Annotated in this window: 55 protein-coding genes and 1 riboswitch (1 of these 56 running past the window's edge); of the genes, 29 read left to right on the top strand and 26 right to left on the bottom strand. The window is 53.8% G+C overall.

What is annotated here, in order from left to right; all coding sequences use genetic code 11:
• Both U2W12_RS13635 and U2W12_RS13630 read right to left on the bottom strand, forming a co-directional pair.
• Positions 1 to 21, bottom strand: the start of a protein-coding gene (locus U2W12_RS13635; RefSeq protein WP_326501241.1) for a hypothetical protein. 201 nt of this gene lie to the left of the window's left edge; the window shows 21 of its 222 coding nt (coding positions 1-21); the start codon lies at positions 19 to 21; its stop codon lies off the left edge, out of view.
• 430 nt (positions 22 to 451) lie between these two features.
• Positions 452 to 4,144 (bottom strand): FAD-dependent oxidoreductase, encoded by a 3,693-nt coding sequence (locus tag U2W12_RS13630; protein ID WP_326501240.1) that lies wholly within the window; start codon positions 4,142 to 4,144, stop codon positions 452 to 454.
• A 678-nt stretch (positions 4,145 to 4,822) separates the two neighbouring features.
• Here U2W12_RS13630 and nrdR point away from each other — a divergent pair.
• The 10 genes from nrdR (at position 4,823) to U2W12_RS13580 (ending at position 13,325) form a co-directional block, all read left to right on the top strand.
• On the top strand, positions 4,823 to 5,275 hold the full coding sequence (nrdR, locus tag U2W12_RS13625) for a transcriptional regulator NrdR (RefSeq protein WP_326501239.1): 453 nt from the start codon (positions 4,823 to 4,825) through the stop codon (positions 5,273 to 5,275).
• A complete protein-coding gene (gene ribD, locus U2W12_RS13620) occupies positions 5,276 to 6,364 on the top strand; it encodes a bifunctional diaminohydroxyphosphoribosylaminopyrimidine deaminase/5-amino-6-(5-phosphoribosylamino)uracil reductase RibD (RefSeq protein ID WP_326501238.1) in 1,089 nt (362 codons plus the stop codon).
• 105 nt (positions 6,365 to 6,469) lie between these two features.
• Positions 6,470 to 7,123 (top strand): riboflavin synthase, encoded by a 654-nt coding sequence (locus U2W12_RS13615; RefSeq protein WP_326501237.1) that lies wholly within the window; start codon positions 6,470 to 6,472, stop codon positions 7,121 to 7,123.
• 18 nt (positions 7,124 to 7,141) lie between these two features.
• Positions 7,142 to 8,269, top strand: coding sequence for a bifunctional 3,4-dihydroxy-2-butanone-4-phosphate synthase/GTP cyclohydrolase II (gene ribBA, locus U2W12_RS13610; protein ID WP_326501236.1), 1,128 nt, complete (start codon positions 7,142 to 7,144; stop codon positions 8,267 to 8,269).
• Positions 8,270 to 8,392: 123 nt separating this feature from the next.
• The gene (gene ribE, locus U2W12_RS13605; RefSeq protein ID WP_326501235.1) at positions 8,393 to 8,866 is read left to right on the top strand and encodes a 6,7-dimethyl-8-ribityllumazine synthase; all 474 of its coding nucleotides are present in this window, start codon (positions 8,393 to 8,395) and stop codon (positions 8,864 to 8,866) included.
• Complete coding sequence (gene nusB / locus U2W12_RS13600) at positions 8,866 to 9,324, top strand: transcription antitermination factor NusB (protein ID WP_326501234.1); 459 nt, start codon at positions 8,866 to 8,868, stop codon at positions 9,322 to 9,324. Before ribE ends, nusB begins: the two co-directional genes overlap by 1 nt.
• Before the next feature lie 135 nt (positions 9,325 to 9,459).
• Positions 9,460 to 10,395, top strand: coding sequence for a thiamine-phosphate kinase (gene thiL / locus U2W12_RS13595; RefSeq protein WP_326501233.1), 936 nt, complete (start codon positions 9,460 to 9,462; stop codon positions 10,393 to 10,395).
• Complete coding sequence (locus U2W12_RS13590; RefSeq protein ID WP_326501232.1) at positions 10,379 to 10,891, top strand: phosphatidylglycerophosphatase A; 513 nt, start codon at positions 10,379 to 10,381, stop codon at positions 10,889 to 10,891. The genes thiL and U2W12_RS13590 overlap by 17 nt, the downstream gene beginning before the upstream one ends.
• 16 nt (positions 10,892 to 10,907) lie before the next feature.
• Positions 10,908 to 11,831, top strand: coding sequence for a glycerophosphodiester phosphodiesterase family protein (locus U2W12_RS13585; RefSeq protein ID WP_326501231.1), 924 nt, complete (start codon positions 10,908 to 10,910; stop codon positions 11,829 to 11,831).
• Between the two features lie 93 nt (positions 11,832 to 11,924).
• Complete coding sequence (locus U2W12_RS13580; protein ID WP_326501230.1) at positions 11,925 to 13,325, top strand: MBL fold metallo-hydrolase; 1,401 nt, start codon at positions 11,925 to 11,927, stop codon at positions 13,323 to 13,325.
• A 445-nt stretch (positions 13,326 to 13,770) separates the two neighbouring features.
• On the opposite strand, the gene thiC is transcribed toward U2W12_RS13580, so the two are convergent.
• The 8 genes from thiC to U2W12_RS13540 form a co-directional block, all read right to left on the bottom strand.
• On the bottom strand, positions 13,771 to 15,639 hold the full coding sequence (gene thiC / locus U2W12_RS13575) for a phosphomethylpyrimidine synthase ThiC (protein WP_326501229.1): 1,869 nt from the start codon (positions 15,637 to 15,639) through the stop codon (positions 13,771 to 13,773).
• 32 nt (positions 15,640 to 15,671) lie between these two features.
• Positions 15,672 to 15,772: riboswitch (TPP riboswitch) on the bottom strand.
• 79 nt (positions 15,773 to 15,851) lie between these two features.
• Positions 15,852 to 17,162, bottom strand: a complete 1,311-nt coding sequence (gene hisD, locus U2W12_RS13570) for a histidinol dehydrogenase (RefSeq protein WP_326501228.1) — start codon at positions 17,160 to 17,162, stop codon at positions 15,852 to 15,854.
• 4 nt (positions 17,163 to 17,166) lie between these two features.
• Entirely contained in the window at positions 17,167 to 17,796 is a 630-nt protein-coding gene (hisG, locus tag U2W12_RS13565; RefSeq protein ID WP_326501227.1) for an ATP phosphoribosyltransferase, read from the bottom strand.
• Positions 17,797 to 17,805: 9 nt separating this feature from the next.
• Positions 17,806 to 19,071: a UDP-N-acetylglucosamine 1-carboxyvinyltransferase gene (murA, locus tag U2W12_RS13560; RefSeq protein WP_326501226.1), complete on the bottom strand. Its 1,266-nt coding sequence runs from the start codon at positions 19,069 to 19,071 to the stop codon at positions 17,806 to 17,808.
• 49 nt (positions 19,072 to 19,120) lie between these two features.
• Positions 19,121 to 19,432 carry an STAS domain-containing protein gene (locus U2W12_RS13555; RefSeq protein WP_326501225.1) on the bottom strand — a complete coding sequence of 104 codons (312 nt, stop codon included), beginning with the start codon at positions 19,430 to 19,432 and terminating at the stop codon, positions 19,121 to 19,123.
• The gene (mlaD, locus tag U2W12_RS13550) at positions 19,429 to 19,911 is read right to left on the bottom strand and encodes an outer membrane lipid asymmetry maintenance protein MlaD (RefSeq protein ID WP_326501224.1); all 483 of its coding nucleotides are present in this window, start codon (positions 19,909 to 19,911) and stop codon (positions 19,429 to 19,431) included. Before mlaD ends, U2W12_RS13555 begins: the two co-directional genes overlap by 4 nt.
• 1 nt (position 19,912) lies before the next feature.
• Complete coding sequence (gene mlaE / locus U2W12_RS13545; protein WP_326501223.1) at positions 19,913 to 20,695, bottom strand: lipid asymmetry maintenance ABC transporter permease subunit MlaE; 783 nt, start codon at positions 20,693 to 20,695, stop codon at positions 19,913 to 19,915.
• Between the two features lie 11 nt (positions 20,696 to 20,706).
• Positions 20,707 to 21,534, bottom strand: a complete 828-nt coding sequence (locus U2W12_RS13540; RefSeq protein ID WP_326501222.1) for an ATP-binding cassette domain-containing protein — start codon at positions 21,532 to 21,534, stop codon at positions 20,707 to 20,709.
• A 300-nt stretch (positions 21,535 to 21,834) separates the two neighbouring features.
• On the opposite strand from U2W12_RS13540, the gene U2W12_RS13535 reads away from it, so the two are divergent.
• The 8 genes from U2W12_RS13535 to rapZ all read left to right on the top strand — a co-directional run bounded on the left by U2W12_RS13535 (position 21,835) and on the right by rapZ (position 27,893).
• Positions 21,835 to 22,812, top strand: coding sequence for a KpsF/GutQ family sugar-phosphate isomerase (locus tag U2W12_RS13535; protein ID WP_326501221.1), 978 nt, complete (start codon positions 21,835 to 21,837; stop codon positions 22,810 to 22,812).
• A 9-nt stretch (positions 22,813 to 22,821) separates the two neighbouring features.
• Positions 22,822 to 23,346 (top strand): 3-deoxy-manno-octulosonate-8-phosphatase KdsC, encoded by a 525-nt coding sequence (kdsC, locus tag U2W12_RS13530; protein ID WP_326501220.1) that lies wholly within the window; start codon positions 22,822 to 22,824, stop codon positions 23,344 to 23,346.
• Positions 23,343 to 23,909 (top strand): LPS export ABC transporter periplasmic protein LptC, encoded by a 567-nt coding sequence (lptC, locus tag U2W12_RS13525; RefSeq protein WP_326501219.1) that lies wholly within the window; start codon positions 23,343 to 23,345, stop codon positions 23,907 to 23,909. The genes kdsC and lptC overlap by 4 nt, the downstream gene beginning before the upstream one ends.
• Complete coding sequence (gene lptA / locus U2W12_RS13520) at positions 23,896 to 24,408, top strand: lipopolysaccharide transport periplasmic protein LptA (protein WP_326501218.1); 513 nt, start codon at positions 23,896 to 23,898, stop codon at positions 24,406 to 24,408. Before lptC ends, lptA begins: the two co-directional genes overlap by 14 nt.
• Before the next feature lie 6 nt (positions 24,409 to 24,414).
• Positions 24,415 to 25,140 carry an LPS export ABC transporter ATP-binding protein gene (gene lptB / locus U2W12_RS13515; RefSeq protein WP_326501217.1) on the top strand — a complete coding sequence of 242 codons (726 nt, stop codon included), beginning with the start codon at positions 24,415 to 24,417 and terminating at the stop codon, positions 25,138 to 25,140.
• A 27-nt stretch (positions 25,141 to 25,167) separates the two neighbouring features.
• On the top strand, positions 25,168 to 26,616 hold the full coding sequence (locus U2W12_RS13510) for an RNA polymerase factor sigma-54 (protein ID WP_326501216.1): 1,449 nt from the start codon (positions 25,168 to 25,170) through the stop codon (positions 26,614 to 26,616).
• A gap of 40 nt (positions 26,617 to 26,656) precedes the next feature.
• Positions 26,657 to 26,944, top strand: a complete 288-nt coding sequence (gene raiA / locus U2W12_RS13505; protein ID WP_326501215.1) for a ribosome-associated translation inhibitor RaiA — start codon at positions 26,657 to 26,659, stop codon at positions 26,942 to 26,944.
• Between the two features lie 91 nt (positions 26,945 to 27,035).
• Entirely contained in the window at positions 27,036 to 27,893 is an 858-nt protein-coding gene (gene rapZ, locus U2W12_RS13500) for an RNase adapter RapZ (RefSeq protein ID WP_326501214.1), read from the top strand.
• Here the strand turns inward: rapZ and U2W12_RS13495 are convergent.
• The 6 genes from U2W12_RS13495 to rluC form a co-directional block, all read right to left on the bottom strand.
• Positions 27,890 to 28,675, bottom strand: coding sequence for a Mut7-C RNAse domain-containing protein (locus U2W12_RS13495; RefSeq protein ID WP_326501213.1), 786 nt, complete (start codon positions 28,673 to 28,675; stop codon positions 27,890 to 27,892). The genes rapZ and U2W12_RS13495 overlap by 4 nt on opposite strands.
• A gap of 118 nt (positions 28,676 to 28,793) precedes the next feature.
• On the bottom strand, positions 28,794 to 29,471 hold the full coding sequence (locus U2W12_RS13490) for a response regulator transcription factor (protein ID WP_326501212.1): 678 nt from the start codon (positions 29,469 to 29,471) through the stop codon (positions 28,794 to 28,796).
• 23 nt (positions 29,472 to 29,494) lie between these two features.
• Positions 29,495 to 29,746 carry a PepSY domain-containing protein gene (locus U2W12_RS13485; RefSeq protein ID WP_326501211.1) on the bottom strand — a complete coding sequence of 84 codons (252 nt, stop codon included), beginning with the start codon at positions 29,744 to 29,746 and terminating at the stop codon, positions 29,495 to 29,497.
• Between the two features lie 128 nt (positions 29,747 to 29,874).
• On the bottom strand, positions 29,875 to 30,852 hold the full coding sequence (gene sppA / locus U2W12_RS13480) for a signal peptide peptidase SppA (RefSeq protein ID WP_326501210.1): 978 nt from the start codon (positions 30,850 to 30,852) through the stop codon (positions 29,875 to 29,877).
• A 7-nt stretch (positions 30,853 to 30,859) separates the two neighbouring features.
• The gene (locus U2W12_RS13475; protein WP_326501209.1) at positions 30,860 to 31,507 is read right to left on the bottom strand and encodes an HAD-IA family hydrolase; all 648 of its coding nucleotides are present in this window, start codon (positions 31,505 to 31,507) and stop codon (positions 30,860 to 30,862) included.
• Positions 31,491 to 32,450, bottom strand: coding sequence for a 23S rRNA pseudouridine(955/2504/2580) synthase RluC (gene rluC, locus U2W12_RS13470; protein WP_326501208.1), 960 nt, complete (start codon positions 32,448 to 32,450; stop codon positions 31,491 to 31,493). Before rluC ends, U2W12_RS13475 begins: the two co-directional genes overlap by 17 nt.
• Before the next feature lie 525 nt (positions 32,451 to 32,975).
• Here rluC and U2W12_RS13465 point away from each other — a divergent pair.
• Positions 32,976 to 35,222 carry an Rne/Rng family ribonuclease gene (locus U2W12_RS13465; RefSeq protein WP_326501207.1) on the top strand — a complete coding sequence of 749 codons (2,247 nt, stop codon included), beginning with the start codon at positions 32,976 to 32,978 and terminating at the stop codon, positions 35,220 to 35,222.
• A gap of 631 nt (positions 35,223 to 35,853) precedes the next feature.
• Here U2W12_RS13465 and mnmE read toward each other — a convergent pair.
• Genes mnmE through rpmH form a run of 5 tightly spaced genes read right to left on the bottom strand, consistent with a single transcriptional unit; the run spans position 35,854 to position 39,649 of the window.
• Positions 35,854 to 37,200: a tRNA uridine-5-carboxymethylaminomethyl(34) synthesis GTPase MnmE gene (gene mnmE / locus U2W12_RS13460; RefSeq protein ID WP_326501206.1), complete on the bottom strand. Its 1,347-nt coding sequence runs from the start codon at positions 37,198 to 37,200 to the stop codon at positions 35,854 to 35,856.
• The gene (gene yidC, locus U2W12_RS13455) at positions 37,200 to 38,924 is read right to left on the bottom strand and encodes a membrane protein insertase YidC (protein WP_326501205.1); all 1,725 of its coding nucleotides are present in this window, start codon (positions 38,922 to 38,924) and stop codon (positions 37,200 to 37,202) included. Before yidC ends, mnmE begins: the two co-directional genes overlap by 1 nt.
• Positions 38,917 to 39,153: a membrane protein insertion efficiency factor YidD gene (yidD, locus tag U2W12_RS13450; RefSeq protein ID WP_326501204.1), complete on the bottom strand. Its 237-nt coding sequence runs from the start codon at positions 39,151 to 39,153 to the stop codon at positions 38,917 to 38,919. The genes yidC and yidD overlap by 8 nt, the downstream gene beginning before the upstream one ends.
• Positions 39,135 to 39,503, bottom strand: a complete 369-nt coding sequence (rnpA, locus tag U2W12_RS13445; protein ID WP_326501203.1) for a ribonuclease P protein component — start codon at positions 39,501 to 39,503, stop codon at positions 39,135 to 39,137. Before rnpA ends, yidD begins: the two co-directional genes overlap by 19 nt.
• Positions 39,504 to 39,514: 11 nt before the next feature.
• On the bottom strand, positions 39,515 to 39,649 hold the full coding sequence (gene rpmH / locus U2W12_RS13440) for a 50S ribosomal protein L34 (protein WP_326501202.1): 135 nt from the start codon (positions 39,647 to 39,649) through the stop codon (positions 39,515 to 39,517).
• Between the two features lie 171 nt (positions 39,650 to 39,820).
• On the opposite strand from rpmH, the gene dnaA reads away from it, so the two are divergent.
• From dnaA to U2W12_RS13415, 5 genes are all read left to right on the top strand, one after another.
• Entirely contained in the window at positions 39,821 to 41,140 is a 1,320-nt protein-coding gene (gene dnaA, locus U2W12_RS13435) for a chromosomal replication initiator protein DnaA (protein WP_326501201.1), read from the top strand.
• Positions 41,141 to 41,202: 62 nt separating this feature from the next.
• A complete protein-coding gene (gene dnaN / locus U2W12_RS13430; protein WP_326501200.1) occupies positions 41,203 to 42,303 on the top strand; it encodes a DNA polymerase III subunit beta in 1,101 nt (366 codons plus the stop codon).
• A 10-nt stretch (positions 42,304 to 42,313) separates the two neighbouring features.
• A complete protein-coding gene (recF, locus tag U2W12_RS13425) occupies positions 42,314 to 43,435 on the top strand; it encodes a DNA replication/repair protein RecF (RefSeq protein WP_326501199.1) in 1,122 nt (373 codons plus the stop codon).
• Positions 43,436 to 45,868, top strand: coding sequence for a DNA topoisomerase (ATP-hydrolyzing) subunit B (gene gyrB / locus U2W12_RS13420; RefSeq protein ID WP_326501198.1), 2,433 nt, complete (start codon positions 43,436 to 43,438; stop codon positions 45,866 to 45,868).
• A 159-nt stretch (positions 45,869 to 46,027) separates the two neighbouring features.
• Complete coding sequence (locus tag U2W12_RS13415) at positions 46,028 to 51,208, top strand: metallophosphoesterase (RefSeq protein ID WP_326501197.1); 5,181 nt, start codon at positions 46,028 to 46,030, stop codon at positions 51,206 to 51,208.
• Between the two features lie 564 nt (positions 51,209 to 51,772).
• Here the strand turns inward: U2W12_RS13415 and U2W12_RS13410 are convergent.
• Entirely contained in the window at positions 51,773 to 52,120 is a 348-nt protein-coding gene (locus U2W12_RS13410) for an integrase core domain-containing protein (protein WP_326501196.1), read from the bottom strand.
• Between the two features lie 204 nt (positions 52,121 to 52,324).
• Between U2W12_RS13410 and U2W12_RS13405 the strand changes: the two genes are divergently transcribed.
• From U2W12_RS13405 to U2W12_RS13390, 4 genes are all read left to right on the top strand, one after another.
• Positions 52,325 to 52,573, top strand: a complete 249-nt coding sequence (locus U2W12_RS13405) for a hypothetical protein (protein ID WP_326501195.1) — start codon at positions 52,325 to 52,327, stop codon at positions 52,571 to 52,573.
• A gap of 2 nt (positions 52,574 to 52,575) precedes the next feature.
• Positions 52,576 to 53,007 (top strand): type II toxin-antitoxin system VapC family toxin, encoded by a 432-nt coding sequence (locus U2W12_RS13400; protein ID WP_326501194.1) that lies wholly within the window; start codon positions 52,576 to 52,578, stop codon positions 53,005 to 53,007.
• Positions 53,008 to 53,812: 805 nt separating this feature from the next.
• Positions 53,813 to 54,004 (top strand): hypothetical protein, encoded by a 192-nt coding sequence (locus tag U2W12_RS13395; protein ID WP_326501193.1) that lies wholly within the window; start codon positions 53,813 to 53,815, stop codon positions 54,002 to 54,004.
• Positions 54,005 to 54,035: 31 nt separating this feature from the next.
• Positions 54,036 to 54,290 (top strand): DUF1579 family protein, encoded by a 255-nt coding sequence (locus U2W12_RS13390; protein WP_326501192.1) that lies wholly within the window; start codon positions 54,036 to 54,038, stop codon positions 54,288 to 54,290.
• Here the strand turns inward: U2W12_RS13390 and U2W12_RS13385 are convergent.
• Together U2W12_RS13385 and U2W12_RS13380 are read right to left on the bottom strand one after the other, a co-directional pair.
• A complete protein-coding gene (locus U2W12_RS13385) occupies positions 54,192 to 54,395 on the bottom strand; it encodes a helix-turn-helix transcriptional regulator (RefSeq protein ID WP_326501191.1) in 204 nt (67 codons plus the stop codon). The genes U2W12_RS13390 and U2W12_RS13385 overlap by 99 nt on opposite strands.
• A 204-nt stretch (positions 54,396 to 54,599) precedes the next feature.
• A complete protein-coding gene (locus U2W12_RS13380) occupies positions 54,600 to 55,424 on the bottom strand; it encodes a class I SAM-dependent methyltransferase (protein ID WP_326501190.1) in 825 nt (274 codons plus the stop codon).
• Positions 55,425 to 55,702: 278 nt separating this feature from the next.
• On the opposite strand from U2W12_RS13380, the gene U2W12_RS13375 reads away from it, so the two are divergent.
• Positions 55,703 to 55,987, top strand: a complete 285-nt coding sequence (locus U2W12_RS13375) for a hypothetical protein (RefSeq protein WP_326501189.1) — start codon at positions 55,703 to 55,705, stop codon at positions 55,985 to 55,987.
• Here U2W12_RS13375 and U2W12_RS13370 read toward each other — a convergent pair.
• Together U2W12_RS13370 and U2W12_RS13365 are read right to left on the bottom strand one after the other, a co-directional pair.
• Positions 55,959 to 56,327, bottom strand: a complete 369-nt coding sequence (locus U2W12_RS13370) for a cytochrome-c oxidase (protein ID WP_326501188.1) — start codon at positions 56,325 to 56,327, stop codon at positions 55,959 to 55,961. The genes U2W12_RS13375 and U2W12_RS13370 overlap by 29 nt on opposite strands.
• A 153-nt stretch (positions 56,328 to 56,480) precedes the next feature.
• A partial coding sequence (locus tag U2W12_RS13365) for a GAF domain-containing protein (protein ID WP_326501187.1) occupies positions 56,481 to 57,671 on the bottom strand: 1,191 nt, incomplete at its 5' end.

Genomic DNA, 57,671 nt, shown 5'->3' with positions numbered 1-57,671 from the left:
TTTTGCGGAAGTTCTTGCCATGGTTATACTCTATCAAAAACAGGATGCTTCCCGGCGGGCTTTGCCGGGAAAGATCAGAAATAAATTCAATTCATAAATTCGGCGTTCGGCATCGGTACGCTCTTCGTTTCAAACTGCCAAACCCAAAGAATCTTAAGAATAATGGCAGCGGCTTCGCCAAATTTCAATGGCGCATGGCCGCTATTTCCGGTTTAATGACCTGCTCACAATGGCTGTAAACCGCTTTATCTACAGACAGCCGCAGGAGCTGACGCGACCTATGAAATAGGAAGTCGGCTAAACAAGCCTCGCCGAATCAATAAACTGCCGATTACCCTCAAAAGACTCAGAAAACCTTCAAAAGTTCTTTGACTCGATTGCTCTCTCGCGGAGCCATCAGCCAAAACAGGGTGCGCTTAGCCAACGCCGGCCCACCCTGCAACTTAACTAGCTACTGCTTTCCGAGCAAATAATCCAGCCACAGATTCGACAGCTTTTCCTGTACCGTATTCTGCCTGAGACGCGCATTCAGATGCGGGAAATCGACCTTGTCCAGATCCTGATCTTGGTTATAACATGAATACACGAAATATTCCTTGCCGGACTCCGCATCGACATGCTTGCACAAGCATTGCGCACAGATGCCTTTCATCATGCACTGCATCGGCGAGTTGATCGAACCGATCGCATGCTGAACCTTGTTCAGATAAGGCTTCAAGACATTGAAGCGCGCATCCTTGACTGCTGCCATCATCCGGTCCGAGCCTATCACGATCAGATGATCGACGTCGGACAGCGAAACCGGTTGTGCGCCCAGTTCACCCTTCGCATAGGCGACCATACATTCGAGGATGTTGCCGACGAAAGTCTTGTCCTGAGGTCGCGTCGGCTTGAACGCTTCGGCGCCGGGGGTGTTATCGACCGACCAGATGATCACATCGGATGCCGCCTCGATGTCTTCGACCTTGAAAATGTCCTGGCGGTATTTGTAGCCGGCGAAATAAATCACCTTATTGCCGGCATTGCGCAACGCCTTGCCGATCGAGAACAATACCGCATTGCCGAGGCCACCGCCGATCAACAAGACCGTTTGCCCGGTCGGAATCTCGGTCGGGGTGCCGGTAACGCCCATCAGGATCAACGGATCGCCAACTTTCCAGGTCGCGCACAGCCGCGAGGACGAGCCCATTTCGAGCGCGATCAACGAAATCGTGCCTTTTTCCTTGTCGACTTCAGCGCCCGTCAGCGCCAGTCCTTCGGCGGCCAGCACGGTGCCTTCTTTGACAGGCGCATGGGCTTCGAAATTTTGCAGACGGTAGAATTGGCCCGGTTCAAATTTTCTCGCCGCCATCGGCGCCTTTACAATCACCTCAATGATCGTCGGGGTCAGGCGGTTGATCGCGACGATCGTCGCGGTGAAAGCTTCGTCCAAAGAGGCGAAAAATTGTTTTAACTCCGCGTTCCGCTGCGTTTGCAAGGACGGATCGAGCCCCGCCAATTCCTTTGCGAACAATTGGGCGATATAGGAATAGCCGTTTTTCGCGCTTGCCATCGCCTTCACGACATTGCCGGCATAAACCGGATGGTTGTCGCCGTAGAAGCTGATGAATTTACCGTCCTGTTGATACGAGGTCAACGGCGCAGGCAAGCCGAGTTTCGGCGCGACTTCATCATGCATCGGCACCAATTCCAGATTGCCGTCGCGCCATTCCGGCTGGTAGCGTTGGAAGAACCATTTGTCCATCACGAAGGTGTCCGGATACTCGCTCTGATAGATCGTGTTCGGCGAGGTACCCGCCGCGACATACAGATTGCGTAGCGGAACTGTCACCATCTTTTTCTTGCTGACCCAGCGGCCATCTTCGAATTCGAGTTTTTCGAACTCGACCGCGCGCAAATGACCGTATTCGTCAGGAATCGCGCTGACCGGACTCATGCCTTCGGCAAGCGCAATGCCTTCTTCAAGCGCTTCGGAGATTTCCTCGTGGTTTTGCCGGTAAGCCGGCGCATCCTTCATGCCTTTACGGTAGAACAGCGTCACGCCGCCCCAGCCTTCGACCAGCGGCTGGAAGCTCGGCTTCCCGCCGACGGCTTTAGCGCGCTCACGTTCGGCGCGAATCGCGCGGCCGTGGCCCAGGAACTCATCCAGAATTATCGTTTCTTCCTGGTCGTAGCGTTTACGGACCGTTTCTTCGCCGTAGATAGCCGCCAGCGTTTCATAACGGCCGAGCAGCTTTTCGACCTGCACCGGATAATACGCCATCAGTTCGGTCGCGGTATCGATTGCGGTCAAACCGCCGCCGATCACGCCGGCCGGCAGACGCACCTGCAGGTTCGCCAGCGACGACGACTTCGCCGCGCCGGTCAATTGCAGCGCCATCAAGAAGTCGGACGCCTTGCGGATGCCGCGCATCAGATTGTTCTTCAGATCGATGATCGTCGGTTTGCCGGCGCCGGAGGCGATACAGATATGGTCGAAACCCATCTTCCAGGCGTCCTCGATCGTGACCGTGCCGCCGAAGCGCACGCCGCCGTAAGCGCGGAACGCGTTCCGGCGCAGCAGGGTCAGGTAGATCACTTTCAGGAAGTTCTTGTCCCAGCGCACGGTGATGCCGTATTCGGCGACGCCGCCGAAACCGGCCAGGATGCGCTTGTCCAAATCTTCGTAAAGCACGCGGAAATCCGCGATCGGCTGAGGCGCCCTATCGCCGTCGCCGGTCAAGACTGCGGGCAACGGCTCCAGTTTCAGGCCGTCGATGCCGGCCACGCCGAAGCCTTCGTTCAGGAGGTAATGGCTCATCGTATAACCGGCAGGGCCGAGGCCGACGACCAGCACGTTCTTGCCGTTATAGGGTTTCATGACCGGGCGCTTGACGTTCAGCGGATTCCAGCGCGTCAGCAGGCTGTAGATCTCGAAACCGTAAGGCATGAACAACACGTCGGTTAAGACATTGGTTTCGATCTGCGGAATGTTGACCGGATCGGTCTTTTGGTAGATGCAGCCCTTCATGCAGTCGTTGCAAATCCGGTGGCCGGTGCCGGGACACATCGGATTGTCGACGATGATGATCGCCAGCGCGCCGATATTGTCGCCGCCGCGCTTGACCAGGTGCATCTCGGAAATCTTTTCTTCGAGCGGGCAGCCGGTTGTGGTAACCCCAAGCGGATCAACCTTGAAGGTATTGGTCTTTTTGTTGCGCATGCCTTTCGAGCAGGAGTCGGTGTCGCGCTCGTGGCAATAGATGCAGTGATCGACTTCGGATAAGGATTGCCGCTCATTGAAACGCGGATCGGTCAGTTTGAAACCGTCGCGGCGGCGGCGATGCGCGAGTTCGCCCATCCAGACCGAAAATTCGCCCTTGTCGACCACGTCATGTTCGACCAAATTCTCGAAATCGCGTTTATCGGGAAACTTGAAGCTGAGCCAATGCTCGGTAATCTGAGGATCATGCTGCGCAATGAAACTCCAACGCTGCGCCAAATCCATCAAGCCCTCGACGAAGCCGGCCGCATCAGCCGCCGCGATGATGCCCGCAAACGCCTGCGCGGCTTCGGCATGCGCGGCAAGTTTCGCGCGCAGTTGCTCGGCCGCTGCGTCCGCAGCCGGATAAGTGCCTTCCTTGCCCTTGGCAACCGCCTTGTAGTGGCTCGACAGGCAGCCGATCACCGCGCCGGCGCGCGCGACCCGGCGCTCGGCGTCGGAGTCCCCGGCCGCCTCGGGGAAAGCCGCCTGGATCAACAACTCGAAACGGTTTTTGATGCCGTCAACATCCCAATCCGCGATCGCCTGATCCCTGAAGACCAGGTTCAGCTTCGCCACGACCTCATTCTTGTAAGTGAAAACGGTCTCGAATTCTTCCTTGATCTTTCTCGCCTGCTCTTGATGCGCGCCTTCGACGCCGAACAGTTTCGCGACGAACTGCCCAACATAAGGACCCATCTTGACTAGCATATCGGAAATCGCCTCGGGCGCCATGCCTTCGCCCTGACATTGGCGGTAAGCGGCAAATTGATCGAACAAGTCGGCATCATGCCGTTTCACCGAAGCATCGAACGCTTCCAGCAAATCATTCAGGCGCAGGGCGTCGTATAAATCAGGATAAGTAAAGCCGGGAATTCCAAGCGTAAAGTCGTTTTGATCCATAGTCACTTAAGGTTGATTAGCTCAAGACAGTCCAAACGGTGCGAACAGTTCGCCTGCGTAAGTTCTTATGAGAATTGCAAATGAGTCGGTTTAACCCACCATTATATAAAATATTTATTGACTTTCCTACAAAAATCTAATATTTCCCTTTGAGCCTCTACAAATTTGAGCTTTCCTTAAGGTATCTCGCGAACACCAAGTTTACCGGCATTTTGAAAATTGCCGGAACCCGTTGATTGCATAAAAAGCTATCCCGGTTATCCACAAGTTTTGTGGATAACTCTGTGAGTAAGCTGAAAATAACCACCCGCAATTGGCGCCCGCCTTGGTCCTCAGCCGGATTGCTCCTGAATTGATCAGGCAGTTTAGAATTAGAAGTTTATAATTTAATATCAACAGGATATAAATATATTGCCGATTGCGTACGCGCCAGTGAATTGACAAAATCTCGGCTAATCGGCAACAGGAACAGACAAGATGCACGGTTTTTCATTCTGTGGAAAAATCGACAGCAAAATCCGGCGCACTCAATCAAGTCCCCTACAGAATCAAAACCGCTTTTTCCCACCCTCCGCGCGCAAATCGCTGAAAGTCCAATGCAAATTATCCGATTGTGTTATACAATAGGCAGTTTTGAAACGTCTCCCGAGTCATCGGACGTAATTAAATAGATCAGCCATGCGATGCCCGTTTTGCTCGGCGCAGGATACGCGCGTTCTGGATTCCAGATTAACGAATGAAGGCGACCAGGTTCGCCGCCGCCGCGAATGCACGATCTGCAAGGAACGGTTCACGACTTTCGAAGTCGCTGAACTGACCCTGCCGCGCGTAGTCAAACGCGATGGCAGCCGCGAGCCGTTCGACGAAAAGAAGTTGCGTTCAGGCATGTTGAAAGCGCTCGAAAAACGCCCGGTCAGCGGCGATGACATCGAAGTGGCGCTGACCCGTCTCAAAAAAGAATTGATGAGCTCCGGCGACCGGGAAATTTCCGCGCAACAACTCGGCGAAAAAGTCATGCACGAGTTGAGCCATCTCGATCATGTCGCGTACGTCCGCTTCGCCTCGGTTTACCGAAGTTTCCAGGATGTCAGCGAATTCACCGACATGATCAAGCATCTGCAAAAAAAATAGATGGCATCCGCAAGCGTTCAGGATTATCGCTACATGGCCAGAGCTCTGCAACTGGCCCGCAACGGAATCTATACCACGCATCCGAATCCGCGCGTCGGCTGCGTACTGGTTCGCTGCGATCAAGTTATCGGTGAAGGCTGGCATGTCAAGGCCGGCGACGATCATGCCGAAATCGCGGCGCTCAAAAACGCGGACAACGCCCAAGGCGCGACCGCTTATGTCACGCTGGAACCGTGCAGCCATCACGGCAGGACGCCGCCCTGCGCCGATGCCTTGGTCAAGGCCGGCGTCAGCAAAGTCGTGGCGGCGATGCAGGACCCAAATCCCCTGGTAGCCGGCAACGGCTTGGCGAGGCTCCGGGAAGCCGGCATCGAAACCGTTTGCGGCGTACTGGAAAACGATGCGCGCCGGTTGAATCGCGGCTTCATTCAACGTATGAGCCAAGGCCGTCCTTTCGTGCGCAGCAAGCTCGCAATGAGCCTGGACGGGCGCACCGCGCTCGCGTCCGGCGAGAGCAAATGGATCACCTCCGGCGCTGCCCGCCAGGACGTACATCGGCTCCGTGCGCAAAGTTCCGCCATTTTGACCGGCATCAATACCGTGCTGGCCGACGACCCGGCGTTGACCGCGCGCATCGACGAAAACGTTCTTCAACCACTCAGGATCGTGCTGGATACCCAGTTGCGGATGCCGGCAGGCGCGCAACTGGCGAAACTGCCTGGGCGCAGCCTGATTTTGACATGCAGCGAAGATCGGAACAAAATGGCTTTATTGCAGGACGCCGGCTTTGAAATTCATCATTTGCAAGCGATTGACGGCCGGATCGATTTGAATGCCCTGATGACGTATTTGGCCGGGCAGCAAATCAACGAATTGTTTGTCGAAGCGGGCCCCACCTTGAACGGCGCATTACTGGCCGAGAACTTGGTCGATGAATGGATTGTCTACATGGCGTCCTGTATATTGGGCGACCGGGGACGCGGTTTGTTCTCCCTGCCGGATATCGAATCGATGGCCGATAAGAAAATGCTGAAACTGGCCGATGTCAGGCAGGTAGGGCCGGATTTGAAATTGACCTATACCGTGTAGGTACGCAACTCGTACCTTTCCAGAGCTGCCGGACTTCTGCAAACTTGGATAAGGTACGCACAGCGCACCTACACCGTTATTTTTAATAAATATTCGCTTATTCCCATGTTCACAGGCATCATCTTGGCAGTCGGCAAAGTCACCGCGATCGAGCAACGGGCCGGCGATTGCCGCCTGACCATCGACACAGGCAAGCTTTCGCTGAATGACGCCGCGCTCGGCGACAGCATCGCGGTGAACGGCGTCTGTCTGACCGCGATCGCGCTCGGCCCACATACGTTTTCCGCCGACGTCTCGAACGAAACCTTGTCCCGCACCAGCCTGAAATCCGCCACGGTCGGCACGCCGGTCAATCTGGAATTGGCATTGACGCCTTCGACCCGGCTCGGCGGCCATATCGTCAGCGGCCATGTCGACGGTCTCGCGACCGTGATCGACAAAAAACCGGATGCGCGTTCGGTGCGCTTCAAGTTCAAGGCGCCGGACCAGCTGGCCAAATACATCGCCGAAAAAGGCTCGGTTTGCCTCGACGGGATCAGCCTGACCGTCAATGAGGTCGACGGCAACGTTTTCGGCGTGAACATCGTGCCGCATACGCTGAAGGAAACCACGCTCGGTTTTGCAGCGCCCGGAACTGTCGTGAATCTCGAGGTCGATCTTCTGGCCCGCTATCTGGAGCGCCTGATGCTCGGCCAGAAAGCCGAACCGGAACAAAAGGTGACTCTCGACCTGCTGCAGCGCAGCGGTTTTTTAGGCTGATACGCTCACGGAACCCTCATGAATACGATCGAAGAAATCATCGAAGACTTGCGCCAGGGCAAGATGGTCATCATCATGGACGATGAGGACCGCGAGAACGAAGGCGACCTGGTCATGGCTGCCGCGTTTACCCGCCCCGAGGACATCAACTTCATGGCGCGCTACGGCCGCGGCCTGATCTGCCTGACGCTGACCAGCGAACGCTGCCAGCAGCTGCGCTTGCCGTTGATGACCAATGAAAACAAGACCGCGCATTCGACCAACTTCACCGTGTCGATCGAAGCGGCGACCGGCGTCACGACCGGCATCTCGGCCGCCGACCGCGCACGCACGGTCCAATGTGCGGTCGCCCCGAACGCGAAGGCGGACGATCTGATCCAGCCCGGACACATCTTCCCATTGATGGCAAAATCGGGTGGAGTGTTAAACCGGGCCGGCCATACCGAAGCCGGCTGCGATCTGGCGCGCCTGGCCGGCGTCGAACCGGCCGCGGTGATCGTCGAGATTCTGAATGACGACGGCACGATGGCAAGGCGCCCCGATCTCGAAAAATTCGCCGCCGAACACCAGCTGAAGATCGGCACGATCTCCGACCTGATCCATTACCGCATTCAGCACGAAAACACCCTCGAACGGATCAGCGAATGCGCACTGCCGACCGAATTCGGCGATTTCAGGCTTTATGCCTACCAGGACCGCAACGACAACAATCTGCATCTGGCGCTGGTGATGGGACAGGTGTCCGGCGACGAGCCGGTGCTGGTCAGGGTGCATGCGCGCAATGTACTCGACGATCTGTTTGCATCCAAACGCAACGCCAGCAGCGTTTCGATTCGCGCCGCAATGCAGAAAATCGCCGAAGCAGGGCGCGGTGTGCTGGTCGTGATCCGGCGTAGCGAGGACACCAAATCGCTGGTCGAACTGATTCATCGCTATCAATTGCAGGACAACGGCATTCACGTCAACGACGACGAATTCGAAGCGCCGGACTGGCGCATGACCGGCACCGGCGCGCGCATTCTGGCCGACCTTGGCGTACACAAGTTGAAAGTCTTGGGCGCACAGAAAAAATATGTCGGCCTGTCGGGCTTCGACCTGGAAGTTGCCGAACATGTCGGCTGCGGACCTGCTGACGAACCCTCTTAGCTCATTCTTCTTAAACCCTGAGCGAGCAGGGATTTTTTAAACAAGCGTATTCTCGTAAATGAGAACACGTTGCGCATGGCCTCGGTTTGCCTGCGTATTTCACTTTAACAGTGCGGATTTTCTATGAGCATTACCACGTTTGAAGGCAATTTCTCGGCGGAAGGCGGCAAATTTTGCATCATCGCCTCTCGTTTCAATAGCTTTATCGTCGAACAACTCGAGGCCGGCGCGATCGATACCCTGGTTCGCCATGGCGCGAATAAGGCGGACATCCACCTGGTCAAGGCTCCCGGCGCGTTCGAATTGCCTTTGGTCGCGCAGCGTATCGCCGCCTCGCAAAAATATCATGCGATCATCGCGATCGGCGCAGTGATTCGCGGCGGCACGCCGCATTTCGAATATGTCGCGGGCGAATGCGTTAAAGGACTCGCCGGCGTTTCCTTGCAATACAACGTGCCGGTCAGCTTCGGCGTATTGACCGTCGATACGATCGAACAGGCGATCGAACGCGCCGGCACCAAGGCCGGCAACAAGGGCGCCGAAGCGGCCCTGTCCGCGATCGAGATGGTCAGTCTGTTCAACCGGCTGGATAGCTGATGAGCCAGGCTCGCACCAATGCCCGCCAAGCCGCTGTCCAGGCTTTGTACCAATGGCAAATGAGCGGACACAATCTCGGCGAAATCGAACGCCAGTTTCTCGAAGACGGCCGCCTGAAAGATGCGCAGAAAAGTTATTTCAACGAGTTATTATTCGGCGTACCGAAAAACCTGGATACGATAGACCAACTTTTGACTGAATTTATCGACCGCCCGATCGACAAGATCGATCCGGTCGAACGAGCGATATTGCGGATCGGCGTTTACGAACTGGAACACCGCCCGGACATGCCGTACCGGGTGATCCTGAACGAAGGCATCAATCTAGCCAAGTGTTTCGGCGCCGACGGTAGCCATAAATATGTAAACGGCATCCTCGACAAAGTCGCACAGAAGAAGCGCGCAACGGAAGTCAAGCGTGGCAAGGGCGCAGGGACTCGGGTGCGGGATTCGGAGTAAATTACACAAGACGGGGTTTACAACCCCGTCTTAACGTTTCGGCGCTCCCATTATTTCCGAAACGTGCAAAAACTTTGCTGACGGGCCAACATACCCCGTCCGGCCGGCTTTGTCCTTACACATTGTTCTTGATTTATGCCCCTCTCCGAATTCTCGCTCATCCGGCGTTTTTTTACCGAGCAAAAAATCACCAATCCAAGCACCCAACTCAGTATTGGCGACGACTGCGCCTTGCTTTCGATTCCCGAAGGCTACGAACTCGCGATCACCGCCGACACGATGGTCGAAAACGTGCATTTCTTTGCCGGCGCCGACCCGAAACAGTTGGGGCATAAATTGCTGGCGGTCAATCTCAGCGATCTGGCCGCGATGGGCGCAAAGCCCTTGTCGGTGACGCTAGCCTTGACCCTGCCGAAAGTCGATGAAGCCTGGCTAACCGCTTTCGCTGAAGGCTTTCTGGGGCTCGCGGCCCGTTACTCCGTCGATCTGATCGGCGGCGACACCACCTCGGGTCCGTTGACCCTGACCGCGCAGGCAATGGGACTCGTTCCGAAAGGTCAATCTTTAAAACGATCCGCGGCCAAACCCGGCGATGATATCTATGTAACCGGCAACCTCGGCGATGCCGGGCTCGGCTTGAAAATCCGTCAGGGTTACCGTTGCGGCCAACCGGGCGCGGCCTTACAGCGTTTTGATCAGCCGGAACCCAAATGCGCCGAAGGATTGGCGCTGCGCGGCATTGCAAATGCCTGCATCGACATCTCGGACGGGCTTGCCGGCGATCTCGGCCATATCCTCGAACAAAGCGGCGTCGGCGCCACGATAGACTGGGCTGCATTGCCGCTGTCGGCGGAAGTGCAGGCATATTGTGATGCGACCGGCGACTGGCGGCTGCCGCTCTCGGCCGGAGACGATTACGAGCTGTGTTTTACGGTCAGCCCCGAAAAAGCTTCATATTTACCGTTCGAATGTCATAAAATCGGTGTAATCGAGACGGCGCCCGGGCTTCGGCTGCACAAAGCGGGCACGGTACATTCATTAAAAGCACAAGGCTATGAGCATTTTTCATAAATCAGGACTCGGTCAGAACCAATTGACCTCCCGGCAGATCATGACCGATCCGGTGCTGTTTCTGGCCTTCGGTTTCGGCTCCGGCCTCGCCAAGAAAGCGCCCGGCACCTGCGGCACGCTTGCTGCGATCCCGCTGTACTGGCTGATCATTCAAGCCGGCCTGCCGATCTACAGCCTGCTGACTATCGCCTCGACCATTGCCGGCATCTGGATTTGCGGCATCGCCGCCGACAAACTCGGCGAGCACGATTTCGGCGGCATCGTCTGGGACGAAGTCGCCGGTTATCTGATCACGATGTGGCTGGTGCCTTTTACCTGGAAAGCGGTGCTGCTCGGCTTCGTACTGTTTCGGATCTTCGACATCATCAAACCCTGGCCGATCAAATGGATCGATCAAAAAGTGCAAGGCGGTCTCGGCATCATGCTCGATGACGTGCTGGCCGCCGTTTTCGCGGGCGCCTTGCTATGGTTTGCCGCGCAGCAAGGATGGGTCTGAGTTCAGGCCTTTGATCATGCCGGATAACACCGCCGTCAAACTCCGAGACCGCATCCTCAATATCGCACACCGCGGCGCGCGCGCCTTTGCGCCTGAAAATACCTTGGAGGCATTCGCGAAGGCGCACACGATTGGCTGTGACATGATCGAACTGGACGTTCATCTATCCGCAGATAACGAAATTATCGTCCATCACGACGATAATTTGCTCCGCTGTACCGATGTCAAAGATAAATTTCCGGACCGGCCGAGTTATTTCATTTCCGATTTCTATTTCGAAGAGCTCAACCAACTCGATGCCGGTAGCTGGTTTGCGCGTGAATTGGCTCTTCCGGCCGAGAGTCGGCAAGGTTTCCTGCAAAGCCTGACGCCGGAAGAATTCGCGCGCTACATCAGCCCGCAAGATCTCGCGCGTTATGCGTCCGGTACGATCAATGTGCCGACGCTCGGACAAACGCTAGAGCTTTCCCGAAACCTCGGTTTATGGGTCAATATCGAACTCAAGATGCTGCCGCGCATGTACCCCGGATTAACCGATGCGGTGCTCGATCTGGTCGATGAGATGGGATTGCAGACCGACGTTCTGATTTCATCATTCGATCACGAACAATTGCGGAGGGTGCGCCAACGTTCGCCGGCCGTTCAGACCGCGGTTTTGACCAACGAACGCCTGGCGTTGCCGGGCGAGTATCTTCAGCGCATCGGTGCCGACGCCTTTCATCCGGGTACCGAACCCTTGGGCCTCCATTCGCTGACGCGGACTCTGGATGCTGGTGCAGTCAGTGCCGTGCGTAAACTGGACAAGCGCGTGAATGTCTGGACCTGCAACGACAAGGACGAAATGCGGCAATTGATCGCGGCGGGCGTGACCGGTTTGATTTCGGATTATCCGAATCGCGTTCGAGAGGTTCTTGACGAATTAGGCGCTATGATAGACTAAGCCGAATAGGTTTCTGGTCAGGTACGTCCGACTCACAACCTGGCTTGCATCCATCCGGTTAAAAAACGAGGCATTCAGCCAGGAGGTTTACTCATGAAACTAGAATTTCACGGCGCCGATCAAAACGTAACGGGTTCCTGCCATCTGCTGGAGGCCGCCGGTAAGAAAATATTGATCGATTGCGGACTCTATCAGGGCGGCCGCGAGATGGAGGAAGAAAATGCAGAGCCTTTCGGGTTCGATCCTGCCGCCATCGATTACCTGCTGCTGACTCACGCTCACCTGGATCATTGCGGACGCATACCGTTATTGATTAAACAAGGATTTACCGGTGAAATCATTGCCACGGCGGCATCCTGTGAATTGGCGCGCATAGTGCTCCTGGATTCTGCGAAGCTGATGGAAGATGAAGCCAACTATAAAACCAAAAAGGCCTCCCGCCACGGCCAAAAAGAACGAATTGAACCGCTGTATAATGTCGTTGATGTGCTGAACTGCTTCGGTTTTTTCGGCCGCATCGCGAATTACGACCAGCCTTTCGTTATCGATGGCGGGATTCAGGCGACTTTTATCGATGCCGGACATATTCTAGGTTCCGCCTCCATCGTGCTGGACATTGAACATCAGGGGCGGCAGCACAGGATCCTGTTTTCCGGCGATCTGGGTTATAGCGCCCGGGCCATCATCAGGGATCCGACCCCACCGCCGCATGCCGATATTGTGGTCATGGAAACCACTTACGGCGACCGGCTGCATAAACCCCTGGAACCGACACTGGAAGAATTCTATACGGCGATTAGCAAAACCCTAGCCCGGGGCGGCAATGTCATTATTCCGAGTTTTGCACTGGAACGTGCGCAGGAGCTGCTTTATTATTTGCGCGAAGGGATTGAACATGGGCGATTGCCGTCTTATCTTCCGGTTTTTCTCGATTCGCCGATGGCGATCTCCGCCACCCAGATTTTTCAACGCCACCCCGAGTGTTTTGACATGGAAACCTGTGCAACTTTAGCATCGGGTCAGGATCCGTTTATGTTTCCCGGTTTACATTTTGCGCGGGAAACGGCCGATTCGATGGCGATTAATAATTTCTCCGGCGGCGCCGTGATCATCGCCGGGTCCGGCATGTGCACCGGCGGCCGGGTCAAGCACCATCTCAAGCACAATCTTTGGGGTCGGAATAATGCAATTATTTTTGTGGGTTTTGCCGCATACGGGACTTTGGCGCGCCAGATTGTGGACGGTGCCAAAGAAGTGAAAATCTTCGGCGAAGAAATTCCGGTCAATGCCGGCATTTATACAATAGGCGGGTTCTCCGCTCACGCAGATCAGGCCGAATTACTGGCCTGGCACCGACGAACGGGCCAGCCGAAGACGACTTTTCTGGTCCATGGCGATAAAGACGTCATCCCGATATTCGCCAACAAACTGATAAATACTCGGGTGGAAATACCTGCCGTGCATCAGCGCTATAATTTGGAGGAGTGTCTTTAAATTTTACGTATTCTTCCAGCTAACCCCAATGCATTCGAATCCAACCAATAGCGTGGACCCATTCATCGCTGAAGCCGTCGCCGCAACGGAAACCGCGGGCTCGCGGAAGGTAAATGGACCACGAATAAAAATGTGATGATTATTAACGGCATTATCTCGGTTATAAAAAACAGACGGGAAAGTTGGTCGTCTATTACATACCGGGCGAGACGGTCACCTCTTTCTACTGAATGGTAGATGAGCGGACGTAGCTATAGCCTTGATTTCCGCGACGTTCAAGATAAATATAAGAATCTAGCCAATGAATTAATCTTTTTGGCATGGCTCATGCCGAGTTATCTAAGCAAGAAACCGGAGGACAACCAAAGTTGCCAGGTATTGCGGACGGGATCAATATCCCGTCCGGCTCAAGCCTCAGAAACTGCTACGGGGAAAGAAGCAAGCGCTACACCTTATGGTAAATATCCGCGCCTTCTTCGAGAAACTGCTTCGATTTCTCATCCATGCCTTTCAGCAGGGCCTCCTCTTCGTTCAGTCCTTTCTCGGCCGCATAATCGCGCACGTCCTGACTGATCTTCATCGAGCAGAAATGCGGGCCACACATCGAGCAGAAATGCGCGATCTTCGCCGATTCCTTCGGCAGCGTTTCGTCATGGAATGTGCGCGCCTTTTCGGGATCGAGACCGATATTGAACTGGTCTTCCCAGCGGAATTCGAAACGCGCCTTCGACATCGCGTTGTCGCGCGCCTGCGCGCCCGGATGACCCTTCGCCAGATCGGCCGCATGCGCGGCGATCTTGTAGGTCACGATGCCTTCGCGCACGTCCTGCTTGTTCGGCAATCCCAGGTGTTCCTTCTGCGTCACATAACAGAGCATCGCACAGCCGTACCAGCCGATATTCGCCGCGCCGATCGCGGAGGTGATGTGGTCGTAGCCCGGCGCGATGTCGGTGGTCAATGGCCCCAGGGTATAGAAAGGCGCCTCGCCGCATTCCTCGAGTTGCTTTTCCATGTTGACCTTGATCATGTGCAAAGGCACGTGGCCCGGGCCTTCGATCATCGTCTGCACGTCGTGCTTCCAGGCGATCTGGGTCAACTCGCCGAGCGTTTCGAGCTCGCCGAACTGCGCCGCGTCGTTCGCATCGTAAATCGAGCCCGGACGGAGGCCGTCGCCGAGTGAGAACGACACGTCATAGGCTTTCATGATCTCGCAGATTTCTTCGAAATGCGTGTACAGGAAGCTTTCGGTATGGTGCGCGAGACACCACTTCGCCATGATCGAACCACCGCGCGAGACGATGCCGGTCATCCGCTTCGCGGTCAACGGCACGTACTGGAGCCTGACGCCCGCATGGATCGTGAAATAATCGACGCCCTGCTCGGCCTGCTCGATCAAGGTATCGCGGAAAATTTCCCAGGTCAGTTCCTCGGCCTTGCCGTTGACCTTTTCGAGCGCCTGATAGATCGGCACCGTGCCGATCGGCACCGGCGAATTGCGCAGGATCCATTCGCGGGTCTCGTGGATATTTTTGCCGGTCGACAAATCCATGATCGTGTCGCCGCCCCAGCGGATGCCCCACAGCATCTTTTCGACTTCTTCCTCGATCGACGAAGTAACCGCCGAATTGCCGAGGTTGCCGTTGATCTTGACCAGGAAGTTGCGGCCGATGATCATCGGTTCGAGTTCCGGATGGTTGATGTTGGCCGGAATGATCGCGCGGCCGCGGGCGACTTCGCTGCGCACGAATTCGGGCGTGATCACGTCCGGAATCGAGGCGCCGAACGATTGACCGGGATGCTGACCCTGACATAAGTCGCGCATCTCGTCCATCTTCTGGTTTTCGCGGATCGCGATGAATTCCATTTCCGGCGTGATGATGCCCTTCCGCGCATAATGAATTTGCGAGACGTTCATGCCCGCCTTCGCGCGGCGAGGCTTCCGGATATGTTCGAAACGCAGGTGCGCGGTCGCGGGATCGTGCAGGCGTTGATGGCCAAAGACCGAAGTCGGGCCGGCCAACTCCTCGGTGTCATTGCGTTCCAGAATCCAGTTGGCGCGAACTGAATGCAATCCCTTTTTCAGATCGACCGAGACATTCGGATCGGTATAGACACCCGAGGTATCATATACATAAAGCGGCGGATTTTTTTCGGCGCCGAAATGCGCGGGCGTATCGGACAGGGTGATTTTGCGCATCGGCACCTGGATGTCCGCGCGGCTGCCCTGCACATAGATTTTTTCCGATGCGGGATAAGGATCGATTTTGACCTGGCTGACCGCGTCGGCGGTCAGGTCTTTAAGAACGGCGCTCATTGCGTTTCTCCAACAACAAAAACAAACAAGGCGCAAGGAAGTTAGGGCTTTCCTACGCCGGCATTAACCGGAATCAGGTTCAAAGGGTTTCTCTCAGCCTGCCGATCTGCGGCAAGCACCCCTAGCCTATACGGATTTCGCTAAAATAAAGTAAAACAGTCGGTTTTGCAAGCGCAGGATGCTTAAGCGGCGGGAAAGGTGTCACACCTCATTCAGTCGGTTTTGATCCGATATTCCGCTGAACGCGCATGCGCGATCAACCCTTCACCGCGCGCCAGGATCGAGGCGGTCTTGCCGAGTTCACTGGAGGCCAAGGGAGAGCAGTTAATCAAGCTGCTGCGCTTTTGAAAGTCATAGACGCCGAGCGGCGAGGAAAAGCGCGCGGTGCCCGAGGTTGGCAGCACGTGGTTCGGGCCGGCGCAGTAATCGCCGAGCGCTTCGGCGGTGTGGCGGCCGAGGAAGATTGCGCCGGCGTGGCGGATGTGCTCGCATAATGCTTCCGGCTCGGCGACCGACAGCTCCAGATGTTCCGGCGCGATCCGGTTCGCGACTTCGGCGGCCTGCAGCAGGTTTTCGACCCGGATCAAGGCGCAGCGCCCGGTTAGCGATGTCTTGATGATCTCGGCACGCTCCATTTCCGGCAGCAGTTTGTTGACGCTGTGTTCGACCGCATCCAGAAACGCCGGGTCGTCGCTGATCAGGATCGCCTGCGCGTTTTCGTCATGCTCGGCCTGCGAGAAAAGGTCCATCGCAATCCAGTCGGGATCGGTCTTGCCGTCGCAGATGATCAGGATTTCGGAAGGCCCCGCGATCATGTCGATGCCGACCTGGCCGAATACCAGCTTCTTCGCGGTCGCGACATAGATATTGCCGGGACCGACGATCTTCGCGACCGGCGGCACGGTCTCGGTACCGTAAGCGAGCGCGGCTACCGCCTGCGCGCCGCCGACCGTGAACACACGGTCGACGCCGGCGATGTAGGCAGCGGCCAGCACCAGTTGATTCAATTCACCCTTCGGAGCCGGCACGACCATGATCAGTTCGGGGACGCCGGCGACCTTGGCCGGAATCGCGTTCATCAGCACCGATGAAGGATAGGCCGCCTTGCCGCCGGGCACATACAGGCCGACCCGGTCGAGCGGAGTGATTTTCTGTCCGAGCACAGTGCCGTCCGCTTCGGTATAGCTCCAGGGCGCCATCTTTTGATGTTCGGCGTAGGTGCGAATGCGGTCGGCTGCGGTTTGCAGCGCCTTGGCCTGATCTTCGGGCACATCCTCGAAAGCGGCTTTCAGTTGCACCTTGCTTAATTCGAGTTCCGATGCAGAGGCCACCGCACGTCGGTCGAAACGGTTGGTATAGTCGACCAGGGCCTGATCGCCCAGGATGCGTACTTCGTTGATAATCTCGCGTACCCGCTGATGGATCGACAGGTCTTCGCTTTCGTTCCAGGCTAACAGATGGCCCAGTTGGGCGACAAAGTCGGATGATGTCGCATCGAGGCGGGTCAGGGTTATTTTGTACATGGCGTTAACCTTTGTTGGCCAGGGCCGTTTCGAATTGATTTAGCAAATCGACGATCGCGCGGTTTTTCATCTTCATCGCCGCCTTGTTCACGACCAGCCGCGAGCTGATGTGCATGATCAACTCACGCGGCTCGAGATCGTTGGCTTTCAGTGTATTGCCGGTTTCGACCAGATCGACGATACAGTCGGCCAAACCGACCAACGGCGCCAGTTCCATTGAACCGTACAGTTTGATGATTTCGGCCTGGATGCCTTTGGCCGCAAAATAGCGCTGGGCGATTTTGACATATTTGGTCGCGACGCGAATTCTACCGGACAGCGGCGGCGCGTCTTTATGCGCCGCGGTCATCAGCCGGCAGCGCGCGATATTGAGATCAAGCGGCTCGTAAAGGCTTTCCGCGCCATGCTCGAGCAGCACGTCCTTGCCGGCGATGCCGAGATCGGCCGCGCCGTATTCGACGAAGGTCGGCACGTCGGTCGCGCGGATGATAACCAGTTGCACATCGTCGCGCGTCGTCCTCAGGATCAGCTTGCGGCAGGTTTTCGGATCGTCGATCGGGGTAATGCCGGCGGCTTCGAGAAAAGGCAGAGCCTCCTCGAAAATCCGGCCTTTGGATACGGCTATCGTCAGCATCGGATTACCTTAGTTTGGAACGCGGCGGATCGTCGCGCCGAGCTGTGCCAGTTTTTCCTCGATATGATCGTAACCGCGATCGATATGGTAAATCCGGTCGACGATCGTGTTGCCTTCGGCCGCCAGCGCAGCGATCACCAGGCTTGCGGAGGCGCGCAGATCGGTCGCCATCACCGGAGCGGCGGTAATCTTTTCGACGCCGGTGCAGATCGCGGTATTCGATTCCAGCTTGATGTCGGAACCCATCCGTTGCAGTTCCTGTACATGCATGAAGCGGTTTTCGAATACCGTTTCAGTGATGATGCCGACGCCTTCGGCGATTGCATTCAGCGCTATAAACTGCGCCTGCATGTCGGTCGGAAACGCAGGGTACGGCGCGGTACGCAACGACACCGCTTTCGGCCGTTTGCCGTGCATGTCGAGCCTAATCCAGTCTTCGCCGGAGGTGACATCGGCGCCGGCCTCGGTCAGCTTTTCGAGCACCGCATCGAGTATATCGGGGCGGGTGTTTTTCAACTTGACAGAGCCGCGCGTGATCGCGGCCGCAACCAGATAGGTGCCGGTTTCGATCCGGTCCGGCATGATATTGTAATGCACATTTTCGACGCCGAGTTTTTCGACGCCTTCGATCACCAACACATCGGTGCCGATGCCGGAAATCTTCGCGCCCAGTGCATTCAGGAAATGCGCGAGATCGGTCACTTCCGGTTCTTTCGCAACGTTTTCCATGATCGTGGTGCCTTCCGCGAGACAAGCCGCCATCATCAGATTTTCGGTGCCGGTCACGGTGACTTGTTCGAGTACCAGGCGGCAGCCTTTCAAACGATCCACCTTGGCATGAATGTAACCGCCTTCGACCTTGATTTCGGCGCCCATTTTGATCAGGCCGTTCAAATGAATATCGACCGGACGGGTGCCGATCGCGCAGCCGCCAGGCAATGAGACATGCGCTTCACCGAAGCGTGCGAGCAAAGGCCCCAACACCAGAATCGACGCGCGCATCGTGCGCACCAGCTCGTACGGCGCTTCGTAGCTGTGGATGAAGCGGCTGTCGACTTCGATGTTCATTTTTTCATCGATCAAGAGGCGCACGCCCATCCTGCCCAACAGTTCCATCGTGGTCGTGATGTCATGCAGGTGCGGAATGTTGCCGATACTGACCGGGGTTTCCGCAAGCAAGGTAGCGGCAAGAATCGGCAGCGCGGCATTCTTCGCGCCGGAAATGCGCAATTCGCCGGATAAGGGTTTGCCGCCGGTGATGATAAGTTTGTCCATAGCAGGTATTTCAGTGATTGATTCGGAGAGAAAGAATTTGCAACCGATGTTATTCGAGATGGGCGGCGAAATGCGCGTCCTTGTCGAAGCCGCTCAGTCTGGCCAGGCTCACCAATTGTTTCGGCATATTGCTGAAATGGAGCTGGGTCCGTTTGGCGCGACAATATTTTATCCATTCTATCATCAACGCCAGTCCGGCGCTGTCGGTATTACCGACCCCGCCGAGGTCGATCGTGATTTCCTTGTGCGCGGTCGAAAAGGTTAGCGATTTGACCGTGCGCTTGGTTATCGTCGCGAAGGTCAGATCGCCATCGACAAGAAAATGCCCCGTGCCCTTGTCAACGATAGTCAGCCGGCTCATTTCTTCTTCTCTTGCGCCTTTTCCTCGGCCGATTTGAACAGAAACTGGCCGATTGCTTTTTCGAGGATAATCGCGGACTGGGTGATTTCGATCTTGCCGCCGTCTTCCAGGTATTCATCGGAACCGCCCGGATCCAGGTTCACGTATTGCTCTCCCAGGAGTCCCGCTGTAAAGACGCTGGCGGTGGTGTCGGACGGCAGGGTCTTGTATTGCGCATAGATCGCCATTTCGACGACCGACTGGTAGGTCTTCGGATCGAAACTGATTGCTTTGACCTGGCCGATCTTGACGCCTGCCGCCGATACAGGGGATTTGACTTTCAGTCCTCCCGAATTTTCGAAGCTCGCGGTCACCGTGTAACTGTCTTCTTCGACAAAAGAGCTTAAATTGCTGACCTGCAAGGCCAGGAAAAACAAACCGGCGATGCCGGCGGCGACAAAAAGCCCGACCAGGGTATCCTGGGTGTTGCTATGCTGCATGTTAATGATCTCCAAACATCATTGCGGTCAAGATAAAGTCGAGACCCAAAATACTGAACGCCGAGTTGACTACGGTGCGGGTGGTTGCGCGACTGACACCTTCGGAAGTCGGCACGGTGTCGTAGCCTTCGAACAGAGCGATCCAGGTAGTCACGAATCCGAACACGATGCTTTTGATCACGCCGTTCACTATGTCGTCGTGGAAATCGATATTGGCCCGCATTTGTGACCAGTAAGCGCCGTCATCGACGCCGAGCAGTCCGGTGCCGACCATTTGCCCGCCGATGATGCCGACCGCGCTGAACAGTGCCGCCAAAAGAGGCATCGCGATGAAGCCGGCCAGAAAGCGCGGCGTGATGATCCGCTTGATCGGATCGACCGCCATCATCTCCATGCCCGAAAGTTGTTCGGTCGCCTTCATCAAGCCTATCTCGGCAGTCAAAGCGGAACCCGCGCGGCCCGCGAATAACAAGGCGGTCACCACCGGGCCCAATTCTCTGACCAGAGACGCCGCGACCATTAAACCCAGGGTTTCTTCCGCTCCGAAATCGGACAGGATGTAATAGCCTTGCAGACCGAGCACCATGCCGACGAACAGCCCCGAGATCACGATGATCAGGAACGACAGTACACCGACGGAATAGACCTGGTTGATCAGCAAACGCGGACGCGGCATCACATCGATGATGCCCGTCAGAGTTTCCAGCAGAAAATAGGAGCCTCGGCCCAGCTTGGTAAAACTAGCCGTGGTCGTCTTGCCCAGAATGTTCAGAAATTTAATCATCGCTCCGAAAATCAGTAACGCTTTCCTGTCGCGACTAGATCGTCGAAATAGTCTTTGGCTGGATAGTGGAAATGCACCGGGCCGTCCGCCGCGCCGGTCATGAACTGCTGCACCCAGTCGGACGGGGATTGCCTGATTTCTTCGGGGGAGCCATGCCCGACAATTTTACCGCCCGAAATCAGATAGATATAGTCCGCAATCGCCATCGTTTCGTGTACGTCGTGCGAGACGATGATGCTGGTCAGGCCGAGGGTCGTATTCAGCGATTTGATCAGATGCACCAATGCGCCCATCGAAATCGGGTCTTGCCCGGTAAACGGTTCGTCGTACATGATCATCATCGGATCGAGTGCGATCGCCCGGGCCAGCGCGATCCGCCGGGCCATGCCGCCGGACAATTCGTTCGGCATCAGATCGCGCGCGCCGCGCAGGCCCACCGCATGCAGTTTCATCAGCACCAGCGTGCGGATCATCGATTCGGGCAGTCGCGTATGTTCGCGAAGCGGAAACGCGACGTTGTCGAAAACATTCATGTCGGTCAGCAACGCGCCGCTTTGAAACAGCATGCCGATGCGTTTCCTGAGATTGTACAATTCCGCCCGGCGCAGCCGGTGCACATTCTGCCCGTCGACATGAATCGAACCCGAAGCCGGCGTCAACTGTCCGCCGATCAGCCTCAACAAGGTTGTTTTGCCGGTGCCGCTAGGACCCATGATTGCGGTGACCTTGCCGCGCTCGATATCCAGCGTGATGTCGTCAAAAATTTTTTTTTCGCCGCGCGAAAACGACAGCTTGCGCACACCGACCAGATTGTCTTGTTGTTTTACGCTGTTTTCCATGCGCGGCTTTCGGTTTGGGTTCGACGATATAAACTCTCTATTGTCACTGAATAATCTCTATAAAGTCAATAAACTATGAGGCTTTTAACGGTAATGTCATAATGGCGCGCGGCGTGATCGGCCGGCATCGGGCCACGCCGGATTCACGATCAAGTAGTACATGCCGGCCGCCGTTTGCCGATTTTAACGTTGCGCCCGTAGACCATTACCCGGCTAATCATGTCATAATGGGCGTTTTTAAATGCTCAACCGACACTTGCCAATGACTTTAATGCCGCGGCCCGGCCGCCGTCCCCGCAGATGATGCTGCACGATCAGGAACTGCGCGTATTGGCGCTGGCGGTGATTCAAGTGGAATCTCAAGCCGTTGCGGCGCTGGCCGAACGCATCGACGAGCATTTTACCGCTGCTTGCCGGCTGATGTTTGCCTGCAACGGCCGTGTGGTCGTGACCGGCATGGGCAAATCGGGGCATATCGCCGGCAAAATCGCCGCGACTTTGGCCAGCACCGGCACACCGGCGTTTTTCGTACATCCGGGCGAGGCCAGCCACGGCGATTTGGGCATGATCACAAAGCAGGATGTGGTGTTGGCGCTGTCCAATTCCGGCGAAACCGAGGAAGTGTTGACGATTCTGCCGATCATCAAGCGCCTCGGCGTGCCGTTGATCGCGATGACCGGCAATCCGGCATCGACCTTGGGGACGCTGGCGACCGTGCATATCGATGTCGGCGTCGCGCAGGAAGCCTGCCCGCTCGGCTTGGCGCCGACCTCGAGCACGACCGCCGCGCTGGCGATGGGCGACGCACTCGCGGTGTCTCTGCTGGAGGCCCGCGGCTTTACCCGCGACGATTTCGCGCTGTCGCATCCGGGCGGCAGCCTCGGCAAACGCCTGCTGCTGCGGGTCAGCGACATCATGCACACCGGCGCCGAGATGCCGGCGGTGCGCGAGACCGCGCTGATCAGCGAGGCGCTGCTCGAAATGACCGAGAAGAAACTCGGCATGACCGCGATCGTCGATGCCGATAGCAAAGTGGCGGGCATTTTTACCGACGGTGATTTACGGCGCATGCTCGGCAAGAATCCGGACATCCATAGCACCCGCATCGACACGGTGATGACCGCCCATTGCACGACCATCGGTATCGACACGATGGCGGCTGAAGCGATGCAGATCATGGAGCAAAAACGGATCAATGCGTTGATCGTAATTGATCGGGAACGCCGCGCGGTCGGCGCGTTGAACATGCACGACCTGATCCGGGCCGGTATCGTCTAAGGATTACCCATGCAAAAAGTGATTGACAAAGCCAAAAAGATCAAATTATTGGTGCTCGACGTCGATGGCGTATTGACCGACGGCCGGCTGTTTTTCGATTTTTTCGGTAACGAATACAAGTCTTTTCATGCCCGCGACGGCCACGGCATCAAACTGCTCAAACGTACCGGCGTGGACGTCGGTATCATTTCGGGGCGCAAATCCAAATCGGTCGCGCTCAGGATGAAGATGCTCGGCATCGACTATGTGTACCAGGGCCACGAAAACAAACGCCAGGCGTTCGAGGACTTGCTCGGCAAAACCGGGTACACGCAGGAGCAGGCCGCCTATGTCGGCGATGATTTGCTGGACTTGCCGCTGATGATCAAGGTCGGCCTCGCGATCGCGGTCAATGACGCGCATCCCGACGTGAAGGTGCGCGCCGACTGGTGCACGACGCTGCAAGGCGGGCGCGGTGCAGTCCGCGAAGTCTGCGACCTGATCATGCAGGCGCAGGGCAGTTATGAAGCGATTTTGGACAGTTATTTGCAATGAGGTTGCGGCATTTTCGCTTTCATCTGTACCTTGCCGCGCTCGCCCTGTTGAGCTGGGGACTGGTCGAACTGACCGTCACCGAGAAGGAAGGACTGATGGTCGTGCCGCCGCACAGCCCGGATTATTTCAGCACCGGCTACCACAAATGGGAGATGGGCGATAACGGCCTGCTAAAAAGCAAACTGACCGCCGACCGGATGACCCATTACAGCGATGACGGCACGACGCATTTGGACAAACCGCTGATGTTTTTCCATAATGAAACGGCGCCTCCCTGGGTCATCAATGCGGAAACGGGCATTTTGTCCGCGGACGGCAAGAATTTGCAAATGAACGGCAAGGTTACAGTAAGCAGAGATAAAGGCACGGGCGTCAGGCCCTTGACCATCAATACCTCCAATGTCAGAGTCAAACCGGAAACGCATTACGCCGAGACCGATGCCTGGGCCGAATTGATCAGTCCGCCGAACCGCACCACCGGCGTCGGCATGAAACTGGTATTCGAACAGCCGGTACATCTGCAATTGCTGTCGAAAGTGCAGGGAAAATATGGAACCAAATAAACTTAGCGGTTATTTAAGCCTGGGTCTACTGCTGTCCGTTTTTTACGGTGCCGCCGCGCACGCCTTGGCGACCGACGCCGAACAACCGATCACGATCGATTCGAATACCGCGACCTATGACGACAAGGCCGCGGTCAGCATCTACACCGGTGATGTAGTATCGATCCAGGGCAGCATCAAGGTCAATTCGGACAAGCTGGTCGTGCATTTTGTCGATGGCGATGCGGAAAAACTGGTGTTTACCGGCAATCCTGCCCACTTCAAACAAACACCGAGCCCGGGCAAGGAAGACATCATCGGCGATGCGCTGATCGGCGAGTATTATCCGAAAAAAAACCTGCTGATCCTGAAAAATAACGCCACGGTCAAACAAGGTACCGGCACCTATGCAAGCGATTATATCGAATACGATATCAATACCTCGCTGGTCAAGGCCGGCGATAAATCGACCGACTCCAAACGCGTGCGCGTGACCTTGCAACCGAAAGCGAAAAAGTAAAACGCGATGACCCGACTCGCCGCCAATCAACTGATCAAGAATTACAATCAGCGCCATGTCGTGAAAGGCGTCTCACTCGAGGTGAATACCGGCGAGGTCGTAGGGCTTTTGGGGCCGAACGGCGCCGGCAAAACCACCAGTTTTTATATGATGGTCGGCCTGGTCAAGGCCGATGGGGGTGAAATCACGCTCGATTCGCTCGACATCACCCACCACCCGATGTATTTACGCGCCCAATTGGGCATCGGTTATCTGCCGCAGGAACCGTCCATCTTCCGTAAACTCAGCGTCTCGGACAATATCCGCGCGGTGCTGGAGTTGCGCGGAGATCTGACCCGCGGACAAATCGATCTGGCCATTGAGGATCTTCTGGAAGAACTGCATATTCCGCGTCTGCGCAAGCAGATGGCCATGAGCCTGTCGGGCGGTGAGCGGCGGCGACTCGAAATCGCCAGGGCCTTGGCCTGCAATCCGCGCTTCATCCTGCTCGACGAACCCTTCGCCGGTGTCGATCCGATTTCGGTCGAAGACATCAAAAATATCATCATCCATCTGAAAGACCGGGGTATCGGAATCCTGATCACCGAGCACAATGTCCGGGAAACGCTGGGTATTTGCGACAGGGCGTATATACTTAGCGATGGCAAGGTCATCGCCGAAGGCGGGGCCGATGCGATCGTCGCCAATGAAGAAGTGCGCAAAGTGTATCTCGGCAACAACTTTAGTCTTTAAATCACTCATTATGATAAATTCACCGTCATGAAACAGTCGCTCCATTTCAAGCTCGGCCAGCAAATGACGATGACGCCGCAATTGCAGCAAGCAATTCGTCTATTGCAAATGTCGACGCTCGATTTGCAGCAGGAAATCGAACAGGCGCTCGAATCGAACATGATGCTGGAACTCGGCGAAGACGAGCATAACCCGCAAACACTCGAACCGATACCCGAAAAAAAGATCGACACGACCGACACGGTGACCAGCGAGGGTTCGCAAACCGATATTCCCGACGAATTGCCGCTCGATTCTTCTTGGGAAGATATCTTCGACGCCACGCCCGAATGGAGTGGTAATGACAGTGCCGACGACCAGGATTTTGAAACCCAACGCAGCAAATCCTCGACCCTGCTCGATCATCTGCTGTGGCAGGTCGATCTGACCAAATTCAGCGAACGCGACCATGCGATCGCGCTCGCGATCATCGACTCGATCGATCAAGAAGGCTATCTGACCAGCCCCATAGAAGATATTTTCGAGGGCCTGCAAAGTCAGATCGACGATCTCGATTTCGACGAAGTGAATGCGGTGCTGCATCGGATTCAACATTTCGACCCACCCGGCATTGCGGCGGCCGACCTGGCCGACAGCCTGCGCCTGCAGTTGGAGCAGTTGCCCGAAGATACGCTTTACCGCGGCGATGCTTTGCGTATCGTCACTCAACACCTGGATTTGCTGGCTACACAGGAACGCAACAAACTGATGCGTAAATTGAATCTCGGCGAACAGCAACTCAGTGCCGCGGTTGCGCTGATCCGGACGCTCGACCCGAAGCCCGGCGCCAAAATCCAGGAATCCGAATCGAGTTATGTGATTCCGGATGTCTATGTGGCCAAAAAGAACGGACGCTGGCAGGTCAACCTGAATCCCGACATCGCGCCGAAACTGCGCATCAATCCGTATTATTCGGCGCTAATCAAGCGCGCGGACGACAGCAAGGACAACGTCTGCATGAAGGACCATCTGCAGGAAGCGCGCTGGTTCATCAAGAGCCTGAATAGCCGCAACGACACGCTGCTCAGGGTCGCCCGCAGCATCGTCGAAAAACAGACCGGCTTTCTCGAGCACGGCTCGATCGCGATGAAGCCGATGGTGTTGAAGGAAATTGCCGAGGAACTCGATCTGCACGAATCCACCATCTCGCGCGTGACGACCCAAAAATACATGCACACCCCGCGCGGCATCTTCGAATTCAAATATTTCTTTTCCAGCCACGTTTCGACCGAAGGCGGCGGCGAATGCTCGTCAACCGCTATCCGCGCATTCATCAAAGAATTAATCGGCAATGAAAATCCGGCAAAACCGCTCAGTGATAGTAAAATAGCCGAACTGCTACAAGAAAAGGGCATTCAGGTTGCCCGCAGGACCATTGCGAAATATCGCGAAGCGATGCTAATCGCTTCATCAAGCGAAAGAAAACGTATTATGTAGGCAGGCGCATAACAATCATTTAACAAAAGAGGAGTTTACTATGCACGTCATCGTTACCGGCCATCATCTCGAAGTTACCGACTCGCTGAAAGCGCACGTCGATTCGAAGTTTGAAAAGCTGGCCCGCCATTTTGACAACGTCACGGACGTCCACGTCATTCTGGCAGTCGAGAAATTGATCCATAAAGCTGAGGCGACCCTGCAAATCAGCGGGGCGAAATTATTCGCCGAAGACCATCAGGACGACATGTATGTCGCGATCGACAACATGGTTGACAAGTTGGATCGCCAAATCATCAAGCATAAAGAAAAGCACTTGGGACATTGATAAAGCGGTTACAGGGAACAAGGCGCAACGAGTAAGGCAAGCGCTCTAGCTTGCCCACCTTGAGCCTTGTCCCCTGAACCTTGGCCACCTCATGAAACTATTGATCGTCAGCGGACTTTCAGGCTCAGGCAAAAGCATCGCCCTCGATACTTTGGAGGACTGCGGCTATTATTGTATCGACAACCTGCCGGTCTCATTACTGGATGATTTTATCAACCATGTGATGCCGGCAGATAAAACAACTTACGGAAAGACCGCGATCGGGATCGACTCCCGCAATCCCTCGGACGATCTGCTGAATTTTTCCGAGACCATGAACCTCATTCGCAAGAAAAAAATCGATTGCGAAGTGATCTTCATGCAGGCCGATGAATCGGTGCTGCTGAAGCGTTACAGCGAAACGCGCCGTAGACATCCCTTGACCGATTTCAATACGCCGCTCAAGGAAGCCCTACGGATGGAAAAGGAACTACTGACGCCGGTCGCGCGTTATGCGAGTTTCGTGATCGACACCAGTCGAATGCATTACCATGAGTTGCGCGAACTGATCCAGAATCAGATCGGCGAGCGCGACAGCCGGCAAATCTCGCTGCAATTTCAATCTTTCGGTTTCAAGCACGGTATCCCGTTGGACGCCGATTTCGTGTTCGACGCGCGCAGCCTGCCCAATCCTTACTGGCTGCCGGAACTGCGGGGACTGACCGGCAAGGATAAGGCGGTGATCGAATTTCTCAAAAGCCAGCCCCTGGTCAATGAATTTTATCTCGACATCGTCGGTTTTCTCGAACGCTGGGTTACCCGTTTCGAAGCCGAAGGCCGCAGCTATCTGACCATCGCGGTCGGCTGCACTGGGGGTCAACACCGCTCGGTCTATCTGATCGACTCGCTCGCCAAACGCTTTCGCAGTCCGCGCCTGAACGTGATCGTCCGACACCGGGAATTGCACTAAGTCGCCGTACCGCTCAAATAGCCGGCAAAGCGCTGCCGAATGTGGTCGATATGCGAACCTTCCCAATACACCTTCCCGCAGACTTGGCAACGGTAAAAACGTTCATAATACAACCGCGTCTTCGGCGCCAATAAATCCAGAACCGCCTGCTTTTCGACCGGCTCGATCAAGCCGTTGCAAGCCGTGCAACGGCAAAATGGCCTGAGCTGATGCGCCAAATCGAAACGCTGAATCACTTCCGCGAGTTGCTGCAAAGGATCGACCGCACGCACCCAATAGCCATGTATGATCGCTTTTGCAAATAACAGCCGCCGGTCGCGGGTCAGCACGATGCGTTGCTGTTCGACTGAAATCGCGGCGATTTCCGTGTCATTCAAGGCATTCGTAAACACCGTGTCGAATCCGAACAAGCGCAACAGTTTAGCCAGCTTGCCCAGATTCACGTCGACGACAAATGCCATTCTTCGTAACGGCGCCGCGCGCAATTTGATAATCGGAGCAATATCGAAGCCCTCGAACACCGGATATACCGCAACCCGGTCCGCATTTTCGAGTTGATAGCCGAAGCCGACTGATTCACCGTTCACGAGGATCAAATCGACCTCGCTATGTGGCACCCCGAACACTTCGATCGGATCCTTGATGCCCGGATTGCCATTGAATCGGTAAATCAACGTATGCTTGCGCTGCGCCGGGCGCAAAAAATCGTTTAACTCTTCGTAAAAACGGAACTCGGCGGAATTTTCAAACCGGCAGTTTGGTTTTTGGGGAGGCTGTGTCATGGCAGGAAGTCGCGACCGTCAACGAAAACATCTACTGACAAACAGAGTGTCTGAAGCGGATGTTTTTGCGGAAAATCGCAACTGTGCTCAATTTTGCTAACGGTTCGTCGCAATCCGTTCAGGTATGTTCGACCGGAATCCGATAACCGCGCCCGCGTAGTGTTTCGATCGGTTTGCGGGTGCCGTCGGGATCGAGTTTTTTGCGCAAACGGCCGATGAATACTTCGATCACATTGCTGTCGCGGTCGAAATCCTCGTCGTAAATATGCTGAGTCAGCACTGATTTGGAGATCAGTTCGCCCTTCCTGAACATCAAATATTCGAGCACCTTGTATTCGTAGGCGGTCAGTTCGAGCTTGACGCCTGAAACGGTGACCTCCTGCGCGACCGTATCGAGTTCGATATTGTCGTGGGTCAACACCGGATGGGCCTGGCCGACCGACCTCCTGAGCAGCGCATTGATCCGGGCCAGCAGTTCTTCGTAATGAAACGGCTTGACCAGATAGTCGTCCGCGCCGGCCTCTAGGCCTTCGACCTTTTCCTGCCAGCGGCTACGCGCGGTCAGAATCAGGATCGGCACGCTGATCTTGCTTTTGCGCAGGCGCTGGATCAATTCTATCCCCGAGAAATCGGGCAGGCCGATATCGATGATCGCGGCGTCGATCGGGTATTCCTTGCCCATGAAAAAACCGTCTCGGCCCGTGTGCGCCTTATCGACCGCAAAGCCCTTGTCAGCCAGGAATTGTTGAATTTGCTCGCACAATTGTTGTTCGTCTTCAACTACCAGAATACGCATGATGGCTCCGTTTTCCTTGACGATTAACTTAGCAACGCGCCGGTTTCGGCGTCGATCCGAAAATAGCGGATGCGCCCGTCATGCGTCAGCACTTTAATCACGTGCACTTCGCGGCCGTTGATCATGAGCGTTTGCGCCCCCAGCACGCGGTGGTTGCCGCTGCCCAGCACCTGCCGAGTCGCCTGATCGAGGCTGATCCTGACCATGAATTCGTCGGCTGCTGCGCGACAGGTCAACGATGCGGATAACACCAACACTAAGATTAACTGTTTCATAAAAGTCCGGGGCCAAAGTCCGCCGACATTCCGTTCCGATCGCGCGAAGCGGAATACAGCGAACTGAAAATACTATCAATAATGGCGTAATAGCATAATCAAGCTGACTGAATAAGCCCTGAACCCGTTTATTTCAGCTCCCAATTTTGGGCTACGCTGCCGATTGCGTGGACGAATGAAGCGCCTAATTTGCCGGCCATCCGGTCAAGCAGGCTTTCCTGCTCGGTAAAATCGACCAATTTGTTGGCGCCGATAATATCTTTGGCGACAGAATCGTCATTGCCGTAGGCATCGGCGATGCCGAGTTTGACGCCTTCCTCGCCGGTCCAGATCAGGCCTGAAAATAACTCCGGCGATTCCTTCAGGCGGTTGCCGCGGCCGTCCTTGACGGCTTTGATGAACTGCTGATGCACCTGTTCGAGCAATCTTTGCATGAATTGGGTTTCATCGTCTTTGCGCGGCGAAAACGGATCGAGCATCGCCTTATGCGTGCCCGCGGTCAACACCCGCCGTTCGACACCGAATTTTTGCATCGTATCGACAAAGCCGAAGCCGTCCATGATCACGCCGATCGAGCCGATCAGGCTGGCCTGGCTGACGAAAATCTTGTCGCTGGCCGAAGCGATGTAATAGCAACCCGAGGCGCAGATGTCGCCAACGACCGCATAGATCGGCGTTTTCGGGTATTCTTTTTTGATTTTACGGATCTCTTCATAGACGTAATTCGACTGCACCGGACTGCCGCCCGGCGAATTCGCATGCAGAATCACGCCCTTGGTATTTTCGTCCTTGACCGCCTTGCGCAGGCTTTTGATGATCGTATCGGCGTTGGCGGCCTTGTCTTCCGCTATCATGCCGACCACATCGATTACCGCGGTATGCTCCTTGTCTCCGCTGCCGATGTCCTTTTTCAACGACGGAAACACTGCGATGCCAATCAGCACGGTCAGATATAAAAAGCTCGCGGATTTAAAAACGATACCCCAGCGGCGCGCCTTGGCCTGCTCTTCGATCGCTGCCAGCGCGACTTTTTCGATTACGGCGCGCTCCCAGCCCGTATCGCCGGTTGGACTCGCGCTTGGTTTGTCTTGTTGATTTTCGCTCATGGTTACCTCAAATGATGGTCAGCAGCTCGGCCGGTTGCTGTAAGCATAGCAACGGCCGATATTGTTGCAGTATTTCTTCGGAATGGGCGCCGCAGCAAACGCCGATCGCAGATATTTGGGCATTTTGCGCCATTTGCAAGTCGTGGATCGAATCGCCGATCATCAGCGCCCGCTCGGGCGCCACATCGACCTGACTGATGATTTCCAACAGCATAAGAGGATCGGGTTTGGACGCGGTTTCGTCCGCCGCGCGGGTAATACAAAAAAGCTCTTCGGTGCCGGTCGCCTGCAGCGCTTTTTGCAAGCCGGCTCGCGTCTTACCGGTCGCTACCGCCAGGCGATAGCCCGCGCCGTTCAGTTCCTCCAGCATTTCTCGAACTCCCGCGAACAAGTCGTCGGGCCCTAAGTGTCTGGACGCATATTCTTGACTGTAACGGCGCACCAATTGTTCCCGAAGCTCAGGGCCGGCGTCGGGAAACAACGTGTCCATCGCGCGAATGATGCTCAGACCAATTACATCCTTGGCGGCCTCGGGCGTCGGAATTGGGCAGCCGAGCTGCCCGGCGGCGGTCTGCATGCAATGCACGATCCAGCCGATCGAGTCCATCAGCGTGCCGTCCCAATCGAAAATCAATAAATCAAACCGGTTCTTCATGGTCCAGCAAGCCCTGCAATTGCGGCGGCAAAGGCGCCTCGAATGTGATCGTTTTTCCGGTGGCGGGATGTTCAAGAGTCAGTTCCCGCGCGTGCAGAAACATCCTTTTATATCCCTTGCCGTAAAACGTTTTGTTCACGTCGGCCAAGCCATAGCGTTCGTCGCCGACAATCGGATGTCCGAGCCAGGCCGCATGCACCCGGATTTGATGCGTGCGGCCGGTTTTCGGCGATGCCTCGACCAAGGTTGCATTTTTGAACAATTTGATTCGTCTGAACAGAGTTTCTGCCTCCTTGCCGGCCTGACTGACCACCACGATACGTTCGCCGCCTTTGTTGACATTTTTGAGCAGCGGCGCATTCACGAGCATTTTTTTGCGCGCCCATTGCCCCGCCAGCAGCGCCAGATAGGTCTTGTGCACATGATCGTCGCGGAACAATTCGTGTAATCTGCGTAAGGCGCTGCGCTTTTTCGCGATGATCAGGCAGCCGGAGGTGTCCCGGTCGAGCCGGTGCACCAGTTCCAGAAACGTGGCCTCGGGCCGGAGCCGCCGGAGTCCCTCGATGATACCCGAGTCGATGCCGCTGCCGCCATGCACCGGGAACCCCGCCGGCTTATTGATCACCAGGAAGCCTTCGTCTTCGTACAGGATGCCGTTTTGCAGCACGTCCCGCAACGTTTGCGGCACGAAGGCCTGCTCGGTTTTTTCGGCGACCCTGACCGGCGGAATTCTGACGATGTCGCCGGTCATCAGCCGGTAATTCACATCGACGCGGCCCTTGTTGACCCGCACCTCGCCTTTACGGACAATTCGATAAATGCGGCTTTTCGGTACGCCTTTCAGGCGCGTCAGTAAAAAATTGTCGAGGCGCTGATCGTTGTTATCTTCGGTGATTTCGATCAGTTGAACGGCGGGTGATGCGGTTGCGGAGTCTGCTTTCATGCGTTAAATGATACCAGCATCACGGCCGGATTGATTGTTTAAATTGATGTGAAGCGATAAGGTTGTTATATTACACTGGCTATAGTATAAGAACTTCCTTTTCCCGGCGGATTTTTCTTAAGTAAACCCGCCCCGAACCGCCATCAACACGGTCAGCCAAGGGCACAAGTCATTGACGGCGAAGAATTTGTGGGTATTAAGCCCGACGAATAACAACAATTATTAAAAAGAACGATTGATAACACCTGTTGAAGACAGAGTTTACCACCAAGAAGATTGAAAAAGCATGTCAACCGTTTAGCATGAGGCGCTCTTAAATCCGGCAAATCTTTTTGCCCGCGGAAAGACTGGTTGAGATGCCAATACCAGTCCCGCGATAAGCCCCACAATGCCAAGCAAATCACGTTGGAGGCCGCTAACGCCCAGGATTCGATGCGTTTCGCCGAGCCGGACCAGCTAAAGGACAGCGTTAAGTCTACAAGAGTAAAATCTGACCAAGGAGCAGGATATAAACAAGGATACAAAATGAAAAGAATGCTTATCAATGCCACGCAGGCGGAAGAATTGCGGGTAGCTTTGGTAGATGGTCAAAAGTTATATGATTTTGACATAGAGGTTCCGTCCAAAGAACAGAAAAAATCGAATATATACAAAGGCATTATCACGCGGGTCGAACCGAGCCTTGAAGCGGCTTTCGTAAACTATGGCGCGGATAAACACGGCTTTTTGCCGTTCAAGGAAATCGTGCCGGCTTACCGTCAAAGCCAGGACGAGGGCGAAAGCGAAGGCGGACGCAAGTCTATCAAGAATCAGTTAAAGGAAGGCCAGGAAATCCTGGTGCAGATCGAAAAGGAAGAACGCGGCAACAAAGGCGCCGCGCTGACCACCTATATTAGTCTGGCCGGCACCTATTTGGTACTGATGCCGAACAATCCGAAGGCCGGCGGCATCTCCCGCCGCATCGAAGGCGACACCCGCAGCGAACTGCGCGAGGTGATGGCCGCGCTCGAAATTCCGGACAGCATGGGCCTGATCGTACGCACGGCCGGCTGCGGCAAAAATGCCGAGGAACTGCAATGGGACTTGAACTACCTGATGCAGTTGTGGGAAGCGATCGAGCGCTCTTCGACCGAGCAGGCCGCGCCTTTCCTCGTTTTCCAGGAAAGCAACGTAATCATTCGCGCGCTGCGCGACCATTTGCGCGGCAATATCGACGAAATACTGATCGATAACGAGGAATCGTTCCACCTGGTCAAAAACTTCCTGAAACAGGTGATGCCGCATTTCCTGCCCAAGGCCAAACTCTACCAGGATTCGGTGCCGCTGTTCAGCCGTTATCAGATCGAATCGCAGATCGAACTCGCCTACGGCCGCGAAGTGCCGCTGCCGTCCGGCGGCGCGCTGGTGATCGACCATACCGAGGCGTTGACCTCGATCGACATCAACTCGGCGCGCGCGACCAAGGGCAGCGACATTGAGGAAACCGCGCTGAACACCAATCTCGAAGCTTGCGACGAAATCGCCCGCCAATTGCGGCTGCGCGACTCGGGAGGCCTGTTCGTGATCGACTTTATCGACATGATGTCCAGCAAGAACCAGCGCGCGGTCGAAAATCGCCTGCGCGACGCCCTGAAGATCGACCGCGCCCGTATCCAGACCGGCCGCATTTCACGCTTCGGTTTACTCGAAATGTCGCGGCAGCGAATGCGTCCGTCGCTTGGCGATTCGACCCAATTGCCGTGCCCGCGTTGCAAGGGCCAGGGCACGATCCGCAATGTCGAATCGGTCGCCCTATCGGTGCTGCGTATCATCGAAGAAGAAGCTATGAAGAAAGGCACCGAAAAGGTCATCGCGCATCTGCCGATCGACTGTGCGACCTTTTTACTGAATGAAAAGCGCAACAACATCGAGCAGATCGAAAACCGGCTGAAAGTCGATATCATCGTTCTGCCCAGCAAACATCTGGAAACGCCGGCTTACGATATCGAACGGATCAAGGAGAAAGACGCTCCGGAAGAAAAATCCAGCTATCAGCAAATCAAGGCCGAGGAAATCGCGATTCCGGAATTCGCGCAACAGGAAAGACAGCGTGTCGAAAAAGCCGCGATCAAGGAGTTCCTTCCCGACTCCCCGGCGCCGATGCAGAACCGGAGCGAGGCCGCCAGCCTGATCAAGCGCTTTTGGCACAAATTGGTCGGTCCACCGAAAGAACCGGTCGAGGAGCCCAAGGAGAAACCGGCGCAAACGGCCGAGAAAAGCAAACCGGCAAGGCACGACAGGAACAAAAAGAGACAAGGCAAGGAGCAGCACGCGGGTAAGCAGGAAGCGCGTCCGCCACGTCCTCCGCGCGATCAACAGCAACAGAAACCGGCGGCCGAGCGTCAGCCTAAACTGCCTGCTCCGGTAGTGGAACCTGGCGAGCAGCCGGCTGAAATCCGCGTTGCGGCACTTGAAACAGAAGCTCAAATGGCTGATGCGCCCGCTACAGATGGCGAGCAAAAAAAGCCATTCAACGGCAAGCGCCGCGGACCGCGCCGCCGCTCAAGACATTCCGGCAACAGACGGCAGGAAGCAAGTTCCTCCGGCGAAACCGGCACCGACTCCGGAGGCCAGCAGGAAGCGTCGGCTTATGCGAACGATACTGCGCAAACCCAGAGCGGCGAGTCGCATCAGGAGCACACGGCAAAACCGGAACGCCAACAGCGTCCCGAAGCCGAATCGAGGCCTGTTGCGGTAGAAAACGTTCACTACGAATCGGACGGCGATTCCTGATTCTTGATATGGCGGGTTTTTAACCCGCCATTCTTTTCGGAAGGTGATCTCGATTATGCCGCCGAGTTTTTTCGCCGAAATCGAGGCAATAATGCCGCTCCTCCTACGCAATGGCAGGCAGTTCATGTCAGAGTTGATGTGCCGGATGGTCCTTCCAGAATCGCCCGGCGCTTGTCTGCTTTTTACGTCGGCGGCACACAATTCTTCCCTATGGTCCGCCGCTACCAAACGAGATGTATGCTATGAGACGACAATTCTCAGGTTTTGGCGTCTGTTGGAGAGCCATCAGTTGGCACAAACTGTTCGCTGAAACGTCGGCGCTGTTGGCCGACAAAGGCTTGTTGTTGCGGTAAGGGACGATCGTCGATGCCGCTTTGATCGCCGCACACCGCCCGCGCCAAGAATCGAAAACGCAACCGATGCCCGAATCGGGCGCATACAGTCGAGACCACCACGGCGAAGTTGGCTGATGGGTTGATGACCGATGCCTTGCCGCACGGCGAAGAACCGGTCGTGTTGGAGGCGATCGCGCCTATGCCGGCCTATCAGAAACTTAATACTGAGTCTTGAGACAAGGTTCTGCAGCGCCCTCCCTTCGCTAGAAGCACCCAGACTATATTGTCGCTTGAGATTATTTGCCTATACAAAAGCTCGAAAAGATTTTGCCCAGTAAATCATCGGACGTAAATTGCCCGGTGATTTCAGCCAGCTCGTTTTGCGCCTGTCTCAGGTCTTCGGCGACCAGTTCGCCGGCGTGGTTGTTTTGCAGTTGATAGAGCGCGCTGGCGACGAAGGCGTGGCCCTGGCTGAGCGCTTCGAGGTGGCGGCGGCGGGCGATGAAGACGTGTTCTGCCCTGTCGTTGAAGCCAACGCTTTGCTTGAGGTGGCGGGACAGGAGATCCATGCCCGCGCCGGTTTTGATCGACAGATAAATTTGCGTGCCGATTGTGGTTTCAATCATTTCCGGCGCACGGCCGAGCAGATCGATCTTATTATAGACTTCGGTGATCGAAATATTGCCGGGCAGACTTTGCCGGAGCGCTTCGATGTCCCTTTCTTGGACGTCGATCAATAAGAGGATCAGATCGGCCTTGCGGATTTCGGCGTGGGCGCGGCGGATGCCTTCCTGCTCGACTGGGTTGTCGCTGTCCCGAAGCCCCGCGGTGTCGATGATGTGCAGCGGCATGCCATCCAGTTGAATCCTTTCGCGCAGCACGTCGCGGGTAGTGCCGGCGATGTCGGTCACGATCGCAGCCTCGAAACCGGCCAATGCATTCAACAGGCTCGATTTGCCGGCGTTCGGTTTGCCGGCCAGCACGACGGTCATGCCGTCGCGGAGAAGGCGCCCCTGTTTGGCCGTTTGCTGGATTTGCTCGATGCGGCCGAGCAAAGCGAGGATGCGGTTTTCGACGACGCCGTCGCTCAGAAAATCGATTTCTTCCTCGACGAAATCAATCGCAGCCTCGACATAGGTGCGCAGTTCCGTCAGCTCTTGCACCAAATCGTTGATCAGTATCGAAAAAACGCCCTGCATCGACATTTGCGCGGAACGCGCCGATTGTTCGGTACTGCTTTCGATCAGGTCGGCGACCGCTTCGGCCTGAGCCAGATCGAGTTTGTTGTTCAGAAATGCGCGTTCGGTGAATTCGCCCGGACCGGCAATCCGTGCGCCGAGCGATAGCACGCGGCGCAGCACCATGTCGAGCACGACCGAGCCGCCGTGGCCCTGTAACTCAAGCACGTCTTCGCCGGTATAAGAGGCAGGCCCCGGAAAATACAACGCGATGCCGGAATCGATCAGGGTACGGTCGGCATCCAGGAAAGGGGTGTATTGCGCCAGTCTCGGCGTCGGAGGTTTGGCGAGCAGTTGTTCGGCAATCTCGGTGACGAGACTGCCGGAAATTCGAACGATACCGACACCGCCGTTGCCCGGCGGTGTCGCAATTGCTGCGATGGTATCTTTAAAATCGATCTGCACTAAGACGCGAGTCCGGCTTTTTCGATTTGTTTGCTGATGTACATTTGCTGGCAGATCGACAAGGTGTTGTTGACCACCCAGTACAGTACCAGTCCTGCCGGGAAGAACAGGAAGAAGATCGTGAAGATGATCGGGAACATCTTGATGACTTTCGCCTGCACCGGATCGACCGGAGTCGGATTCAAGCCCTGCTGGATTTTCATCGTGACGCCCATGATCAACGGCAGGATGTAGAACGGATCTTGCACCGACAAATCCTGCAGCCAAAGCGCGAACGGCGCCTGACGGAATTCAACCGTTTCGCCAAGCACCCAATACAGACACATGAACACCGGAATCTGCAACAGCATCGGCAAACAGCCGCCGAGCGGGTTGACCTGCTCCTTTTTGTACAGAGCCATCATTTCCTGGTTCAGGCGCATGCGGTCGTCGGCGAAACGCTCCTGCAATTCTTTCAGGCGCGGCTGAACCTTGCGCATTTTCGCCATCGAACGGAAACTTGCCTGCGTCAGCGGAAACATCAGCAGTTTGATGCAGAATGTCACACCGATGATCGCAAGCCCCCAGTTGCGGGTGAAATTGTGGATATGATTCAACAAGGCGTAAATCGGTTTGCCGATGAAAGTCAGCACACTGTAATCGACGGTCAATTCCAAGCCTTTGGCGACCTTCTCCATCAGCGGCTGAATTTTCGGGCCGGCAAACAAACTCGCGGTCAGGTTTACCGAACCGTTTGCAGGCACGGTCACTGTCGGCGAGTACGAACCAATTACATAACGGTCGTCTTGCTGCAACCATTTGGTATAGAAATGATTGTCCTGATCGGCCGGAGGAATCCAGGCGGATGCGAAATAATGCTGAATGAACGCAGCCCAACCGCCTTTGGTGTTGGTATCAAGCACCTCTTCGCGCATGTCGTCGAAATCGATCTTTTTGTATTTATCTTTTTCGGTGTAGATCACACCGCCATTGTAGGCGCGCATGCCGCCCAGCGCACTCCCGCTGCTTTGTTTTTCAGGCGTTCTGAGCAGTTGGCTGTACTGTCTGCCGCTCCAGGGTTTGGCGGATGCGTTGTCGATTTTTTGCGCGAGTTTAATTTCGTAGCTGCCGCGCGTAACCGTAAACGCCTTGGTCACTGTCAGTCCGCTGTTGTCGGTCCAGGTTAGCGGCACGGTCAGGCTATCCTGGCCGTCTTGCAGCGTGTAGCTGTCTTGGCTGCTTGCAAACACGGTGTAATGGTTCGGCGCCGAAACGGAGCCCTCGCTTGAGATCAAGCCGCTTTGCGCGATAAAAATTTTATCCTGTTCGGCGTTGAAGATGCGCACCGGATTACGGTCGATCGTTTCAGGTTCGAAGCCGGCCATTCGGCGCACTGCGTCGACGACCGTATTGCTTTGCTGAACCGGATAAGCAAGCAAATCGAGATTTTGAATGGTGCCGCCCGCCAGGTCGATTTCGAGCGCTAGCACGTCGGTTTTGATTTTGACGGTTTTGGAAGCAGACGCACTCGCCGACGCAGCAACGTTAGCCTGTACCGGAGTACTGGCAGCCGCCTGTTCAGGCATGCCGCTTGCGGTAGGCAAGTCTTCCTTTATGTTCGTCGCGGCGCTCTCTATTGCCGCAGGAACGGGCGGCTTCGGGCCGTAATCGATCTGCCATTGCTGGTATAACATGAAGACCAGCAGGCCAAAGCTAAAGATGAGAAGAAATCTTATATTATCCATTCTTATTATTACCAAATTTTTCCGGGACAAGATCGATGCCGCCCTCGTGGAAAGGGTGGCATTTCAATAATCTTCGCAGGGTGAGGTAGGAACCAGCCATGAAACCGTGGAGCCGGAGCGCTTCGATGGCATAAGTTGAACAGCTTGGATAAAACCGGCAGTGGTTTCCAAGCAGGGGACTTATGAAGTATTTGTAAAACCTGATGACCGCTATGAGCACGAAGCGCATCGGGATACCAGTCTTGACCAATGCTTTTCCAGGGAATGACTTAATGTCTCCACAGGCGCGTCGACCGCTTCCTTACGCGCCAGCACCACAATATCCATACTGCCCAAACTATGCTGCCGCATTCTGAAATTTTCCCTGACAGCCCGTTTGATCGCGTTCCGGTGCACGGCCTTTTTAATTTGTTTCTTGGCGATTGCCAAACCCAGCCGAGGATGATCGAGGCCATTCCTGATGGCTAATAAGGTAAAATATTGATCGCCGGATTTTACCGGTTTGGCAAAAACTTTTTTGTAATCATCCGGCTTGTTCAGACGTAACTCTGAAGGAAAATTTAAACTGTTCTCAGCCACCCTGTTGCCGACTACACTGTCAATTTGGCGCGGCCTTTCGCTCTACGCGCGTTCAATACTTTGCGGCCACCGACGGTCGCCATTCTGGCACGAAAACCATGGGTTCTTGCGCGTTTCAATTTACTAGGTTGGTATGTTCTTTTCATTGGTGTTGCCCGATTGAAATAATTTTAAGAAAAACAGATAAAAAAGCCTCAGGATGATAGAATAATCCGCTTAACCTGTCAATTCCATTATGCTTTAGTTTTTATTGCGTATCAAAATGACAGGTCTCCGCCCTATTTGTTTTACACACCTTATCTTATCAATAAACCCTCATGAGTTCGATTTGGAGCAACTGTCTCGCCAAGCTGGAAAACGAAATTTCCAGTTCCGACTTCAGCACCTGGATTCGGCCGTTGCAGGCCGTCGAGAGCCAAGGACGGATCAGATTGTTAGCACCTAACCGTTTTGTACTGGATTGGGTTAAGGAGCATCATTTCGCGAAGATCGAGGAAACCATCCATCAATTCGCGGAAGGTTCGCTGATATTGGACCTCGAAATCGGCTCCAAAAAACCGGAAGCGCCGCCAGCCGCAATCAAAACCCTGCACCCCGCAGAAGCCAAAAAGCAGCAGCCCAATTTTTTGAACAAGGCGTTTACCTTCGGCAACTTTGTCGAGGGCAAATCGAATCAACTCGCGCGCGCGGCTTCGATCCAGGTTTCCGAGAATATCGGCAAAGCCTACAATCCGCTGTTGATCTATGGCAGCTCGGGCCTCGGCAAGACGCACATGATGCACGCGATCGGCAATGCGGTGCTGCAAAAAAATCCGACCGCATCGATCGTTTACCTGCATTCGGAAAAATTTGTGCAGGACATGGTCAAAGCGCTGCAACAAAATCAGATCAACAGTTTTAAAGAATATTACCGCGGCCTCGATGTGCTGCTGATCGACGACATTCAGTTTTTTGCCGGTAAGGAACGCTCGCAGGAAGAGTTTTTTCATACCTTCAACACCCTGCTCGAAAAGAGGCATCAAGTGGTGTTGACCTGCGACAAATACCCGAAAGAAATCGACGGCCTGGAAGACCGTTTGAAATCGCGTTTCGGTTGGGGGCTACCGGTGTCGATCGAGCCGCCCGACATGGAAACACGCGCCGCGATCCTAATGAAAAAAGCCGATCTCGCGCATGTCGAGTTGCCGCAGGAAGTCGCATTTTTCATCGCGAAACGGATTCCGTCCAATGTGCGCGATCTGGAAGGCGCATTGCGGCGAGTGATTGCGAATGCGCAATTCACCGGCCAAAAAATCACGGTCGATTTTACCAAGGAAGCATTGCACGATCTGATTTCCTTGCAAGATAAGCTGGTCAATATCGACAACATTCAAAAAACGGTCGCTGATTATTACAAGATCCGGATTGCGGATCTTTCCTCTAAAAATCGACGCCAATCCGTTACCCGGCCCCGGCAAATCGCGATGAGTCTCGCGCGCGAGTTGACTTCGCACAGCCTGCCCGAAATCGGCGACGCTTTCGGCGGACGCGATCATACGACCGTAATCAATGCCTGCAAACGGATCGTCGAACTGAAAGAATCGGACGTAAAAGTCGCAGAGGATTATGCGAATCTTTTACGATCCTTGTCGCATTGATCCGCGCTATCGATCGGTCCATGTTTAGCTTGTAGATTTTTACTATTGCCTTTTATTTGCCTATGAAATTCAGTATCAATCGAGACACCCTGCTGCCCCCTTTGCAGCAAATCGTCAGCGTGATCGAAAAAAAGCAAACAATGCCGATCCTGTCGAACGTGTTGATGGTGATCGACGCGGACACCCTGACCATGACCGGCACGGACCTTGAAATTCAAATCGTCGCCAGACTGGCCGTGATTGGCGCCAAGCCCGGTGCTATCACACTGCCCGCTCGTAAATTTCTTGATATTTGCCGCTTGCTGCCGCCGAATACCGAGATACGCATCGACCAACATGACGACATGGTTAAACTGGCCACGTCGCGCAGCCGCTTTTCATTGTCCTGCCTGCCCGCCGAAAATTATCCCGAATTCGCCGAATCGCAGATGGAGAATAGTTTTTTGATCAGCGCCGGCAAGTTAAAAAAAGCGCTAGACAAAACGATGTTCTGCATGGCCAACCAGGATGTTCGCTACTACCTGAACGGGCTGTTGCTGCACATCTCGAACAATGCACTCAAACTGGTCGCTTCGGATGGCCACCGCCTGGCGATTTATGAAGACGAACTGGAAACGCCGACCGGCCTCGAAGCGCGCATCATCGTGCCGCGCAAAGGCGTACAGGAATTGTCGCGTCTGCTCGACGATAGCGACACCCCGTTGCAGGTCAGTTTTTCGAGCAATCATATCAAGGTCGAAGTGCATAACACCGTGTTTTCTGCGAAACTGGTCGATTCCAAATATCCCGATTTCGGCAAGGTTTTCCAACAAGCCTTCCTTCCCTCGCTTTCGATTCAAAAGCCGTTGCTCCGCGACGCGCTAACCCGCGTCGCAATTTTGGCCAATGAAAAATTTCGCGGCGTCACCTTTCGTTTTGCCGCGGACCTACTCCATATCAGCGCGCATAACCCCGAACATGAGGAAGCCGAAGAAGAGTTGCCGATCACCTACAGCGGCGACGAGTTCAACATTTCGTTCAATGCGCAATACATGCTTGATGCGGTTTCGAATCTCGATGCTGATACCGCGGAATTGACGATCGCGTCAAACCTGAGCAGTTGCTTTATCAACGAACCGGAGCAACAGACTTATAAGTTTATCGTGATGCCGATGCGGTTATGATCAGCGCGCAATGACTTTATCAAGACTGGATATTGCTTCGGTCAGAAATATCCAACAAGCCACTCTTTATCCCGCGCCTGCACTCAATTTCATCTATGGCGCCAACGCCTCCGGCAAAAGCGCCCTGCTGGAGGCCATTTTTCTTCTCGGCCGCGCCAGATCGTTCCGTTCCTCTTCAATTAAACCCGTCATCCATTTTTCGCACGATCATTTGATGGTCACTGCGCAAACCGTCTTCACCAGCGGTGCGCATCAGCACGTCGGCGTCAAGCTCGACACCAAGACTTGCGACATCCGGATCAATCAGCAGACGATGCCGAACAAGTCGAGCCTCGCCTATGCCTTGCCGCTGCAATTGATCTACCCGAAAAGCTATGAATTACTGGATGGTAGCCCACAGGCGCGCCGAGAGTTTCTGGACTGGGGAGTTTTTCATCACGATCCGGCCTTTTTGCCGGCTTGGCGCAATTATAAAAAGGTACTCGCGCAGCGCAATGCCTTGTTGAAAAACCGGCAATCCGAACACCTGAAAGTATGGAGCCAGGAGTTAGCGTATTACGGTACAATAGTCACCGATTGCCGGCGCCGCTATCTGGAGATTTTTTCGCCTGTTTTTCAAAGCATCGCCGGCCAACTGCTGGAACTTCCGGCGGTCGCGATGTCTTTGTCGCCCGGTTGGGACAACTCTGAATCCTTGCTGCAAATCTTGACCGAAGACGCCGAAAAGGACTTGCGTTACGGCTTCACGCAGAACGGCCCCCACCGCGCCGATTTAATGTTGACTCTTGATCGCCTGCCCGCCCGGGATATTGTTTCACGCGGCCAGTTGAAACTGCTGGTCATCAGCCTGAAGCTCGCGCAGGTACAACTATTAAACTTAAATGAACAAGACTCGACTTGCATACTCTTCGATGATTTCGCAGCGGAACTCGATGTGGCGAATCGCGCGAAGGTATTGCGCTATATATCCAACATGCAGTGTCAAGCATTCCTTACCGCAACGTCGCCAATAGATTTTGGCGATTTGCCCAACATAGATAACTACAAAATGTTCCATGTGGAACATGGCGAAATCAATCCGGTGGATTGTTCCATGTGGAACATTAAAAACACGTCAGAAGCAGGTACATAAATGAGCCAAGAAAACGATCAGGAAAACAATAAAGATCACTATGACAGCACCAATATTCAGGTACTGAAGGGACTTGATGCGGTCAGAAAACGCCCGGGCATGTACATCGGCGACACCGATGACGGCACCGGGCTGCATCATATGGTTTTCGAAGTCGTGGACAACTCGATCGACGAGGCGTTGGCGGGATATTGCAAGGAAGTGCATGTAATCATTCACAACAACGGCTATGTCTCGGTCAAGGATGACGGCCGCGGCATCCCTGTCGATATTCATGAAGAAGAAGGCCGTTCAGCCGCCGAAGTAATCATGACCGTGCTGCACGCAGGCGGTAAGTTTGACGATAACGCCTACAAGGTCTCTGGAGGCCTGCACGGGGTCGGTGTTTCAGTCGTGAACGCACTATCCGAAGAGTTGGAGCTCGAAGTTCGCAAGAACGGCAAGCTGCACAAACAAACCTATAAGATGGGCGAGCCTGTCGCACCGCTGGCAGCGGTCGGCCCTGCGGAGGGCACCGGCACCAAGATAAAATTCAAGCCAAGTGCACTGACCTTTACCGATGTCGAGTTTCATTACGACATCCTCGCCAAACGCCTGCGCGAACTGTCATTCCTGAATTCCGGCGTGCGCATCATCCTCGAGGATGAACGCACCGACAAGCGCGATGTGTTTGAGTTCGAAGGCGGCATCTCGGCCTTTGTCGAGCACCTGAACAAAAACAAAACCCCGCTGTTCCCAGAGGTTTTTCATTTCGTAACCGAAAAGGACGGCGTGACGGTCGAGGTCGCGATGCAATGGAACGATTCGTATCAGGAAAACGTATTCTGCTACACGAACAACATCCCGCAACGCGACGGCGGCAGCCATCTGGCCGGATTTCGCGGCGCGCTGACCCGCACAATCAATCAATACATCGAAACCAGCGGACTCGCGAAAAAGGAAAAGGTCGCGACGACCGGCGACGACGCCCGCGAAGGCCTGACCGCGGTCTTGTCAGTGAAGGTGCCGGACCCGAAGTTTTCCTCGCAAACGAAGGACAAACTGGTCTCCTCCGAAGTCAAGCCGATCGTCGAATCGGCGATGAACGAGAAATTGCAGGAATTCCTGCTCGAAAACCCGCAAATCGCCAAAACCATTTCGATGAAGATCGTCGATGCGGCGCGCGCACGCGAAGCGGCGCGCAAAGCCCGCGAAATGACGCGCCGTAAAACCACGCTGGACATCGCGGGACTGCCGGGAAAACTGGCCGACTGCCAGGAAAAAGATCCGGCCCTGTCCGAACTGTTCCTCGTCGAAGGGGATTCCGCGGGCGGCTCCGCCAAACAGGGCCGCGACCGCCGCACCCAGGCGATCCTGCCTTTGAAAGGCAAGATTTTGAACGTCGAGAAGGCCCGTTTCGACAAGATGATCTCCTCCGAGGAAGTCGGCACCTTGATCACCGCGCTCGGCTGCGGCATCGGCAAGGAAGAATACAACCTGGACAAGTTGCGCTACCACCGCATCATCATCATGACCGATGCGGACGTGGACGGCTCGCACATCCGTACCCTGCTGCTGACCTTTTTCTACCGGCAACTGCCCGAGATCGTCGAAAAAGGCTACATCTACATCGCCCAGCCGCCACTGTACAAGGTCAAGAAAGGCAAGCAGGAGCATTATGTGAAGGATGATGCCAATTTGAATGAATACCTGATTCAACAGGCCTTGGACAAGGCGCAATTGTTCACCAGCGAAGACGCGCCGCCGATTCAGGGCCAGGGCCTCGAAAAACTGGCGCAGGAATTCACCGAAGTCACGCGCACGATCGACCGCTTGGCCAGACGCTACGACAGCGGCTTCCTGGAGCAATTGACGCTGATGGAAGTCGTGGACGAGCCCCTGCTGCAGGATAAGGACGCCTTGCACGCCTGGCTGATGAAAGTGCAGAACGATCTAACGTCAGCAGGCGACAAAACCATCTATTCGATCGAATTGGAGTACCGGCACGAGCAGGATTTCGTGATTACAGTCGATAAGCGCCGTCACGGCAACAACAAGCAATTCGTGCTGCCGGCCAGCTTTTTCAACGGCAAGGACTATCAAAGGATCGCACACTACGCGCAATTGACCGCCGGCATGTTCAACGCCTCGTCCTACATGCAGATGGGCGAAAAAAAGCAGCCGGTCACGAACTTCAAGCAAGCCTTCGACTGGATGATGCGGGAAATCAAAAAAGGCCAGCACATCCAGCGCTACAAAGGTCTCGGCGAGATGAACCCCGAACAACTCTGGGAAACCACGCTCGATGCGAACAACCGCCGCTTATTGCAGGTTAGAATCGAAGACGCGATCGCGGCCGATGAAATCTTCACGACCCTGATGGGCGATGTGGTCGAGCCGCGCCGGGATTTTATCGTGAAGAATGCGCTGGATGTGGCGAATCTGGACGTCTAGCCCTTTTGTCGTGTCAGACTCATAATTTATGAAATGAATCTCACAATTGTGAAATGAGATCTCATAATTAATGAAACCGGTGTTGTTCCTCATAATTTATTAAATAAGCCTGCCGGTAAATTTGACCGGTAGGCGCAAATTAAAGATGTTTAGTTTGCAATGGAAATAATTCTACACTTAACTGACCTACATTTCGGCTCCGAAGGCGATAAACCGAGTAGCCAAGCACAGAGGAAAATTTGTCTCGATTCGTTATTGGCTGAACTAGCCAAACTAGATTCTACTTGGAAACCTACCTTTATTTGTATTACAGGGGACTTGGTCTGGCGAGGTGCCGGTAGTGACTATGATCAAGCGAAACAATGGTTAGATCAGCTCTTATTAGCGTGCGAGTTAACTTATGAGCAACTGATTATCTGTGTTGGTAATCATGAAGTTGATCGGAAATTAGCAGAAAGGCTTCCTCGTCCATCCAATGCGGAAGAGGCCGATAGTACGTTGGCTCTGCCATTACCGGATTTTTTACAGCAACCTTTCCTGAATTTCATAAAATTTTGCGAGGCAAATAATATTCCGATCCTGAATTTTGGCGATACGGAATCGTATTTGATTGGCATACGGGAATATCGTGGCATTAAGTTTCTAATTTTAAATTCATGCTGGTTTTCCAAGGATAACCAAGACAAAGGTAAGTTATGGATGGGATTTCCACATTTGCAATATATGGAGGCTAACAGTCAAATATCTCGCATTCAACCCGACCATGTATCTCCTCCTGTAACTATTGCCTTAATGCATCATCCTGTGACATGGTTACATGAGGAAGAGCAACACGCTTTTCAAGCCCGTCCCAACACATGGGATTACCTCGCAATGCGTTGCGACGTTTTATTGACCGGCCATACTCATGGAGAAAGTCGACGGGCAGATCAAATTGCCGAAGGTGCGAGGCATTTTACCGGCGGCGCTACATATGCTGATGCCAATTATTTCAATTCGTTTCGTTTGCTGAAAATCGATCACGAAAACATTGTTTACAGAACTTTCGATTTCGATCCACGTTCTGCCGATATTGCTTGGAAACCTTCCAATGCCGTTTCATTACCTATAAGACAGCAAATTCGGGCAATTCAAAAAAGCATACAAGTGGCACCAGCCGACGCAAAAGATAGATTACGAGAAGCGCTACGTGCCGATGCTGAACGTCAGAGGGATAGAAAATCACGTCTATTGCGCCCGATCGGATCGTTACCTAGTTCTGTGCCACAACAAGTTTCCCTGCAAGTCAGTAAGCAAATTGACCGCTTCGATCCACTGGGTCGAATGCTCAGAAAAGACAAATCTGAGTACGTGATGCCATTGTATGAGGCAGTGCGAGAATCACGCCGCACATTGCTGCTGGGTGATTTGGGTACAGGGAAAAGTACATTGGCAGCACAATTAGTGATTGAGACTCTGGAGCGCTCGGTGACAACTGTGGCGGTACTTCTGCCCGTTAAAAACTTAAAACTACCTGAGCGGTTATTGTTGCAAGATCTGCTGCAAGCACTGGATGCGCACATCTCCGGTGAAGTCATACCCGACGAAACGCCACCGAAACTGAACGATTTGCTACAAAGTCAAACCGAAGTTTTAGTTGTATTTGATGGTTTGGACGAATTGTCCCGAGATTGCGCAGGACGGCTGCTGAGTATGGCGGCAAAGCTAACGGAGCATTGGCCGACGATACAAGTAGTCGCTACCGCCCGGCCAGTGGAAATGCGCGGCGTTTCTTTTGCCGATTGGCAGATCATACACACGACTTCTCTACAAGAAGCTGGGAAGTTTCAATTTCTTATGGAAGAACTGATCGCAGATGGAGTTTCTCCAGAGTTGGCGGAAGACAAGGCCCAAGCTTTATTGCGAATATTAAAAGAACTGCCGACGTTGAATTCATTGGCTGTCACACCGCTGGTTATCCGCATGATTTATCCTCGGTTAGACGCCGCCACCTCGCAAACATCACTGAGTCTGGGAGATTTACTGTACGAACTGTTGATTGAACGCTTGAATGGTTGGCAACAGCGAGACGATAAACCCGTCAACTTTACCGATTTCGAAGCGGCATTACCGACCGCTGAAGCAAAAGCCGAATTTCTTGCTGTATTAGCACAAAAAAACGCCGTCGGAATTTCTATTACGTCTGAGGCTGCCAGAGCAAATCTGATGGATGCAGCGGTCAAGATTGATAAAGCAAATCCACATGCTTTAGTTGATCAGGCACTGACCTGTTTCAAATGGCTAGGCCTTATTTCACTTTCTGATGTTTTGGAGTTTCCTCTTCAGCCGCTTGCTGAAATGGCTGCGGCTATAGCTCTGGTAAAACAATGGCGGGGAGAAAGTGCAAATATCTATCTACCAAACAATGACGAATGGCGGATTGTTTCATTCGCCGCTGCAATTATCCGTCGTAGACTTTGGCTTGATGAATTGATTCAGCCGTTAAAGTGCTATATTGGACAATTGTTACAAAATCCTCATAACGTTCCCGCTGCTTGCTACATCGTGGTGGAAGCTAACGATGCCAATTACGCTAAATACTTGATTCAGGCCTTTTCACGGCTCGGTTATCATCCGTTGGTGCCATTCGAAGATGAGCGCATTGCTTCGTCGCGTAACATCGCCAACGCCCTGTGGTTGGCGGGAACCGAAGGGTTCGACTGGCTGTTCGGGCAATATCTTGATCCCACATATCCCCTTCCTAATGCCGGCAGCAAAACCATTCATGATGTCTTTTATCAATGGTCCAAGTTCGCACAGGGGAACCTAGATGCTTCTCAGAAACAGCGCCTCTCAACTATGGTCATGCCTTATCTGGCTACTGGTGAAGCAAACTTCTTCGGCGTACTCGGTATGTTATCTTTATTGGTTCCAGAAGCGTTTGAACTGGAAGACCGGCTTTGGTATCACCTATATGAACTGGATAGTCCAACGTTTGGTGATGGGCTCCTTTCGCAAATCCGCTTGGAATTCTTCGATCCGAACACTAGGCCATTGCTTGAAAAAATGCTTCTGCATCGCGCGTCAGAAAGCGCGGCTGCGGCATTGCTTTGGTTAGAATTGAATCCTGATAGCGCCCTCCCTGTTGAAATTATACGAGCTTCTTTTCGTTATCTATCCAAGACTGTGACCGGTAACGCGGCTATTACGTTGTCAATGCAATGCCGTCAACGGCTAGGGCAGGAACGCTGGTTGCGATTCGCACGCTGGATGTTAAGTGATGGAGACAACAGTGTTGCCTGTGGCGCAGCCTCGACATTACATGAAACTGGCGAAAATAGGCTTTCCCTACTCGGGGATGTTTTTATGCGCGCCATGCATGATGGCGGATATATGGCTGTGGCGGAAAAAATCATGGCCGAGCTCATCAATGGCGAAAATGATAAGGGTATTAATTGGCTGATTAATCGACTAGAAAAGGAGAGCGATTCACGATTTGGCGGCCATTCAGGCTATTGGCGGTTATTGTTGGCTTATATAGCTCGATTAGAAAACGGCCCAGACAAATTAGCCGGTTGTCTGCAAGCTCTAGGGCAATTTGTCTTACCACGTTATCCCGAAGTGAGAGAAGCATTTTCTCGCTTGTTGAATGGTTCTAACGGGAGTGCATATCGCCATGCATTGCGAAAACGTCTGCATGATCTGAACCCAACGATTCGTAGGAACGCCGCTCATGTCCTAGTGGCAACTGATCCCAGTACAGAAAGTGAGGCTTTGTTTGTTGCAGTACGCTCAAGGGCTGTTGGTTGGCATCATGAGCTGCACGAATGGGAAAGTTTCTGCCTTACTTTGAATTTTTCACCTGTTGTGCTGGGGTTTCTGCAAAGTCGTATGGATTTGCTGGAATCTCAGTCGAGAGCTTTTGCTCGGGTTTTGTTGGTAAAAGGCAAACTGATAGAGCCTGAATTCCAAATCGAATGGGCTAACGCGCTTTTCGAACTCGGCAATTGGCATTTGCTGCGTGATCCCATATGCCAGGACATGTTAAGTAGCAAAGAAGCTTTGGCGTTTCTGGTACAACAATTGGCGCAATCGAATCCGAATTTTGCAAGCCAAGCAGCAGAGCAATTATTACGTAGCCACCGCAGCACTTTGACGGCGCAGATAGAAGCCCAGTGCATCTTGTTGGAAAGCCGGTCAACGTGCTGGCCGAAAAGTTTTATTGAACAGATGATACGCTTAGCAGATGATGTTGAGTTTCGGATCTCGTTAATCGAAGCCTACGAAGTTCTGCGAAACCAAGGCTGTAACCCATTACCTTTGGGGCTGGTAGCGCAAGCTATTCAAGACGATATTCCATGGAAAGATGCTCTTTGGACGATGTTTGTTGCCGAGTTAGGAGTAGGCATTGGAGATCAGGCAGAAGTGTTTGGCTCGGCACTTTTGCAATTCGGTTCTATAAAACAGGAGTATCGTCAGGCCATAGGCCAAGCGGCAATACACTGTATGGATGATTCACGGACCAAAGCATCGCGTTGGATTGAAAATTATCATTGGCTCGCTCTGATAGCTGATGAATTTATCGGGCTTAAAGCAGAATCTATTCGGGAGGTATTAAAGCACGCCAGTGGGCGCCCAATTCATTGTGCAGCCGCGGCAGCTTTACTCGCGCGAATAGGTGAAGTGCCAGACGGCGTGCGTTTCGAGCGCGGCGTACGAAATCGTCCTGAATTATCTGGGCTCGTTCACAATGAAAATATGGAAGCAAATCTATTCCAAAGGTTATTGGATTATGGAAGAGATGCCGAAAAGCTCCATGAAGAAACATTAAACACCATTGAAAAATATTTGTATTTTCCTCAGCCCGATGAATCGGTATTTAAAAAATTGACAGCTCAAGGCAAACCGGGAATCCTCATCAGTACAGTGCTCCGCTTTTGCTACGATGCCGATCCAAAGCTATTGGAAACCCTGCCATTGCTGAGTGAGTGGGGCAGACTTTGGCATAATTCAGGCCAAAATCGACAACTTGAACGGTTGCTGCAAATCTGGATGTCAAGTAGGGAAGCAGTGCTGCGTGAAAATAGTTACGCTGCTGAGCAATATTTGGAAGCTCTTGATAAGGAAATACTTATTGGCAACCATTGGATACTGCCGTTAGCTACAGAAATATTGAACACACGAAAAAGTTTACTTCCATCTCAAATAAGCACCGTGTTTTCGGAGTATGCAGAACACCGTACATTTTTGCACGAAAGACTATTTGAGCAATTCGTCACTTGGTTATCGAGCGATTTTGATAGCGTGACCAGAGAGGCAGTATTGGAGGCGGTCCATGCTCCCCTTGTCGTAAGTGAATAGCAACAAGTTCATTGGCATTTCTTGAGCTCTCTAAGTCATTGATTTGCTATTCACAGGTTGCAAACGAACTTCTCGCGAAGCACTTATTGGGTGAATCTTATAGCTCTGATAACAGCTATGCCTTGCTGTTATTTCCCTGTGTCCAATGGGCGTTCGGTGGTGAGCAGATGCAAACAGCTCAAGTGGTTTTTTTACAGGGAATGCTGGCTGTGTTAAATGAAAAACTAACGTCGAGGCGGGACACTCCCTCTTCTAGCATGTTAACGGTATTGGCCAAGTTGGGACCGTTGCTTAAAAAAGTCCCACATGCGGCAATTGCCTCTACCATAGAAACTGGACTTACATCACCTGATCCGGCGACTAGAGCCTTTTGTTATATTGTTGACAGCTTTGCAAGGTTCTGCAAACCTTAAAAAAGAGAGTACTCGTATTTTGAATACTCGTTACAAATCCATCTAAGACGAGAGCAATAACAGAAATGCTCATCCGAGTTATAAATCCAGTCAGCAATGAATGTCAGGAAATAACTTTAAATAGATTTGAATAATTAAAATGTAAGAAATCTCAGGGTTGTTTACAGAGGGGTTGATTGAAATAAGCGGTGAGTATTTCATAAGGGGTAGCATTATTCAAACTCTTATGAGGCTTCACGGTATTGTAGAAGTTAATGAAACGGATCAATTGAATACGACGATCAGCGCTGTCCTTAAAGCAGGTCTGATTGTGCCACATCTCCATTAAGGTGCGAATGCCCCGTTCGGCTTTGCCGTTGGTTTGAGGCCGATTGACACGGGTAAACTTCTGGCCGATGCCGTGTTGCAGGCAGGCTTTGACAAAGGCATGCTGGCCTGTGCCCTTGTATTGCATATCCAGACGATACACTTTTGCAACGATATGATGGAGTTGTGTCAAACTACAACAAAATGATCTTTCAACGCAGTTTAGAAAATCAGCAGTTAATCGAACTGCGCGACTGGCTCCTCCCTATGCTCATGAACGGCCAGGTGACGATAAAATAATATTCGAAAGGATCAGCCATAATGCCCCAAAGAAGGATTTAGGCGCTGCTTTTTACTATTATGGTATTATTTTTTCTTAAAAACTGAGGTGGTACAAATGCAAAGAATCAGTATTACCATTGACGACCGTTTAAAAGCCGAACTGGATGACATCACCGGCAAAGGCGAACGTGCGGCCTTTATCAGCCAGGCTATTCAGAAAGCCGTGGACGACTGGCACAAGCAGCAGGCGCTGAAAAAAATCCTGGACTTCAAACCTTACAAAATTGACCAAGATTCGGTCGACGTATTGCGGGAAGTCAGAGCGGACCGAATCCAGCAAGTGATCGATGCCAGTCGGGATTGAGAATGCAACGCTATGTGATCGACAGCTCGGTATTCAACAAGCTTTATCTGGACGAAGCAGACCGTGACAAGGCACAACAGCTTTTCATCAAAGCCGCGGAGGGCGAAGCCATGCTGTTTGCGCCCGATTTGCTGTTTCTTGAAGTGGTGAATACCGCGCAACGCTGCGGCGTGCCTATCGATGCCGTCGTTGAACTGCTGGAGGCGCAGCGGTATTTGATGCAAATGCGCGCCATCACCAGCGACGAGCGAAAGAAGGCGTTGCAGATTATCGCCGGCGGTCATGATAAAAGCGGTTACCCATCCATTTACGATGCCGTTTTCCACGCCATGGCCTTGTGCAATCAGGCGGTTTTGGTGACGGCCGATAAACGGCATTATGCGAAAACTCAATCCCTTGGCAGTATTTGTTTGTTGGATAGTTTGAGCTTTTGAAATCCGGATTTCCTTAGCATGCCTCGATGAAACGCAGGACCGTAGGTTGGGTTAGGCGTTAGCCGTAGCTCAACATGAAGGCCTGTCCGCCGCTGATAACTTTGACTGTTGGGTTACGCTGTTGCTAACCCAACCTACAAAAACCAGGGATCCGATACAAGGTATTGAGCAAGTTAATCCCTCGCACCAAGCACTCAACTGTGCTGCAACATCAAATCTCCAGACAAAAAAATCCGGCGTAGAGCCGGATTTGAAGGAGGAAGTATTGCTATAAGCTTAAGCAATGTCGCATAGAATATCAGGGTTTGCTTAAGCTAGGAATGTGGCATATTGTCGCGCGTGACAGATTGGCGCAGATTCATTCCGAATTCAGAAAACACAGTCTCATCGCAAGCTGTATAAAAAGTCTGGGGTCTCGATCTTGATAGCGCGCAAAGAGCTCGACGACGAACAGTTCATGCCGGGAGATGCACGAACGCCGCGCCGTCGAGTATCCGGCGGTGAATTACACAGCCTAACTGATACGCAGCAACCTGCCATTTACGATAATCTGCTCGTCCGCTCGCACGTGGCCAGATTCAGGCATTCGAAATTCAAAAGTTTTTGATAGGCAGCGAAGAGGGAACCAAAGACATATACTCTAGGCCTAACTTTCACCCCGCGCCTTCTTGCCGAGCGCCAAGCGCGAGGTAATTCATCTGTGCGCTCTTGGAGGCATTGAACGCGGGCGAAGCTATCAAACGCAAGTTGGAAGTCGTGACGACGAGATAGGGATGTCGAGTTTTACCAAAACGCGTTCGGTGCCATGAAACTGGTCCATGCCTGCATCCGTATTGGCGGCTCGGCTGTCATGCTGACCGACAAATGCCCTGATTGGGGATCTCTCATGCCGAAGTCACTTAAAGGATCATCCCTCATCCTCCGCATAGAGGTGGTGAATGTCGATGCTTTCGTCGGCGCGGGAGCAAAGATCACGATGGGCCTGGTATTCACATGAATTTCTAACCACATCCTGAAAGGAGGAAACCATGCGTTACATACAACTCACTTTCACCAGTCTCTGCGCCGTGCTGATGGCATCCACTGTCATAGCGAAAGACAAAAAGGCGGAGAAAAAGATGGATCCACAGGCGATGATGGAAGTCTACACGAAACTCGCCGCACCGAGCGAGCAGCACAAGCAATTAGCAAGCCTTGCGGGAAGCTGGACAACCAAAACCAAGGAATGGATGGAACCCAACAAGGCACCCGTGGAATCCGCCGGCTCCGCAGTGAAACTGTAACATCTCTGCAGGAGACACCGATAAGGCATCCGCCAATTTGCAAATATTCAACAAGGCAATATTCCTTTTTCCGCGCTCTACCCCGCCCGAATAGCTCCGCGCCATGCCGCACTCGAGTGCCAGTTGCTCTTGCGGCCAACCGCTGCTTCCTGAGTTGGACAAGATATGTGTTGACGCTGGTGAGCACTATCGTCAAGTCTCCCGTATGAGTTAACTGTGACCAAAGTATTCGGCTTACCACGATGAGAAGGCCAAGCGATTTTCTTGCTCAGAAAACTTCAACTGTACAATCGGGACAAATAAATACAATTAAGCCAACGGCTTATTGGCAATGGCATAAATCACATTTGCCTCGATTCCGGTGATCGACTTGGCCCGCAGTTGCGATAGATTTGCCTGCTTCACGCGTTGCAATTGATTAGGTTCAAATTGATCCAACGTACCTCGATAACCGCTTCCCATCACCAGTACCCACCAGTCTTCAGGAGTATGTAGTGGATGTATGGATTGTTCGGTAACAATATCGACATCGTGGATGCCGGCTTCTGACAGCATGGCCCTGAGACCTTCCGGATTGGAAATGCGATCCCAAGGATTAAAGTCTTTGTACAATTCAGGGCGTTCATCACGAACTGACTGCCAAAATAGGCTATTGGCCGGTTCAAACAAATCCGCTCCCCATGTCGTGATGGCTAAACGCCCTCCGGGTCGAACTTGTCGCCATAATTCCTTTACTGCTAGCGCCATATCAGGCACAAAAAAGATTCCAAAAACGCAGATCGCTGCATCGAAACAGGCATCAGGATAACCGAGCGAGAGCATGTCGCCGACTTGAAATTCCAAATTCGTCAGCTTCTTCGCCTCGGCTTTAATTTTTGCCTCGGCCAGCAACTTATCCGCCAAATCGACCGCAATCACTTTTCCGTTAGGCCCTACCATTATCGCCGCCGGTAGTGCCGAAGCGCCAGTCCCTGAACACACATCCAATACCCGTTCTCCCGGCAATAAGTTGATGCGCGCTACCGTACTTCTGCCAAACCGGTTCCAGAAAGTGTTGGCAGGGTGGTCGAATAAATCGGCCGCTGCATTGTATGCATGAGTTGTTTTAGCCTTCGCTTCTTCAAATGTATTCATTGGGAGCCCTTGAAATTTTTGTCAGTTTTGATTGTGGAAATGTAATGTCGTCAGTTTTTATAGAAAATTCAGATTTACTGTTGAACCTAAGAAATCTTGCCTTTGACATTGTTGGAATGTCAAGACGATTTGGAGAATGACAGAGCCTGGTTAGTGCCAAGAACCAGGCGGTCGGGAAACAGGATTGCGACCGACGGCTGCGGGTCGTTTTCGATCATTCATGGGAGGGTGACCATCCGAACTTGAGCGGTTGTAACCGGCTTGCATTTGCAGATAAAGTGAGCCGGGAAAAAATCAAATGCGAGCCTGGCCAGATAAATGCAAGCCGTTACACCTACCGGGATTTATTCAGCGCAGCCCTCTCCGACAATGATCTGGCGGAAATCCGCGAATGCATGCACAAGGGTTGGGCGCTGGGTAGCGAACGTTTCAGGAAACAGGTCGAAGCGCTGGGGCCGCGGCGCGCCGCTTCGAAAGCGGTAGGCCCAAGAAGGACAATAATCGTGCCTGCCCCCATTCGGTGTTTTCCAAGTATTAATGCGCATCCGCTCGAAATACATTGAACAGCAATGCCACAAAGCTCAGCGCGACGATGCTGGAACCGATACCTGCCATCGGCTCGCCTGTTTGCGGGTTTCCGCCGTAAATCAGCGCGACGCCAATCAGGGTGATGGGTAATCCGAAGTTGTGGAGCCAGAAATGCACCTTCGCCAGCACATGGCCGGCGAGCTTCGGAAAAGCCTGGTAGATAAGGCCCGAAATTGCCAGCGAAGCCCAGCCCAAAAGATTCGCGTGCGCATGCGTGTCGCGTTGTTCGAAGGCGTGGCTGGAAGCCATGTAAATGCCGAGCCCGACGCCTACGAGTAAGTAGATGACTGCGATACGGATGAATGTGATGCCCATGTGTGCTCCTGAATTCAAAAACGCCAGTCTAGCATGCCATCTGATCGGAGCTGATTAAGAAAATCGGCAAAGAATATTAAATTTTTCCTAACTTCGCGAACGCCTTGCCTTGAATCGGTCGAGCGGCGCCGGCCGCGAAGATAACCGCAACCTTCAAGCGGTTTCCTCCAGTATCAATGCATGTTCGACTTGCAGATTGAACACGCCGCGCCCTGCCTTCTGCAACGAAATGCCGCATTGCCGCTCTTCCAGGCGTCGCTTCAGCAACACCAGCCGGGTTTCGAGGTTGTCGGCCAAGTCCGGCAATCCCAGTTCGGCCTGCAGGCGCAGTTCGCGGTTGCTGAATTGTTGGCGCCCCGCGGTTTGGTGATTCTGCAATAAATGCCAGAAGATCGCTCCCGCCACGCCCTTGATCAGATAGGCATTGTCGATGAATACGCTGTGATCCCTGGCAAAATGCCTGACCCGAATCGGCGTGCCGGCCTTGTCGGCAATCGGCGCCGCCGCATTCAAGCGCCCGCCGACGATGTCGCCGTCCGCCGCGAGGGAAGACACGACTTGCGCTAGATGGTTCGCGAAGATCGCCATCGCGTCTTCCTCATCGTAACCGAACCGGCAATCCCGATCGCTTTCGACATACAGCACGCCCAACAGGCGCTCTTTTGCCTTGATCGGAACGGCCATTTGGCTGCGGCATTCGGCGATGCCGGGCATCGGGATCGCGGTCTCCAGCAATGTCGTCAGACCGATTTGCTGCATGCTGGCGCGCACGGCCTTGCCGTAGCCGTATTCGTTGACCATATGGGAGATGCGGATGGGAATCCGCATCTGCCCGGCAATCCCGATCACGCCGTGACCCAGCGGAATTTCCGAACCGATCCCGGCGGTCTCGTAGCCTAGGCTGGCGACCGTGTACAGGCTGTTGTGCGCGGGGTCGTGCATCAGCACGATCGCATGGCCGATGCCGAAACTGTCCTCCAAGGCATGCAATACCGCATCGACCAGACCGTCCATATCTTCGCAAGCGGACGTCGCCGCAAGACACTTGCGCAGCAGGGACAGCCAGTTCGGGCGCTGTTCGGCAGCAGGTAAGGACGTTCCCGGGACGCGTTCGATGTCCAGCACGCGGTATAAATCGGCGCCGAGCAGGCGAAACACGTTGCTCATGCCGGTATGAGCGGCGATGCCCGCCAGTTTGGCGCGCATGGTTTCAAATAAGGGGCCAGACGTCTCGGTATGCAGATAGCGGATGTGCAGGCGGTAGATGGCTGCGGTTTGCGAGTCCGTGACCGTCAGCGTGGCGTAGGGGTTGGCCAGAATGTTGGTTCGGGTCTTGTTGAAAAA

The organism is Methylomicrobium sp. Wu6 (genome assembly GCF_035916875.1).
Lineage (GTDB): Bacteria > Pseudomonadota > Gammaproteobacteria > Methylococcales > Methylomonadaceae > Methylomicrobium.
The sequence above is the reverse complement of the archived record's forward strand: the minus strand, read 5'-3'. Positions and strand labels throughout refer to the sequence as shown.

Coding starts and splice junctions, on each gene's coding strand:
- dnaN (WP_326501200.1), top strand. CDS start 41,203: ATGAAATTCAGTATCAATCGAGACACCCTGCTGCCCCCTTTGCAGCAA.
- U2W12_RS13380 (WP_326501190.1), bottom strand. CDS start 55,424: ATGAATACATTTGAAGAAGCGAAGGCTAAAACAACTCATGCATACAAT.
- U2W12_RS13495 (WP_326501213.1), bottom strand. CDS start 28,675: ATGACACAGCCTCCCCAAAAACCAAACTGCCGGTTTGAAAATTCCGCC.
- U2W12_RS13485 (WP_326501211.1), bottom strand. CDS start 29,746: ATGAAACAGTTAATCTTAGTGTTGGTGTTATCCGCATCGTTGACCTGT.
- ribBA (WP_326501236.1), top strand. CDS start 7,142: ATGAATACGATCGAAGAAATCATCGAAGACTTGCGCCAGGGCAAGATG.
- ribD (WP_326501238.1), top strand. CDS start 5,276: ATGGCATCCGCAAGCGTTCAGGATTATCGCTACATGGCCAGAGCTCTG.
- U2W12_RS13580 (WP_326501230.1), top strand. CDS start 11,925: ATGAAACTAGAATTTCACGGCGCCGATCAAAACGTAACGGGTTCCTGC.
- yidD (WP_326501204.1), bottom strand. CDS start 39,153: ATGCGCTTCGTGCTCATAGCGGTCATCAGGTTTTACAAATACTTCATA.
- U2W12_RS13370 (WP_326501188.1), bottom strand. CDS start 56,327: ATGGGCATCACATTCATCCGTATCGCAGTCATCTACTTACTCGTAGGC.
- lptC (WP_326501219.1), top strand. CDS start 23,343: ATGAGGTTGCGGCATTTTCGCTTTCATCTGTACCTTGCCGCGCTCGCC.
- U2W12_RS13555 (WP_326501225.1), bottom strand. CDS start 19,432: ATGAGCCGGCTGACTATCGTTGACAAGGGCACGGGGCATTTTCTTGTC.
- hisG (WP_326501227.1), bottom strand. CDS start 17,796: ATGCTGACGATAGCCGTATCCAAAGGCCGGATTTTCGAGGAGGCTCTG.
- U2W12_RS13585 (WP_326501231.1), top strand. CDS start 10,908: ATGCCGGATAACACCGCCGTCAAACTCCGAGACCGCATCCTCAATATC.
- U2W12_RS13590 (WP_326501232.1), top strand. CDS start 10,379: ATGAGCATTTTTCATAAATCAGGACTCGGTCAGAACCAATTGACCTCC.
- U2W12_RS13395 (WP_326501193.1), top strand. CDS start 53,813: ATGAAACTGGTCCATGCCTGCATCCGTATTGGCGGCTCGGCTGTCATG.
- U2W12_RS13630 (WP_326501240.1), bottom strand. CDS start 4,144: ATGGATCAAAACGACTTTACGCTTGGAATTCCCGGCTTTACTTATCCT.
- mlaE (WP_326501223.1), bottom strand. CDS start 20,695: ATGATTAAATTTCTGAACATTCTGGGCAAGACGACCACGGCTAGTTTT.
- U2W12_RS13390 (WP_326501192.1), top strand. CDS start 54,036: ATGCGTTACATACAACTCACTTTCACCAGTCTCTGCGCCGTGCTGATG.
- sppA (WP_326501210.1), bottom strand. CDS start 30,852: ATGAGCGAAAATCAACAAGACAAACCAAGCGCGAGTCCAACCGGCGAT.
- kdsC (WP_326501220.1), top strand. CDS start 22,822: ATGCAAAAAGTGATTGACAAAGCCAAAAAGATCAAATTATTGGTGCTC.
- rluC (WP_326501208.1), bottom strand. CDS start 32,450: ATGAAAGCAGACTCCGCAACCGCATCACCCGCCGTTCAACTGATCGAA.
- nrdR (WP_326501239.1), top strand. CDS start 4,823: ATGCGATGCCCGTTTTGCTCGGCGCAGGATACGCGCGTTCTGGATTCC.
- U2W12_RS13540 (WP_326501222.1), bottom strand. CDS start 21,534: ATGGAAAACAGCGTAAAACAACAAGACAATCTGGTCGGTGTGCGCAAG.
- nusB (WP_326501234.1), top strand. CDS start 8,866: ATGAGCCAGGCTCGCACCAATGCCCGCCAAGCCGCTGTCCAGGCTTTG.
- lptA (WP_326501218.1), top strand. CDS start 23,896: ATGGAACCAAATAAACTTAGCGGTTATTTAAGCCTGGGTCTACTGCTG.
- lptB (WP_326501217.1), top strand. CDS start 24,415: ATGACCCGACTCGCCGCCAATCAACTGATCAAGAATTACAATCAGCGC.
- U2W12_RS13385 (WP_326501191.1), bottom strand. CDS start 54,395: ATGGCGCGGAGCTATTCGGGCGGGGTAGAGCGCGGAAAAAGGAATATT.
- U2W12_RS13400 (WP_326501194.1), top strand. CDS start 52,576: ATGCAACGCTATGTGATCGACAGCTCGGTATTCAACAAGCTTTATCTG.
- rapZ (WP_326501214.1), top strand. CDS start 27,036: ATGAAACTATTGATCGTCAGCGGACTTTCAGGCTCAGGCAAAAGCATC.
- raiA (WP_326501215.1), top strand. CDS start 26,657: ATGCACGTCATCGTTACCGGCCATCATCTCGAAGTTACCGACTCGCTG.
- hisD (WP_326501228.1), bottom strand. CDS start 17,162: ATGTACAAAATAACCCTGACCCGCCTCGATGCGACATCATCCGACTTT.
- dnaA (WP_326501201.1), top strand. CDS start 39,821: ATGAGTTCGATTTGGAGCAACTGTCTCGCCAAGCTGGAAAACGAAATT.
- U2W12_RS13490 (WP_326501212.1), bottom strand. CDS start 29,471: ATGCGTATTCTGGTAGTTGAAGACGAACAACAATTGTGCGAGCAAATT.
- recF (WP_326501199.1), top strand. CDS start 42,314: ATGACTTTATCAAGACTGGATATTGCTTCGGTCAGAAATATCCAACAA.
- U2W12_RS13510 (WP_326501216.1), top strand. CDS start 25,168: ATGAAACAGTCGCTCCATTTCAAGCTCGGCCAGCAAATGACGATGACG.
- thiL (WP_326501233.1), top strand. CDS start 9,460: ATGCCCCTCTCCGAATTCTCGCTCATCCGGCGTTTTTTTACCGAGCAA.
- thiC (WP_326501229.1), bottom strand. CDS start 15,639: ATGAGCGCCGTTCTTAAAGACCTGACCGCCGACGCGGTCAGCCAGGTC.
- rpmH (WP_326501202.1), bottom strand. CDS start 39,649: ATGAAAAGAACATACCAACCTAGTAAATTGAAACGCGCAAGAACCCAT.
- yidC (WP_326501205.1), bottom strand. CDS start 38,924: ATGGATAATATAAGATTTCTTCTCATCTTTAGCTTTGGCCTGCTGGTC.
- murA (WP_326501226.1), bottom strand. CDS start 19,071: ATGGACAAACTTATCATCACCGGCGGCAAACCCTTATCCGGCGAATTG.
- gyrB (WP_326501198.1), top strand. CDS start 43,436: ATGAGCCAAGAAAACGATCAGGAAAACAATAAAGATCACTATGACAGC.
- U2W12_RS13405 (WP_326501195.1), top strand. CDS start 52,325: ATGCAAAGAATCAGTATTACCATTGACGACCGTTTAAAAGCCGAACTG.
- U2W12_RS13415 (WP_326501197.1), top strand. CDS start 46,028: ATGGAAATAATTCTACACTTAACTGACCTACATTTCGGCTCCGAAGGC.
- U2W12_RS13465 (WP_326501207.1), top strand. CDS start 32,976: ATGAAAAGAATGCTTATCAATGCCACGCAGGCGGAAGAATTGCGGGTA.
- U2W12_RS13535 (WP_326501221.1), top strand. CDS start 21,835: ATGATGCTGCACGATCAGGAACTGCGCGTATTGGCGCTGGCGGTGATT.
- U2W12_RS13475 (WP_326501209.1), bottom strand. CDS start 31,507: ATGAAGAACCGGTTTGATTTATTGATTTTCGATTGGGACGGCACGCTG.
- mlaD (WP_326501224.1), bottom strand. CDS start 19,911: ATGCAGCATAGCAACACCCAGGATACCCTGGTCGGGCTTTTTGTCGCC.
- ribE (WP_326501235.1), top strand. CDS start 8,393: ATGAGCATTACCACGTTTGAAGGCAATTTCTCGGCGGAAGGCGGCAAA.
- U2W12_RS13615 (WP_326501237.1), top strand. CDS start 6,470: ATGTTCACAGGCATCATCTTGGCAGTCGGCAAAGTCACCGCGATCGAG.